Source organism: Magnetovibrio sp. PR-2, assembly GCF_036689815.1.
GTDB lineage: Bacteria > Pseudomonadota > Alphaproteobacteria > Rhodospirillales > Magnetovibrionaceae > Magnetovibrio.
Map to the genome: position 1 here is coordinate 275494 of NZ_JBAHUR010000005.1, position 54096 is coordinate 329589.

At 54.8% G+C, this 54096-nt stretch carries 64 protein-coding genes and 1 other RNA gene (1 of these 65 only partly in view); 37 read left to right on the forward strand and 28 right to left on the reverse strand.

Annotated features, from left to right (window positions below; all coding sequences use genetic code 11):
* Window positions 1–47 precede the first annotated feature (47 nt).
* The 6 genes from V5T82_RS08115 (at window position 48) to V5T82_RS08140 (ending at window position 4843) form a co-directional block, all read left to right on the forward strand.
* A complete protein-coding gene (locus tag V5T82_RS08115; RefSeq protein WP_332895112.1) occupies window positions 48–1190 on the forward strand; it encodes a Re/Si-specific NAD(P)(+) transhydrogenase subunit alpha in 1143 nt (380 codons plus the stop codon).
* Between the two features lie 3 nt (window positions 1191–1193).
* Window positions 1194–1619, forward strand: coding sequence for an NAD(P) transhydrogenase subunit alpha part 2 (locus tag V5T82_RS08120; protein WP_332895113.1), 426 nt, complete (start codon window positions 1194–1196; stop codon window positions 1617–1619).
* A gap of 12 nt (window positions 1620–1631) precedes the next feature.
* Complete coding sequence (locus V5T82_RS08125; RefSeq protein WP_332895115.1) at window positions 1632–3029, forward strand: NAD(P)(+) transhydrogenase (Re/Si-specific) subunit beta; 1398 nt, start codon at window positions 1632–1634, stop codon at window positions 3027–3029.
* Between the two features lie 121 nt (window positions 3030–3150).
* Window positions 3151–3336 carry a hypothetical protein gene (locus V5T82_RS08130; RefSeq protein WP_332895116.1) on the forward strand — a complete coding sequence of 62 codons (186 nt, stop codon included), beginning with the start codon at window positions 3151–3153 and terminating at the stop codon, window positions 3334–3336.
* 149 nt (window positions 3337–3485) lie between these two features.
* Window positions 3486–4565 (forward strand): PAS domain-containing sensor histidine kinase, encoded by a 1080-nt coding sequence (locus V5T82_RS08135; protein WP_332895117.1) that lies wholly within the window; start codon window positions 3486–3488, stop codon window positions 4563–4565.
* Between the two features lie 17 nt (window positions 4566–4582).
* On the forward strand, window positions 4583–4843 hold the full coding sequence (locus V5T82_RS08140) for a (2Fe-2S) ferredoxin domain-containing protein (RefSeq protein WP_332895118.1): 261 nt from the start codon (window positions 4583–4585) through the stop codon (window positions 4841–4843).
* Between the two features lie 153 nt (window positions 4844–4996).
* On the opposite strand, the gene V5T82_RS08145 is transcribed toward V5T82_RS08140, so the two are convergent.
* On the reverse strand, window positions 4997–5179 hold the full coding sequence (locus tag V5T82_RS08145) for a hypothetical protein (protein ID WP_332895119.1): 183 nt from the start codon (window positions 5177–5179) through the stop codon (window positions 4997–4999).
* Between the two features lie 189 nt (window positions 5180–5368).
* Between V5T82_RS08145 and V5T82_RS08150 the strand changes: the two genes are divergently transcribed.
* Window positions 5369–5713, forward strand: coding sequence for an ATP-binding protein (locus V5T82_RS08150; protein WP_332895120.1), 345 nt, complete (start codon window positions 5369–5371; stop codon window positions 5711–5713).
* Window positions 5714–5798: 85 nt separating this feature from the next.
* Here the strand turns inward: V5T82_RS08150 and rpsU are convergent, their stop codons facing one another.
* Entirely contained in the window at window positions 5799–6002 is a 204-nt protein-coding gene (gene rpsU, locus V5T82_RS08155) for a 30S ribosomal protein S21 (RefSeq protein ID WP_332895121.1), read from the reverse strand.
* Between the two features lie 160 nt (window positions 6003–6162).
* Between rpsU and def the strand changes: the two genes are divergently transcribed.
* The 3 genes from def to V5T82_RS08170 are packed head-to-tail and all read left to right on the forward strand — an operon-like array spanning window position 6163 to window position 8327.
* Window positions 6163–6726, forward strand: a complete 564-nt coding sequence (gene def, locus V5T82_RS08160; RefSeq protein WP_332895122.1) for a peptide deformylase — start codon at window positions 6163–6165, stop codon at window positions 6724–6726.
* 2 nt (window positions 6727–6728) lie between these two features.
* The gene (locus V5T82_RS08165) at window positions 6729–7397 is read left to right on the forward strand and encodes a COQ9 family protein (RefSeq protein WP_332895123.1); all 669 of its coding nucleotides are present in this window, start codon (window positions 6729–6731) and stop codon (window positions 7395–7397) included.
* Window positions 7398–7454: 57 nt separating this feature from the next.
* On the forward strand, window positions 7455–8327 hold the full coding sequence (locus V5T82_RS08170) for a hypothetical protein (protein WP_332895124.1): 873 nt from the start codon (window positions 7455–7457) through the stop codon (window positions 8325–8327).
* Window positions 8328–8343: 16 nt separating this feature from the next.
* Here V5T82_RS08170 and V5T82_RS08175 read toward each other — a convergent pair whose 3' ends face one another.
* The 3 genes from V5T82_RS08175 to purE form a co-directional block, all read right to left on the reverse strand.
* Window positions 8344–8685, reverse strand: a complete 342-nt coding sequence (locus V5T82_RS08175) for a hypothetical protein (RefSeq protein WP_332895125.1) — start codon at window positions 8683–8685, stop codon at window positions 8344–8346.
* A 352-nt stretch (window positions 8686–9037) separates the two neighbouring features.
* Window positions 9038–10138 carry a 5-(carboxyamino)imidazole ribonucleotide synthase gene (locus tag V5T82_RS08180; RefSeq protein ID WP_332895126.1) on the reverse strand — a complete coding sequence of 367 codons (1101 nt, stop codon included), beginning with the start codon at window positions 10136–10138 and terminating at the stop codon, window positions 9038–9040.
* A 23-nt stretch (window positions 10139–10161) separates the two neighbouring features.
* On the reverse strand, window positions 10162–10656 hold the full coding sequence (purE, locus tag V5T82_RS08185; protein ID WP_332895127.1) for a 5-(carboxyamino)imidazole ribonucleotide mutase: 495 nt from the start codon (window positions 10654–10656) through the stop codon (window positions 10162–10164).
* Between the two features lie 173 nt (window positions 10657–10829).
* On the opposite strand from purE, the gene V5T82_RS08190 reads away from it, so the two are divergent.
* Window positions 10830–11624, forward strand: a complete 795-nt coding sequence (locus V5T82_RS08190) for a GGDEF domain-containing protein (protein WP_332895128.1) — start codon at window positions 10830–10832, stop codon at window positions 11622–11624.
* Here the strand turns inward: V5T82_RS08190 and V5T82_RS08195 are convergent.
* The gene (locus tag V5T82_RS08195; RefSeq protein WP_332895129.1) at window positions 11621–12220 is read right to left on the reverse strand and encodes a 2-hydroxychromene-2-carboxylate isomerase; all 600 of its coding nucleotides are present in this window, start codon (window positions 12218–12220) and stop codon (window positions 11621–11623) included. The genes V5T82_RS08190 and V5T82_RS08195 overlap by 4 nt on opposite strands.
* 28 nt (window positions 12221–12248) lie before the next feature.
* Window positions 12249–12452, reverse strand: a complete 204-nt coding sequence (locus V5T82_RS08200; protein ID WP_442917436.1) for a YdcH family protein — start codon at window positions 12450–12452, stop codon at window positions 12249–12251.
* A gap of 191 nt (window positions 12453–12643) precedes the next feature.
* On the opposite strand from V5T82_RS08200, the gene V5T82_RS08205 reads away from it, so the two are divergent.
* Window positions 12644–12811, forward strand: coding sequence for a YdcH family protein (locus V5T82_RS08205; protein ID WP_332895131.1), 168 nt, complete (start codon window positions 12644–12646; stop codon window positions 12809–12811).
* Between the two features lie 142 nt (window positions 12812–12953).
* Window positions 12954–13145, forward strand: a complete 192-nt coding sequence (locus V5T82_RS08210) for a hypothetical protein (RefSeq protein ID WP_332895132.1) — start codon at window positions 12954–12956, stop codon at window positions 13143–13145.
* Window positions 13146–13171: 26 nt separating this feature from the next.
* On the opposite strand, the gene V5T82_RS08215 is transcribed toward V5T82_RS08210, so the two are convergent.
* Entirely contained in the window at window positions 13172–15745 is a 2574-nt protein-coding gene (locus V5T82_RS08215; RefSeq protein WP_332895133.1) for a hypothetical protein, read from the reverse strand.
* Between the two features lie 193 nt (window positions 15746–15938).
* Here V5T82_RS08215 and V5T82_RS08220 point away from each other — a divergent pair, with 193 nt between their 5' ends.
* Window positions 15939–16460, forward strand: coding sequence for a hypothetical protein (locus tag V5T82_RS08220; protein WP_332895134.1), 522 nt, complete (start codon window positions 15939–15941; stop codon window positions 16458–16460).
* 205 nt (window positions 16461–16665) lie between these two features.
* Here V5T82_RS08220 and V5T82_RS08225 read toward each other — a convergent pair whose 3' ends face one another.
* The 3 genes from V5T82_RS08225 to V5T82_RS08235 all read right to left on the reverse strand — a co-directional run bounded on the left by V5T82_RS08225 (window position 16666) and on the right by V5T82_RS08235 (window position 20410).
* Window positions 16666–17388: a transposase gene (locus V5T82_RS08225; RefSeq protein WP_332895135.1), complete on the reverse strand. Its 723-nt coding sequence runs from the start codon at window positions 17386–17388 to the stop codon at window positions 16666–16668.
* A 206-nt stretch (window positions 17389–17594) separates the two neighbouring features.
* Complete coding sequence (locus tag V5T82_RS08230; RefSeq protein ID WP_332895137.1) at window positions 17595–18473, reverse strand: hypothetical protein; 879 nt, start codon at window positions 18471–18473, stop codon at window positions 17595–17597.
* A gap of 305 nt (window positions 18474–18778) precedes the next feature.
* Window positions 18779–20410 (reverse strand): acyl-CoA synthetase, encoded by a 1632-nt coding sequence (locus tag V5T82_RS08235; protein ID WP_332895138.1) that lies wholly within the window; start codon window positions 20408–20410, stop codon window positions 18779–18781.
* Between the two features lie 207 nt (window positions 20411–20617).
* Here V5T82_RS08235 and V5T82_RS08240 point away from each other — a divergent pair, with 207 nt between their 5' ends.
* The 3 genes from V5T82_RS08240 (at window position 20618) to V5T82_RS08250 (ending at window position 23987) form a co-directional block, all read left to right on the forward strand.
* Window positions 20618–22525 carry a propionyl-CoA synthetase gene (locus V5T82_RS08240; RefSeq protein ID WP_332895139.1) on the forward strand — a complete coding sequence of 636 codons (1908 nt, stop codon included), beginning with the start codon at window positions 20618–20620 and terminating at the stop codon, window positions 22523–22525.
* Window positions 22526–22697: 172 nt separating this feature from the next.
* On the forward strand, window positions 22698–23417 hold the full coding sequence (locus V5T82_RS08245; protein ID WP_332895140.1) for a sensor histidine kinase: 720 nt from the start codon (window positions 22698–22700) through the stop codon (window positions 23415–23417).
* A 48-nt stretch (window positions 23418–23465) separates the two neighbouring features.
* On the forward strand, window positions 23466–23987 hold the full coding sequence (locus tag V5T82_RS08250) for a sensor histidine kinase (RefSeq protein ID WP_332895141.1): 522 nt from the start codon (window positions 23466–23468) through the stop codon (window positions 23985–23987).
* On the opposite strand, the gene V5T82_RS08255 is transcribed toward V5T82_RS08250, so the two are convergent.
* From V5T82_RS08255 to V5T82_RS08265, 3 genes are all read right to left on the reverse strand, one after another.
* A complete protein-coding gene (locus V5T82_RS08255; protein WP_332895192.1) occupies window positions 23918–24733 on the reverse strand; it encodes a DUF2189 domain-containing protein in 816 nt (271 codons plus the stop codon). The genes V5T82_RS08250 and V5T82_RS08255 overlap by 70 nt on opposite strands.
* Window positions 24734–25041: 308 nt before the next feature.
* Entirely contained in the window at window positions 25042–25731 is a 690-nt protein-coding gene (locus V5T82_RS08260) for a DUF1013 domain-containing protein (RefSeq protein WP_332895142.1), read from the reverse strand.
* 125 nt (window positions 25732–25856) lie between these two features.
* Window positions 25857–26861, reverse strand: coding sequence for an NAD(P)H-quinone oxidoreductase (locus V5T82_RS08265; RefSeq protein WP_332895143.1), 1005 nt, complete (start codon window positions 26859–26861; stop codon window positions 25857–25859).
* 89 nt (window positions 26862–26950) lie between these two features.
* Between V5T82_RS08265 and V5T82_RS08270 the strand changes: the two genes are divergently transcribed.
* Complete coding sequence (locus V5T82_RS08270; RefSeq protein ID WP_332895144.1) at window positions 26951–27133, forward strand: DUF1192 domain-containing protein; 183 nt, start codon at window positions 26951–26953, stop codon at window positions 27131–27133.
* A 217-nt stretch (window positions 27134–27350) separates the two neighbouring features.
* On the opposite strand, the gene V5T82_RS08275 is transcribed toward V5T82_RS08270, so the two are convergent.
* The 4 genes from V5T82_RS08275 to rpmE form a co-directional block, all read right to left on the reverse strand.
* Window positions 27351–28463 carry a porin gene (locus tag V5T82_RS08275; RefSeq protein WP_332895145.1) on the reverse strand — a complete coding sequence of 371 codons (1113 nt, stop codon included), beginning with the start codon at window positions 28461–28463 and terminating at the stop codon, window positions 27351–27353.
* 623 nt (window positions 28464–29086) lie between these two features.
* Window positions 29087–29548 (reverse strand): Hsp20 family protein, encoded by a 462-nt coding sequence (locus V5T82_RS08280; protein ID WP_332895146.1) that lies wholly within the window; start codon window positions 29546–29548, stop codon window positions 29087–29089.
* Window positions 29549–29721: 173 nt separating this feature from the next.
* Window positions 29722–31710, reverse strand: coding sequence for an adenylate/guanylate cyclase domain-containing protein (locus V5T82_RS08285; protein ID WP_332895147.1), 1989 nt, complete (start codon window positions 31708–31710; stop codon window positions 29722–29724).
* Between the two features lie 229 nt (window positions 31711–31939).
* Window positions 31940–32164 (reverse strand): 50S ribosomal protein L31, encoded by a 225-nt coding sequence (gene rpmE, locus V5T82_RS08290; protein WP_332895193.1) that lies wholly within the window; start codon window positions 32162–32164, stop codon window positions 31940–31942.
* A 175-nt stretch (window positions 32165–32339) separates the two neighbouring features.
* Between rpmE and cyaY the strand changes: the two genes are divergently transcribed.
* The gene (gene cyaY / locus V5T82_RS08295; protein WP_332895148.1) at window positions 32340–32663 is read left to right on the forward strand and encodes an iron donor protein CyaY; all 324 of its coding nucleotides are present in this window, start codon (window positions 32340–32342) and stop codon (window positions 32661–32663) included.
* Here the strand turns inward: cyaY and V5T82_RS08300 are convergent.
* The 8 genes from V5T82_RS08300 to thiE all read right to left on the reverse strand — a co-directional run bounded on the left by V5T82_RS08300 (window position 32660) and on the right by thiE (window position 40940).
* A complete protein-coding gene (locus V5T82_RS08300; RefSeq protein ID WP_332895149.1) occupies window positions 32660–33889 on the reverse strand; it encodes an MFS transporter in 1230 nt (409 codons plus the stop codon). The genes cyaY and V5T82_RS08300 overlap by 4 nt on opposite strands.
* A gap of 73 nt (window positions 33890–33962) precedes the next feature.
* Window positions 33963–35051, reverse strand: a complete 1089-nt coding sequence (locus tag V5T82_RS08305; protein ID WP_332895150.1) for a peptidoglycan -binding protein — start codon at window positions 35049–35051, stop codon at window positions 33963–33965.
* Between the two features lie 20 nt (window positions 35052–35071).
* On the reverse strand, window positions 35072–36247 hold the full coding sequence (locus tag V5T82_RS08310; protein WP_332895151.1) for a flagellar motor protein MotA: 1176 nt from the start codon (window positions 36245–36247) through the stop codon (window positions 35072–35074).
* A 77-nt stretch (window positions 36248–36324) separates the two neighbouring features.
* On the reverse strand, window positions 36325–37713 hold the full coding sequence (locus V5T82_RS08315) for an OmpA family protein (protein ID WP_332895152.1): 1389 nt from the start codon (window positions 37711–37713) through the stop codon (window positions 36325–36327).
* Window positions 37714–37874: 161 nt separating this feature from the next.
* Complete coding sequence (locus V5T82_RS08320) at window positions 37875–38666, reverse strand: inositol monophosphatase family protein (protein WP_332895153.1); 792 nt, start codon at window positions 38664–38666, stop codon at window positions 37875–37877.
* Between the two features lie 51 nt (window positions 38667–38717).
* Window positions 38718–39287: an elongation factor P gene (efp, locus tag V5T82_RS08325; RefSeq protein WP_332895154.1), complete on the reverse strand. Its 570-nt coding sequence runs from the start codon at window positions 39285–39287 to the stop codon at window positions 38718–38720.
* 104 nt (window positions 39288–39391) lie between these two features.
* Window positions 39392–40198, reverse strand: a complete 807-nt coding sequence (locus tag V5T82_RS08330) for a GGDEF domain-containing protein (RefSeq protein WP_332895155.1) — start codon at window positions 40196–40198, stop codon at window positions 39392–39394.
* A gap of 115 nt (window positions 40199–40313) precedes the next feature.
* A complete protein-coding gene (thiE, locus tag V5T82_RS08335; protein ID WP_332895156.1) occupies window positions 40314–40940 on the reverse strand; it encodes a thiamine phosphate synthase in 627 nt (208 codons plus the stop codon).
* Between the two features lie 95 nt (window positions 40941–41035).
* On the opposite strand from thiE, the gene V5T82_RS08340 reads away from it, so the two are divergent.
* Both V5T82_RS08340 and V5T82_RS08345 read left to right on the forward strand, forming a co-directional pair.
* Window positions 41036–41290: a hypothetical protein gene (locus tag V5T82_RS08340; protein ID WP_332895157.1), complete on the forward strand. Its 255-nt coding sequence runs from the start codon at window positions 41036–41038 to the stop codon at window positions 41288–41290.
* Window positions 41287–41550, forward strand: coding sequence for a hypothetical protein (locus V5T82_RS08345; RefSeq protein WP_332895158.1), 264 nt, complete (start codon window positions 41287–41289; stop codon window positions 41548–41550). The genes V5T82_RS08340 and V5T82_RS08345 overlap by 4 nt, the downstream gene beginning before the upstream one ends.
* Before the next feature lie 70 nt (window positions 41551–41620).
* On the opposite strand, the gene gap is transcribed toward V5T82_RS08345, so the two are convergent.
* Window positions 41621–42628 carry a type I glyceraldehyde-3-phosphate dehydrogenase gene (gap, locus tag V5T82_RS08350; RefSeq protein ID WP_332895159.1) on the reverse strand — a complete coding sequence of 336 codons (1008 nt, stop codon included), beginning with the start codon at window positions 42626–42628 and terminating at the stop codon, window positions 41621–41623.
* A gap of 407 nt (window positions 42629–43035) precedes the next feature.
* Between gap and V5T82_RS08355 the strand changes: the two genes are divergently transcribed.
* The 5 genes from V5T82_RS08355 (at window position 43036) to V5T82_RS08375 (ending at window position 45210) form a co-directional block, all read left to right on the forward strand.
* Complete coding sequence (locus V5T82_RS08355; RefSeq protein ID WP_332895160.1) at window positions 43036–43266, forward strand: DUF4164 family protein; 231 nt, start codon at window positions 43036–43038, stop codon at window positions 43264–43266.
* 12 nt (window positions 43267–43278) lie between these two features.
* A complete protein-coding gene (locus V5T82_RS08360) occupies window positions 43279–43602 on the forward strand; it encodes a cell division protein ZapA (RefSeq protein ID WP_332895161.1) in 324 nt (107 codons plus the stop codon).
* 13 nt (window positions 43603–43615) lie between these two features.
* Window positions 43616–43771, forward strand: a non-coding RNA gene (ssrS, locus tag V5T82_RS08365) — 6S RNA.
* A 42-nt stretch (window positions 43772–43813) separates the two neighbouring features.
* Window positions 43814–44404: a 5-formyltetrahydrofolate cyclo-ligase gene (locus V5T82_RS08370; protein WP_332895162.1), complete on the forward strand. Its 591-nt coding sequence runs from the start codon at window positions 43814–43816 to the stop codon at window positions 44402–44404.
* Window positions 44401–45210: a TIGR00282 family metallophosphoesterase gene (locus tag V5T82_RS08375; protein ID WP_332895163.1), complete on the forward strand. Its 810-nt coding sequence runs from the start codon at window positions 44401–44403 to the stop codon at window positions 45208–45210. Before V5T82_RS08370 ends, V5T82_RS08375 begins: the two co-directional genes overlap by 4 nt.
* A 2-nt stretch (window positions 45211–45212) precedes the next feature.
* On the opposite strand, the gene V5T82_RS08380 is transcribed toward V5T82_RS08375, so the two are convergent.
* Window positions 45213–45764, reverse strand: a complete 552-nt coding sequence (locus V5T82_RS08380; RefSeq protein ID WP_332895164.1) for an acyloxyacyl hydrolase — start codon at window positions 45762–45764, stop codon at window positions 45213–45215.
* Window positions 45765–46030: 266 nt separating this feature from the next.
* Here V5T82_RS08380 and V5T82_RS08385 point away from each other — a divergent pair, with 266 nt between their 5' ends.
* The 11 genes from V5T82_RS08385 to ybgF form a co-directional block, all read left to right on the forward strand.
* Window positions 46031–46777 (forward strand): YebC/PmpR family DNA-binding transcriptional regulator, encoded by a 747-nt coding sequence (locus V5T82_RS08385; RefSeq protein WP_332895165.1) that lies wholly within the window; start codon window positions 46031–46033, stop codon window positions 46775–46777.
* Between the two features lie 24 nt (window positions 46778–46801).
* The gene (gene ruvC, locus V5T82_RS08390) at window positions 46802–47299 is read left to right on the forward strand and encodes a crossover junction endodeoxyribonuclease RuvC (RefSeq protein WP_332895166.1); all 498 of its coding nucleotides are present in this window, start codon (window positions 46802–46804) and stop codon (window positions 47297–47299) included.
* The gene (gene ruvA / locus V5T82_RS08395) at window positions 47300–47938 is read left to right on the forward strand and encodes a Holliday junction branch migration protein RuvA (protein ID WP_332895167.1); all 639 of its coding nucleotides are present in this window, start codon (window positions 47300–47302) and stop codon (window positions 47936–47938) included.
* Window positions 47935–48984, forward strand: coding sequence for a Holliday junction branch migration DNA helicase RuvB (ruvB, locus tag V5T82_RS08400; protein WP_332895168.1), 1050 nt, complete (start codon window positions 47935–47937; stop codon window positions 48982–48984). Before ruvA ends, ruvB begins: the two co-directional genes overlap by 4 nt.
* Window positions 48971–49423, forward strand: a complete 453-nt coding sequence (gene ybgC, locus V5T82_RS08405) for a tol-pal system-associated acyl-CoA thioesterase (RefSeq protein WP_332895169.1) — start codon at window positions 48971–48973, stop codon at window positions 49421–49423. Before ruvB ends, ybgC begins: the two co-directional genes overlap by 14 nt.
* A gap of 15 nt (window positions 49424–49438) precedes the next feature.
* The gene (gene tolQ / locus V5T82_RS08410; RefSeq protein WP_332895170.1) at window positions 49439–50170 is read left to right on the forward strand and encodes a protein TolQ; all 732 of its coding nucleotides are present in this window, start codon (window positions 49439–49441) and stop codon (window positions 50168–50170) included.
* Window positions 50171–50172: 2 nt separating this feature from the next.
* Window positions 50173–50640 carry a protein TolR gene (gene tolR, locus V5T82_RS08415; protein WP_442917422.1) on the forward strand — a complete coding sequence of 156 codons (468 nt, stop codon included), beginning with the start codon at window positions 50173–50175 and terminating at the stop codon, window positions 50638–50640.
* A gap of 12 nt (window positions 50641–50652) precedes the next feature.
* Window positions 50653–51561 (forward strand): cell envelope integrity protein TolA, encoded by a 909-nt coding sequence (gene tolA, locus V5T82_RS08420; protein WP_332895171.1) that lies wholly within the window; start codon window positions 50653–50655, stop codon window positions 51559–51561.
* Window positions 51558–52889 (forward strand): Tol-Pal system beta propeller repeat protein TolB, encoded by a 1332-nt coding sequence (gene tolB, locus V5T82_RS08425; protein WP_442917424.1) that lies wholly within the window; start codon window positions 51558–51560, stop codon window positions 52887–52889. Before tolA ends, tolB begins: the two co-directional genes overlap by 4 nt.
* Window positions 52890–53056: 167 nt before the next feature.
* The gene (pal, locus tag V5T82_RS08430; RefSeq protein ID WP_332895172.1) at window positions 53057–53539 is read left to right on the forward strand and encodes a peptidoglycan-associated lipoprotein Pal; all 483 of its coding nucleotides are present in this window, start codon (window positions 53057–53059) and stop codon (window positions 53537–53539) included.
* Window positions 53540–53768: 229 nt separating this feature from the next.
* Window positions 53769–54096: the start of a tol-pal system protein YbgF gene (gene ybgF, locus V5T82_RS08435; protein WP_332895173.1), read on the forward strand. The gene runs 833 nt beyond the window's last position; the window shows 328 of its 1161 coding nt (coding positions 1–328); the start codon lies at window positions 53769–53771; the stop codon falls past the right edge of the window.

Sequence of the window (54096 nt, forward strand, 5' to 3'; positions counted from 1 at the left end):
AAAATTGAAGAGTTTAATAGGGATCTCCCAGGTTAAGACGGTTCATCATGAAAATCGCAATTCCAAAGGAGCTCCATCACGGTGAGACGCGGGTTGCCGCATCGGCTGAGGTGGTGAAGAAGCTTGTCGGCTTCGGCTTCGACGTAATGGTGGAAAAAGGCGCGGGTAGCGCTGCTTCCATCACCGACAAAGATTTTGAAGGGGCAGGCGCAAGCATTGGTGCTAGCGCGTCAGCTGCCCTGAAAGACGCAGATGTGGTGCTGAAAATTCAGCGTCCCTCCGCCGATGAGATCAAGCTGATGAAAAAGGGCGCGGTCGTTTGCGCCCACATGCAGGCTTTGACCGAAAAGGCTGACATGGAAGCCATGGCGAAAGCGGGTCTCACCGTGTTTGCCATGGAACTGATGCCACGCATCTCGCGGGCTCAATCCATGGACATCTTGTCGTCTCAGTCCAACTTGGCGGGTTACAAATCTGTCTTGGACGCGTGTAACGAATACGGCTCGGCTATGCCGATGATGATGACGGCGGCGGGCACCATTGCTCCGGCCAAGGTCTTTATCATGGGTGTTGGCGTTGCGGGCCTGCAGGCCATTGCAACGGCCAAGCGTTTGGGCGCGGTGGTCACCGCCACCGACGTGCGCCCGGCGACGCGCGAACAGGTGGAAAGCCTGGGCGGTAAGTTTCTGACCGTCGATGAAGAGATGGAAAAGGACGCCGAGACCGATGGCGGCTACGCCAAAGAAATGCCGCCTGAGTATTTCGACAAGCAAAAGCTGGTCGTTGCCGAGCACATCAAAAAGCAAGACATTGTCATCACCACCGCTCTGATCCCGGGCCGCAAGGCGCCGATCTTGGTGACCAAGGACATGGTCGCCTCCATGAGCACCGGTTCCGTGCTGGTGGACTTGGCGGTGGAAGCTGGCGGCAACGTCGAAGGGGCGAAGCTGGGCAAAGTTGTGAAGACCCGAAACGGTGTTCACATCGTTGGCCACGACAACGTGCCGGGCCGCTTGCCCAAAGACGCAAGCCAGCTGTTTGCCAAGAACCTGCTGAACTTCCTGACGCCACATGTGGACCAGGAAGCCAAAACCATCAATTTCGACTTTGAAGATGAAACCGTGACCGGCACTTGCGTGTGCAAAGACGGCGCATTGGTTCATCCCAGGTTGACGGGTGAGGGAGCTTAAGTCATGGACGCCGCTTCTATTGCAAATCAATCGGGCAAATTGGCTGAAGGTGCAGCCACTTTGGCCGAACAAGCCAACCAGTTGGCGAATAACGCTGCCTTGGCAGCCGCCGAAGCCGCCGCATCTGCGGGTGGCAGCGCCGAAGGATTTTCCTTCGTCGCGCTGTTTACGGTCTTCGTGTTGGCGTGCTTTGTCGGTTACTTCGTGGTGTGGAGCGTTACGCCTGCACTGCACTCCCCATTGATGGGTGTAACCAACGCCATTTCTTCCGTGATCATTGTCGGCGCTTTGATTGCCGCTGGTCCGGAAGATATGAACTTCTCGAAAATCATGGGCTTTGTGGCCGTGATGCTGGCCTCCGTAAACATCTTCGGCGGCTTCATCGTGACCCAGCGCATGCTTCAGATGTTCAAAAAGAAAAAGAAATAAGGGAGCGTTGATATGACTGAGAATATGAGCGCTTTTGCTTACCTGATCGCCTCTGTCTGCTTTATTTTGGCATTGCGCGGTCTTTCACACCCGGAAAGCTCACGCCGCGGCAACATGCTCGGCATCATCGGTATGGTGATCGCTATCGCCACGACCTTGATCGATCCGGACGTTGTCAGCTACCCGATGATCATCGGTGGCCTGTTGATCGGCGGTGCCATCGGCACCGTGGTTGCGCTGAAGATCGAAATGACGGCCTTGCCGCAATTGGTCGCAGCTTTCCACTCTTTGGTTGGTTTGGCCGCTGTGTTCGTGGCAACGTCGGCTCTCTACAATCCCATGGCTTACGGCTTGGGCGCACCGGGTGAAATTGCCCCGGCCAGCCTGATCGAAATGGGTTTGGGTACGGCCATTGGTGCAATTACGTTCTCCGGCTCCTTGATCGCGTTTGCGAAACTGCAAGGTGTCATGAGCGGCTCGCCCATCACCTTCCCCATGCAACACCAATTGAACGCAGCATTGGGCATCGTTATCGCGTTTTTGTTCTACTTCTTCGCGACCACGGAACAGTACACCGCGTTTTGGGCGTTGGCCGCGCTGTCTTTCTTGATCGGTTTCTTGATCATCATCCCCATCGGCGGCGCAGACATGCCCGTTGTTGTGTCGATGCTGAACTCATACTCCGGTTGGGCGGCGGCTGGTATCGGCTTTACGCTGGGCAATCCGCTGTTGATCGTTACAGGTGCTTTGGTCGGTGCGTCGGGTGCTATTTTGTCCTACATCATGTGTAAAGGCATGAACCGATCCATTTGGAACGTGTTGTTGGGCGGATTTGGGTCCGAAAGCGGCGGCGCTGCAGCTGCTGCTGGCGGCGGGGCGCAAGGTTCCGTGAAATCCGGCTCTGCCGACGATGCGGCCTTCATCATGGGCAACGCCTCCAAAGTCATCATCGTGCCGGGTTACGGCATGGCGGTTGCTCAAGCTCAGCACGCGCTGCGTGAAATGGGAGATCTGCTGAAAGAGGAAGGCGTGGAAGTCAAATACGCCATTCACCCTGTCGCAGGTCGTATGCCCGGTCACATGAACGTGTTGTTGGCTGAAGCCAACGTGCCTTATGACGAAGTGTTCGAGCTGGAAGAAATCAACTCCGAATTCTCCACTGCGGACGTGGCCTTCGTCATTGGCGCAAACGACGTTACCAACCCGTCGGCCAAGACCGATACCTCTAGCCCCATCTATGGCATGCCGATTTTGGATGTCGAAAAAGCGGGCACGGTGTTGTTCTTGAAACGCGGTATGAGCGCAGGCTATGCCGGCGTGCAAAACCCGTTGTTCTTTGCCGACAACACCATGATGTTGTTTGGCGATGCAAAGAAAATGACGGAAGAAATCGTTCAGTCCTTGGGTTAGGTCCGTTCTGAGCGGTCTCAAAAAACGAAAAACGGCGGCTTTTTTTGAGCCGCCGTTTTTGCATGATCCCCTTGAACTTGCTATGCTTCAGCAAGCTCGGGGGCATAGAGCGAGAATTGATATGAGCACAAGTGATACCAAACCAGAAGAAAAGCAACGCAGCAATTCAGACCGCCGCGACGCGAAAGGCCGCAGGGCTTCGGATCAGTCTGAAGTCAGCGATGATAGCGTTGATGAAGTCAACGTACCCGATCAGCGCCGTCGCAAAGCCGTACGACGCAGTGGGAGCGATCGTCGTGACAAATAAATAAGTGAGGCCTGCTCACTTTTTAATCGGGCTGTATCGGCACCGATCAAAATGATGTGATTTTGCGCACCTATCATCATATTAAATTGACAATTCAAGAGATTCCCCGCATCTTTTGGCCCAGGGCGCAGTGATAACGGAGCAACCGCATGAACTTTGCGGCCGAACAGCTGCATACTGCTTTCGATTTGATGCCTGCACAGGTCGCTGTCCTGGATGCAGAAGGCGTCATTCGTTACACCAACGATGCCTGGAATGAATTTGCGAACGAGAACGGCTATGACGGCTCTCCGTTCGAAGGCATGAACTATCTTGAACTTTGCGATTGCACAGAAGGTATCGAGGCCCAGCAGGCACAAACCTTTTCCGTGGGGCTGAGAAGCGTTATGGGCGGTGTCCGGCGCATGTATGAGCTGGTCTATCCGTGTCATTCGAAAACCACCAAGCGCTGGTTCAAAGGTATTGCCTACCGCTACAAGGGCCATGTGGCGGTGGTGCACATCAACATCACTGCCGAATACCAACGTCTCGACCGGCTGTCGGGGCTGTTTGACAGCGCGGAATTGATTCACGATTTGCGCAGTCCCTTGAACGCCATCATCGGTTTTTCAGATTTGGCTTTGACATACAACAACGACAACATCGAAAAGCTGCATGAAAATCTGGATATCATCAAACGCTCTGGCATGCGCATGTTGGATTTGGTGAACGATGTTTTGGAAACCGCTCGGTTCGAGGGCTCCGGTCCCGAACTGGTGGACATCACCATCGATCTGACCAAGCTTTTGGCGGACATCATTGCAGAAAATCAAAGTTTGGCGGAGCAATCCAACGTCACCGTGAACCTGTCGGCGCAAGAAGGCTTGTGCCTGAGCGCGGATGATCGCAGTTTGTGGAAGATCTTCGCCAACCTGATCACCAATGCCATCAAATACAATCGAGACGGCGGCTCAGTGTCCGTTCGTCTGGACATGAACAGGGCCAACGGCATCGTTGTGGAAGTGGAGGATACGGGCATCGGTATATCCGAAGCCGACTTAGAAAAGGTCACAGACCCGTTTTATCGTGCCAGCCACGAAGACCACACTGTGGAAGGCACAGGCCTTGGCCTTGCCATTGTCCGCGATATGGTGAACAAGCATGATGCACAATTGGTTGTCGACAGCGTCCTCGGCAAAGGCTCAACCTTTAGCGTCGAATTCCCAAGTTGGCGCACCATGATGGGGTAGGCTAATCTGCCTGCACCATGACAAAGCCCAAACGTCTCTACGTCTGTATCAATAAACGCGGCGGTGCGGCCTGCATCGGGCCGAAATCGCGTGAAATCTTTCGCGAATTGCACAAACGCGCGCGCGAACGCGGTGGCGACATTAAAGTCGTGCGCGTCGAGTGCATGGGCGATTGTTCGTACGGGCCCAATGTGAAAATTCATGGTGGGCGGGTGTATCACCACGTTGAACTGGACGATCTCGACGAGATATTAGACCAGGTGTCCAAAGTTGTTTAATGGTGCGATTGAATAATTGGTGATGACATCACCAGCCCCCGTGCTGGATTGAGATGTGTCGGTATAGCCGATTGTGTCGGACCCAGCTCCACCCACCAAGACATCGGAACCTGAACTTCCGTTCCGGGCATCGTCTCCGTCCCAACCCATGATTTAGTCAGAACCGCTGGTGCCGCTCAAGGTGTCGGCACCGGAAGTGCCGATGTTGGCTGAGTAACCTGATTTAATGACACTCAGTTCGATCTTTTGGGTCGAGCTGTCGGTACCGTCCGATACGGAGCTGGTTTCGTTCACGGTCAGTGCGGTCCCCTGGCCCGCCGTCATTGTTTTGGTCATTCGTATCCGTGTTGCCTTACTGTTCGGTGACCGTGGCTAACGCAGCTTCTTGAGCGACCGCTGCGGTATTCGCCACTGCGCTGAACTGTTGAATTTGGGGCGTGTCAATGTAACTACATGATATCATTAATATTTTCTCTGTAATGGTCGTATTAATTCTTTGGCTGGAGATGATGGGGGCGTCTTCATATGGCCGAAACCAAAAACAAAGAAATGGAATTGCTGCGTCAGTTTGCGCATGAAGTCGGCAATGTCGAAGTGAAAGGCACGGTCAACCGCAAGAACGAAGCTCTTTTGTTGGTTGTGCAGGATTCCGGTAAAGGCATGCGGACGACAATCACCAACGCCATTAAAAAGGGCGAGGGTGTGACCACGTCGTACGAGCACTCCAACCGCAAGGGTTGGGGCATCGGCATGCAGACGGTCATGGAAAAAGCCAACCAGCTGGGCGGCGAGTTGATTATCGAACGCGCCATGAACGGCGGCACAGTGGTGTGCGTCAAATTCCCCATGGACGAATCCATAGCGGCTTGAGCAGAACTCATAATTTTGCCAACAAAAAACCCGCCATTTGGCGGGCCTTTCGTTTTTGGAACTTCGGGTTCCCACCCTTGCGGGACTAGAAACCTTCGCGTTCCAGGCGTTTGCGCTCCATTTTACGGGCACGGGAGACAGCTTCGGCTTTCTCGCGCGCACGCTTTTCAGAGGGCTTTTCGAAGTGCTTACGAAGCTTCAGCTCGCGGAAGATACCTTCACGCTGCATTTTCTTCTTCAACACTTTCAACGCCTGATCAACGTTGTTATCACGAACGACAACTTGCACGTTAATCACATCCTTTCAAGTTAGATTAGAGCTAAAAAACAAAGCCAGAGCCTTGATTTTCAACACCTTCCAGCCCACAGTGGGCGGAAGAGGCGGAGTTGTAACACACAGATGCCTATATGTGAAGAGATTACACGGTTTCCATGAGGTTCTAGCCCCTATGGCCATTCTGAAAATCGCCCGCATGGGCCACCCTATTTTGCGCCAAAAGGCCTTGCCTGTGGACGACCCCACAGGCCCGCACACCCGCCAATTCGTCGAAGACATGATCGAAACCATGGCCGACGCCAACGGAACCGGCCTCGCAGCGCCGCAAGTCCATGTTTCTAAAAGGATTGTGGTTTTCACCGTCTATCCTGAGCGCGCGCGGGCCGAAGACGATGGCGAAGGGGGCGTGCCGCTGACCGTGCTGATCAATCCCGAAATCACATCATTGTCAGACGAAAAAGCCACGGGGTGGGAGGGCTGTTTGTCCATTCCAGAGATGATGGGCGCGGTCCCACGCTTTACGCACATTCGCTATTCGGCGTATGATTTAGACGGCAACCGCTTCGAGCGTGAGGCCCACGGATTTCATGCCCGTGTGGTGCAGCATGAATGTGACCATTTGGACGGAATCTTGTATCCTTACCGGATCAAGGATATGAGCCAGTTTGGCTTCACCGACGAATTCACCCGCCAAGGCCCGCCCGAGGGCCCCAATGGCGGAAACACTGAGGACTGAGAATGACCGCTGCAGATCGCAAAGCCGCCCGGGAAGCCAAGAAAGACGCCATTGTGCTGGCCGCGAGCCCGCACGTCGCGTTCGACGGTTGGGGCGACGAGGCGCTGGCGGCTGGGGCCGAGGACATCGGCCTGGACGCCAAGACGGCCAAACGCCTGTTTCCAAATGGTGCTACCGACGCCATTGCTCAGTTTGCGCAAATTTCGGACCGCGAAATGATGAAGGCCATGGAACAGGCCAACGTTGGTGATATGCGTGTGCGCGACCGGGTGATCTTTGGCGTGCGCGCGCGTTTGGAATTTCTGATGCCCCACCGCGAAGCCGTGCGTGCGGGCTTGAGCGTGCTTTCCAACCCGTTGCACGTCGGTTTGATGACGGCCATCACCCACACCACGGTGGACAACATCTGGTACATGGCGGGCGATCGCTCGGCGGACTTCAACTATTACACCAAGCGGGGCCTGCTGGCTCCGGTTTACGGCGCGACGGTGCTTTACTGGCTGAACGACGAATCGGACGGGTGTGAAGACACCTGGGATTTTCTCGCCCGGCGCATCGACGATGTCTTGAAAATTCCGGTGGTGAAATCCAAAATCACCAAAGCGTTGGATGGTCTGCTTTCTGGCAGCCCGTTCGCGAAATTCAAAAACGACTTGCAGATGCGTCCATAAAAAAACAAAACGCAATGCTCTTTTGGCTTGAGGATGAAGGAAAGGACAAAGACTTCCATGACTGAAAACGTTCAGGGTTCTCAAGCCAATGCTGCACAAGGTTTGCGGCTCGCCGATCACTTTGTGACGTGCTCCAAACTGGGCCGTTATTTGACGTTCCAAGGCAACTCGCGCTTTATCATCACCGACGACTTTGCCTCGAAAAAATTCGCCATTCCCAAAGATGCCCAAGCCATGGCGTCGATTTGCTCAAAAGACGAGTTGGTGGCGCGCGCCGCCATTATGCCTTTGGCGCGCCGGGCTGCGAACTTGCACGACGTGCGCCGCGAAGCGTTCGAAGAACTGTTTGAGCTGATCGAGCGCCAGACGCTTTCCCCTCATGTCAAAGAGGGGGCCACGGAAATCCTGCGCTCCGGCTTTCGCGAAGATCGCATCCGCGAACTGGAAGCGGTGCTGAGCGACGATCTCAACCCGGCCCGTGCGAGGTACCGCAAGTTTTTGGAAACCGTGCGCCATATGATCGAAGGCAAGGTGGCTGCGGGTACGTTCATTGACGATTTCATCGATTTCACCAAGTCCGTCGCGGGACATCTGGATTTCGGCATCTACAGCTATTGTTTGGACCGCATCTTCGCCACCCACCTGATCCCGCATGCGGTGAAAAAGATGGTGGCGGTGGAAATCGTCAACTTCCCGCCGTTGGTGCGGCGTGAATTGCTGTCCAACGCCTTGGCCCATGCCGCCGTGGACCGCCCCACCAAAGATTTCATCCGCCACACGGTGTCTTTGCATTTGAGCAAACCCCAAGCGGTGGAAATCGAATTGCTGGAAGCGGTCAAAGAACAACGCATTTCCGAACAGCAAATCGAACAAAGCCTCAACCGCGCCAACACGGCGGCGAGTTATTCGGGTGTGAGCGGTCGGGCTTAAACTAAGTTGAGAGGTTTCAGGCCGACTGGCGTTTCACTTCGCCGACATTTATGCGGCGGCGGTCGGTGCCGGGGAATCCATGGCCGGAGCCGCGGCGGTCTTTGACGGCGGCGCGACCGGCGTCGGTGATTTTCACAATATCAACGCCCGCACCGAAGTGACCCATGGTGATCCAGCCGTGGTCAATGCACTCTTGCAGCGTGCGAAACAACAAAGTTCCGTCGTCCACATCGGGAACACCGATGTCGCCCGATTTGATCAGAAGTTCCAAAAGCAAGCGCTGTTGATGCAAGATTTCTGGCATGTGCGTGCCCCATTTTTGTTTTTTGTCTTGGTCAAAGGTCGTTTTTTTATGCACATGTGGCGCCCCCACATGGTGGTCTGCATTATAGGCATTTAGCCTGACAAGAAACTGACAAAATCAGCCCGTTAACATATTATCTTCGATCGTTTCTAGCATGGTTTTCAAGCTCAAAACGGCTCGGCCATGGTGCGGAACTGTTCGGCGAGGTTCTGCAAAACCGGGTCGTTTTGGCTGGCGACGCGCAAATCCACGAAGGCCCAAGCTGCATTTGCGCCCACAACAAAAACCGTGGACAAAGAAGAAACTGAGCAATCCTTACGACAGACAAACGAATGCTTGATATAACGCCAAGACAAACCGTGTTGTTGATGGTACTGAGTGCCACCAACATCAGCACCAAGCCGGTTTAGCCTTTGGGCTGCGAATCTTTGTCATACAAGCGGTTGATGTGGCCCATCTTGCGTCCCGCTTTGACTTCGGCTTTGCCGTAGAGGTGAAGCTTGTTCGCGGGGTCGGACAAGTGGTGTTCCCAGTGGTTCGCATCATCGCCCAATAGGTTTTTCATCACCGTGTCGGAATGACGTGCGGCACTGCCCAGAGGCAGGTTGGTCACGGCGCGCACAAACTGTTCGAACTGGCTGGTGGCGCAACCGTTTTGGCTCCAGTGGCCGGAGTTGTGTGGGCGCGGCGCCATTTCGTTGACCAGCACATGGCCGTCTTTGGTTATAAACAGCTCGACCGCCAAGAGCCCCACCAGGTCTAAAGCCTCGACCAATGTTCGCCCCACTTGGCGGGCTTGGTCGGCGAGGATGGCAGGTATGTCGGCAGGGGCGATGGTCACGTCCAAGATGCCGTCCTTGTGGCGGTTTTCCACCACATCATAGGATTTCATCTGCCCGCTGGCGTTGCGTGCGGTAATGACGGAGACTTCCAATTCAAAATCGACAAAGCCTTCCAAAATTCCAGGTGCACCGCCCAGTTCTTCCCAGGCTTGGGCGGGGACGGTGTCGGCTTTGATGCGGACTTGTCCCTTGCCGTCATAGCCCAGACGCGTGGTTTTGAGTATAGACGGTACGCCGATCTCGCGCATGGCGTCGGCGAGCTCTTTGACGGAGTTCACCGCTTTCCACGGTGCCGTTTCGATGCCAAGCTTATTGCAAAAATTTTTTTCTTGGACGCGGTCTTGCGCCACAGCCAAGCATTCCCAGCTGGGACGTACTGGGACCAGAGCTTCCAAATGACGCACAGTCTCCGCCGGGACGTTTTCAAATTCAAACGTTACCACATCGACGGCTTGGCCGAAGGCTTCTATGGCGTCTTGGTCGTCATAAGCTGCAATGGTGGCTCGGTCGCAAACCTGTTCGGTGGGGCCGTTTTTGTCCGGGGTGAAGACATGAACGCGATAGCCCAATTCCGCCGCGGCCGTTGCCGTCATGCGGCCCAACTGTCCGCCACCGATGATGCCGATGGTCGAACCTGGGGCGATGGGGGCTTTGGGATTGCTCACGCGTGATCTTCCTCGTTTAGGCCTTATTGATCGACGGGTTCTTCTGCGACCGTTGCGGTTTGGTTGGCGCGCCATGCGTCAAGCGCCTGGGCCACTGTAGCATCTTCCAATGCGACAATGGAGGCCGCAAACAGGCCGGCGTTGATCGCACCCGGTTTGCCGATGGCCAAGGTGCCCACAGGCACGCCGCCCGGCATTTGCACGATGGACAACAAAGAATCCATGCCTTTCAAGGACTTGCTTTCAACTGGAACGCCCAAAACAGGCACAGGGGTCATGGCTGCGGCCATGCCTGGCAAGTGGGCAGCACCGCCAGCACCGGCGATAATGGCTTTTAAGCCCTTATCCTTCGCGGATTTGGCGTATTCATAGAGCCGGTCCGGTGTGCGATGGGCGGAAACGATTTTCGTCTCAAACGCCACGCCCAGTTTTTCCAGGGTATCGGCTGCATTTTTCATGGTTTCCCAGTCGGACTGGCTGCCCATGATGATCCCCACAACAGGGTTGGTCGAAGTCATTTTCCGGCTCCTTCGGCGGGCATAAGTGCCCTTTGAGAAAGCGGGCAATTATAGGGATATAGGCCTTTCAGGCAAGTCCTCCCTGAAAAAGTGATTATGTGTTAAATTATTCGTCAGGATTTGTGCGACTATAATAGCAAGACTGAGGCACTTTTCGCTCGGGGAGAGCAACCATGGCCAACGAAAATGTCGGTCCGTCCGCCCCCATCGTTTCTGTCCGACCAGGCCGTAATCGCCTGACGGAAGAAGACCGCTTGCTTCAAGCCGCCAAGCGAGAACGCAAACAAAAGCACCAATACGGCGAGCCTGGGGAGCCGGATCAAGACAGCCTGTCTCAGGACGGCGCTGCAGGGCATGGCGCGTTCGATGACGATGTGTCGATTCTGGGCATCCCGAAAGAAGAAATGACCCCGAATGTGCGCCAAGCCATTCAGACATTGTTGGATGAAATCAATACGTTGCGTGGGGAACTGTCCCGCGCCAAAGGCCACGAAGCCTATTTGGAAGAACAGGCGGAAAAAGATCGCGTGCTGCATGTGATGCGCCGACGCGCCTTTGTCGCGCGCATGGCCCTCGCGGTGCGCCGGGTTGACGAAGAAGACGTGCCGTTTTCGTTCCTCTACATCCAAATCGCCAACGCGCCAGATATCCGCGCGGCATTTGGCGTCGGCGCGGAGGAAAGCCTCATGCAACAAGCCGCCGATGCGCTACGGGAAGGGGCAGAGACGGGGGATGTGTTGGGCAGTCTGGAAAGTCACGACTTTGGCGTGATCTTGCCCGGTGACACCTTAGATGCGGCGGAGAATAAAGCCCAAAGCCTGATGGCGAGTATGAGCGGGCGGAGTTTTTCGTGGCAAGGTGAAATGCTTCACGTGCATGCGCGGTTTGGCGATACCTTAATCGGGAAGGCCGACAGCGCCGAAGAAATTATTCAGCGTGCCAAAGACAACATGATGGCGCGCGGCTAACCTTTGAGTTTGCGCTCCAAAAAGTCCAATCGATCTTGACCCCAAAACATCACACCGTCCGTGACATAGGTGGGATAGCCGAACACGCCCGCGTCAATGGCGTCTTGGGTGGATTTGGTAAACGCTTCGTCATACTTGGCGTCTTGGGATGCGGCCAATAAGACCTCACCGTTCAGTCCGGCGGTGTTGGTTATGGTGGTCAAAGTCTCAGGGTCGGAGACGTCTTTGTCTTCGACCCAAACGGCTTTGAGCAGGGCGCTCACCAAAGGACCGGGGTCATGGCCTGCGTCTTTTGCGGCCAACACCAGTTTGGAGCCCGGAGCTTCGGGCACGGGAAAGTGTGCGGGCGTGGGGTTGAGATCCAAATTTAAGTGAGTTTTCCAGCGTTTGAGCTCGACCATGCGATAGTTTTGGCGGTTCGGGCCCCGGTCTTTCAGCATCTTTCCGCCCGTGTTCGGGAACAACTCGGGGCTGGAACAGGGGTGATAGCCAAGTGTTGCGCCAGTGGCTTGAGCGATGTCGTGAAGCCGTGCATCGCCGAAGTAAGTCCAGGGCGAAACGACGGAAAAGTAATAGTCGATGTGAGGTGTGTTCATGAAGGCCTCCCGCTAAGTTTACCTATACTTAGGCAATGATGTCGGGAATGGAACCACTTTCCAGTTTGGTGATTTGGTCTTTGATCATGAGTTTGCGTTTTTTGAGGCGTTGAATTTGCAACATATCCGGCGCGGCGTCTTCGGACAGGCGGCGAATAACGTCGTCCAAATCGCGGTGTTCGGTTTTCAACTCTTCCAGACGTGCAGGTAAAGTGTCGAGGATGTCGTTCATGGATGTTCCGTCGGTCATAGGCAAATCTTAGCACAGATTCCGCTTGGATAAACAGTTTGGAAACAGCACAATTTGTAAGGTTTTTTCGCAAGCCCCTGAAATAGCTGATTGATCAACTAGGGCTTTTCAAGTGCGTCATCAAAGTGTAAGATTCTTGCGTTAACGGAACCAAAATAGTGGGAGATATTACCATGTCGCTTGAGAGCCGTATCGATTCGCTCAAAACTCGTCACCACGAACTGGAAAAGACCATCCATCAACACGAAACCCAGCCATTCATTGACGAGATCGAAATTCACGCCCTCAAGAAAGAAAAACTAAAAATAAAAGACGAATTGGAGGAGCTCACCCACCATTGACGAGGATCAACCGGTGGGGCTGAGGCCCAAGATATCCAAACGGCCTTCCAGCGATGGGAGGCCGTTTTCCTTTGCTTGAATTGCGCGGTGGGGGACTTACATAAATGAGGAGGGACGAATTTCTGGGTTGAGAGGAAATCCCATGGCGACCTACGAATGCGAAGTCTGCGGCATGTCCGTCAACGCCACCTGCGGCAAGTGCGACGCACCTTTACAAGACGGCATGCTCAAGCTTGACGACGGCTCCGAAGTCGAAATCTCCGAATGCCCCAACGGCCACGGCAAAATCAAATCTCCGTTGTGTTGTGGGCAGGACATGGTGTGCAAGGCTTAAGCCAAAAATAACGAAGACCTCCCCCATCAAAAAGCCCGGAGGTTTGCTCCGGGCTTTTTCCGTTTTGAGAGTGTCATTCCGATCCGTCTGCAGAGCGGCACACCCAGCGTGATCAAGAATTTTCCTCGCAGTGTGCCTTTGGCTGTTTTCACTTCACGCGCGAACATTTCTTGAGCCCAGGCCATGGCGAAACTGTGGTGGACGAACCGCGTAAGAAGGACAGATTTTTTCATTGCACAGGCCAACGGCTTGGCCCAAGCATGATAGCCGATCATCACATATGGATCGCACTGGGCCAAATGCAGACCAAAGCGTTGGTCCGCAGCATAGATCTCGTACGGTAATAAGCCTTGGCGGAACAGTTCCGTGCAGATGACTTTGCCTGAATTTGGTCCTGCACTACCATCATTCGTATTGGCTTTTCCTCTCGATCGCTGCTTTAGGTTTCCTGCTGCAGTGATGACACTGCCTTTGGCTGTTTTGTCTGTGCCGGTATAGCCTTTGGAGTTGTCTGTTGACCAACTGCCGGAATAATCATGCGTCGTGCCAATGCCATCATTTTGCCAATCATCAGGACCTCTATTCGATGTCGACGGTTTGGACGGGGCTTTGCGTTGCGCATTTTTGGAAACTTGCTGTTGTGTCACAGCTGCAGCTCCAAGCGTAATCGGTGTATTCGTAATTGGTGCATCATCATTTCTGAAACTTTGTTTTGGGGCGTCAAGAAAAGCGTTCTTCGCCGCTTGGGATTGCCCCAATGGTTCATCAGGCGTACCTAAAACCGATTGTTGAGTAAGGGAGGCTTTTGCTGTTGTCACAGCACCCACACCTTCTTCTTCGCGCATGGCTTGCTCCGTACGCTTTGCCTGTTCTTTGGCTTCCTGTTTTGCCATAGCCGCGCGTTGCTTGTTTGCCGCGCGCTCTTCGCGTTCTATTTCCTGGTCAATGCTTTTTTGAACGCTGGCATAATTCGAAGTGGGAGCAGAAGCTTTTTGGGCCTGCATACCGCGAACGGTGGCATTGCGGCTGGGTTCTTCCAACGCCGTAGTCCGTGTCGGTGCGGCGGGGCTGTTGTCGCGGTAGGTGTTTCCAAAAAACGATTTCACGGCGGCTTGGGTGAAGCCGTATTGGGGATGGTGTTCATTGCGATACGCACCGCTTTTCATCATCTCGCGCGTGGTATCTTTGTCCATCATTAACCCAGCCAAGGATGCGGCATCTGCATCCGTTTTGACGGCGCGGTTGTCGTTTGTCCGAACGGATTGTAGACCGCTCACAGCAGCTTTCGTAGCACGCGCCGCGTTGGGCATGCTTGTACGTTCCGGTGCAGATGCCCACATGGCAGTCTCGGCCTTGGCGCGATCTCCGCCGTAATAGGACGTAAGCCCATCCAAAAGGGCTGCATCGGATGGGGAACTAAAGTTGGTTGATCCTGCCGACAAGAACGCACCATCTGGGATATTGGAAATGGTGACGCTGTCCATACCTTTAAAGTTGGTCGGCGTTTCCAAAGACAGTAAGTTTGGCTTGTCTTCATAAAGAACCTCGCCCGTTAAACCATCGATGACCTGCGTCGCCACACCTTTGCGCGCTTCAACAATGGCCGCTTCAAGTTCGGCTTTGGACATGGGGTTATCGACAGCTGTGTTTTCTTGCGAGGGGCCTGAGTAATTACGGGCATCGGCATAGCCATCAAACGCTTTTTGCCGTGCGCTTTCAGGTGTGCCGTTAGGTCGTGCAAGCTCTTGCATATAACGTGTGGATGCGATCACGGTTAAAGGCGTAAAGCCATTTTTGGCAATCTCGGACCTCAACCCGGCAAGCGCTGTATTGCTTTTCACTTCTTGGGTTGAGCGATAGAACACATCAGCTGCAAAAAGAGCTTTTTGATAATCAAAAGATGTAATCATGCCCGCCTTGCTCAAATCACGCAATTCACCTTGACGGCGCTCACGCATCAGTTTGGCATCTTGTGGTGAGCGTGTGACCTGTTGGTAGTTGCTTTCGTAGGACATTAATGTTGCGAGATTAAGAGGTTCTTCCGCCTTTAGTTCGTGTGTCTTCTTTCCAATTTCGACTTTTTCCCCGCCTAAATATTTCCCAAGTTTTCCTGCAGGGCCAAACTGGTTGACATTAGAGGCGACCATGACTTGGAATGCTTTTGAATCGATTAAGCTTCGAAAACCAGGGTCGTGTTTATAACGCGGATTTGACTGTGCCTGTTGAACGACGTTTGCGACACCGTCGACTAATATGCCGACTTGGCGATTGTCCAGGTTATCCACAAACGCTATGCCGTTTTGGCTTTTCAAATTCTCGTTCACTTTTGCGGCCAACTCACTTTCGACAAATGACGAATTGCCTTTTCGCCCCAGTTCTGTCGCCAATTTAGCGGCATCATTGCCTTTCAGCCCAACGGCCTCCACAAAGGCTTTTTGTGTATCGCGACTTTGTTCGGAAAAATCCGTCTGCATTTGTCCGACCGACAGGCCGCTGTTTTTTGTGCCCGCGTGGCTAAGCTTGTAAACGTCGTCGGGCTTGGCTTCGCTATTGCCGACGAAGGAGTTGATTTCATCTTTCGTGATGGAAAGGTCAGTCATGGTTAGATTTCCTGTCATAAAAAAAAGCCCTGCACGGGTTGTGCAGGGCAGTTAGGGTGAGGTTGTAGGTTATGGCCTACTATGGCTGGGTTTGGGGCTGGCGAGTTGTTACGCACGACTTAAAAGAAAATTCTGTTATTCACGGCTAAGCATTGTTGAGTACAATTCAGCAACGGCATAAGGAGCTAAAATTGTGAAACAAACACATTCTGTTAAAAATATGTTCGGTGCGGTGTTGTTGGCGTTATCCGTATGTATTCTCATCCCAAGTCAAGCAGCTGCAGAGTACTGTTGGGCAGTTGGGTGTGAAAACGACATTGGGTGGATCGCAATCAATAAAGGCCAAATCTATTCTAGTGGTGAGGGGACTCTCAACTGGGAATATCAATACGATCCCACGGGTAACGTTTTTAAGAAACAAGGTCTTCCCGACGTCAACTCAATCGCTATCACGCAACGCCATGGTACACCACTTTTGTTGCCGGAAGAAAAAGTGGAACTCAATTCTGTAACGCCCGAGGGATACAGAACAGAGAGGGATGGTGTTATTGATCGCGAAAAGAAAAAGTGGAAAGACAAGCCTTTTCCCCGCAATGGCTACGATTATGGTTTTCCCATGGCCGATGGAACAAAAGTTAAAATCCTTGGGTACGACTTTACGGACAAAGGACACCTCTTCGCCCTCGTCATCGTGGTGGAAGATGGTGGGCAATGAGGGCTTAATCGGCTCGACGTGATTCACAAAACACAAGTCCTGCATTCAGGCGCACGTGTGGTGGTCGTCAGGATATTACTTACCATAGCAACCCGCCCCAAGTCAAGCATTTATTCCTACATTCAGATTAACAGTCCTAACTCCCTGAAATTAAACAACTCCGTTTAATGAAACCATTGGGGTCGGAGTCAATTGATTTTGATAATTAGATCCGTCTTTTTCTTACCTTAGCTTGATAAGCCTTTGATTTGCGATCTCCGCCCCTCGGTTTTGGCTCTGCGCGTCGCTTGGCCTTTTTTGCGATCTCAGATTTGAATTGATCGTTGCCGAGGACCCAGCCTTTGTTGGTGTTGGTGCGAATATCGTCCAGGGTGGCGGCGGGAATGCGGTCTGTGAACAGGTTTTCATAGGCCTCTCGCCTTTTCGCTTTGCTGCGCCCAAGAGCGAGATAGCAGGGGTGGGCGGACAAAAGTGCGTTGTCGGCACCAAGGGCGTTGTGGGTGTAGCTCGACCACGGATAATTTTTAGGCTTGCGCACAATCTTGGCTCTGACGGGGTTGAGCTCGATGTAGCGGCTGACGGTTAGAAAGTATTCTTCGGTGTCCACCACGGTCGATTTGTAACGGCCTTCCCACAGGGTGCCCGTGCGCTGATAGGCTTGATTGACATAACGCACATAATAGCGCCCCAAGGACTGCATCAACTGGCTAATCCCGGTTTTTGTCGACGGAGTCAGAAGCAAGTGCACATGGTTGGTCATCAAAACATAAGCATGAATGGCGACTTGGTACTTCTCGCCGTACTCCTGCAGTTTTTCGAGATAGACAGCATAATCATCATCATGGAAGAAGATCGCCTGCCGATTGTTACCGCGCTGAATGATGTGCTGCGGAACGCCTGCAATATTGAACCGTGCCAGCCGAGCCATTGTGCTTTTCCCTTTTGTTACGTCTGATGAAAAGCAATCTTACTCTAAAAGTTGAGGTAAATCAATTTACTCTGACCCCATTGGTTCTCATTTACTCTGACCCCATTGGTTCTCTGACCCCATTGGTTCTTTAGGTTCGCCGTTTATTGGTTAAAATCACTGGAATTGGTCGTATCTATTGGCATGAGAATACCCTTTAAGAAAAATTATCGTTTTGAAGAAAAAAGGCAGTTCGGCTGTTTCGCATACAAGCCGTTTGGACCGAGTTGATTGATGCTCAAGAAGTGTCTCAACGGCAAGCCAGATACACGTGCTGCGACAATGACGTACCGATCATCTGCTTTCATGACCGCACTTTCAGCATAAGGCAACTGAGGGTTTGCAGGAGGGTAAGAGAATGCATCCGATGGCAAAAAACGAAACGCCAATACCTTTTTACAGCTGCTGGCATTTACAATGCGAAAACGTCCATCCCCAGATGGTGGGTACATTTCCTTGTCCCCTTTGTTCCCATAACCATCAATGTAATAATGAGGATGACCACCTTGATGATAGAACACCACTTCACCATCATTTAAGATCCCATGTGGTAATTCATATACTTTAAAATGATGCGTTCCGTAAGTAGGGCTGGCAGCACCCGGCGTTACGATTTTACTTTTATGCGGAAAAAAATCGGGGCAGTTTTTATGCCACTCGGAAAATGCAGTATCGCCGTAACTGTTGGCGCGAATATTCGGCTCGATGATCTCTACATCAACCCAATTTTGAATCTTTTTAAACACATCCGAGCAATAGGGGGCTTGATCTGCACCCGGCTTCAGCTCCCAGTCTAAGGTTGTCAGAATGTGCTTGAGGATCGGTTCTTTGCGAGCTTCTGGAACAAATGTCTTTTCCCATTCTGTCAGGCTAGAAATGTCCACAGACGAATAGTCATGCTTATACTCAAGCCCCTGCGGTGCGATAGGATCCGTCAGCAGTTCATCCGCGACAGCCGATGGGATGTGCAATAACAACAAGCTGATCAAAGTTAGAAAAATCAATGCCCTGTCAGCATCTGCATTCTTCAATCCCGAAACATTCATTGAAAATCACCAAACCATTTCATCGTATTTTGAGTTTCACACAACGATGCACAACCTATAATCGCCACCGCCTCGGGTCAACGCCATTTTAATTGTACTATGTTTTGATTGTTCAGGTATCCTCTAGAACCACTGGGGTCAGGAACCACTGGGGTCAGAGTAAATCGATTTTCGAGAATAAAATGATTATTGTGTTGTAGCCAGGACATGGTGTGCAAGGCCTAAAGCCTAAAGACGAAGAGTTCCCCCATCAAAAAGCCCGAAGGTTTGCTCCGGGCTTTTTCATTTCCGTGCGGGGAGGAGGCCTACAAATCCTCCGCCACTTCCCGCAATTTGAACTTCTGAATTTTCCCCGTAGACGTTTTCGGCAGTTCCGTGAAGACTACGTTTCTCGGGCACTTATAGTGTGCCAAGTGGTCGCGGCAGTATTGGATGATTTCCGCTTCGGTGACTTTGCCTTCGAACTCCGGTTTGATTTCCAAGAACGCACACGGCGTTTCGCCCCATTTGTCGTCGGACTTGGCGACCACGGCGGCGGCGAACACGGCTTCGTGGCCGTTGAGGGTGTCTTCCACCTCAATAGAGGAAATGTTTTCACCGCCCGAGATGATGATGTCTTTGGAGCGGTCTTTCAGCTTGATGTAGTCGTCCGGCTGCATCACGCCCAAGTCGCCTGAGTGGAACCAGCCGCCGCGAAACGCATCGTTCGTGGCGTCCGGGTTTTTCAAGTACCCTTTCATGACGATGTTGCCTTTGAACATGGTTTCGCCCATGGTCTCGCCGTCGTTGGGCACGTTCTCCATGGTTTCGGGGTTGATGATCTGCAAGTCTTGCAAAACATGATAAGGGACACCTTGGCGGCCTTTTTTCAGGGTTTGCTGTTCGATGCTGAGCTCATCCCATTCCGGGTGCCACGCACACATGACCGCCGGGCCGTAGGTTTCTGTGAGGCCATAGACGTGGGTCACGTTAAACCCAGCCTTTTGCATGTTTTCCAGCGTGCTGGCAGGCGGCGGAGCGGCGGCGACCATGACTTCGACTTTGTGGTCAAACGGTTTGATCTCAGCCTCGGTCGCGTTGATGACGAAGTTCAGCACAATGGGCGCACCACAGAAGTGCGTGGCTTTTTCGTCGGCGATGGCGGCATAGATGTTGGCGGCATTGATGCGGCGCAAGCATAGGCTGGTGCCCGCATTGGCGGCCAAGGTCCAGGGGAAACACCAGCCGTTGCAGTGAAACATGGGCAGGGTCCAGAGATACCTGGGATGATGGCCCATGTTCCAGCCGATCACATTGGACAGCGCGTTGAGATATGCCCCCCGGTGGTGATAGACCACGCCCTTGGGGTTGCCTGTGGTGCCGGAGGTGTAGTTCAGCGCAATGGCGTCCCACTCATCATCGGGCAGGGCCCAAGGATAGTCTTCGTCGCCTTCGTCCAAAAAGGCTTCGTAATCTTTCTCCCCCAGCTTCGGGCCGCGCGCGTCGCATTGTTCGTCATCCACATCAATCACGGTGATGTCGTCGCGCCCGATTTTGCTCAGGGCCTCGCTCACCATGTCGGAAAACTCCGTATCGGTGATGAGGAACTTCGCTTCGCCGTGGTTGAGGATGAACGCGATGTTGTCGGCATCCAGACGGTAATTCAGCGCATTCAAGATCGCACCCGTGACAGGCACGCCGAAGTGGCATTCATACATCTCCGGCGTGTTGGACAGCATGGCCGCGACCGTGTCGCCCTTTTTGACACCCCGTTTGGTCAGGGCGGAGGCCAATTTTTTGGCGCGGGTAAAGGTCTCTTTCCATGTGTAGCGGCGATTGCCATGAACCACGCTTTCTTTGTCCGGATACGTGCGGGCCGAGCGCTCAATAAAGCTCAGCGGGCTAAGTGATTGAAAGTTCGCAGCGTTTTTATCCAGATGTTGTTCGTAGATGCTCATGGGCTTCCTCTCCCTGGGGTATTAAGTCCTGTTGGCGGTAGTCTGCCACATTGCTGCGTTGCAAAAAATACTCTTTTGTCGCAATATCCGCTCAGGGAGTTCGCCGGGCCTACCGTGGGGGTAAGGGCCGGGCAGCTAAGAAGACCTTCTGCCGCACACAGCCTCGGTTTAGAGGACCTCCTCAGGCAGAACAGAGGGAGACAAAAATTGGCCAATAAATACGAAGAAGCGCATGCGCGCTCTCTGTCCGACCCCAATGGATTTTGGGGCGATCTTGCCCAGGATATCGACTGGGTGAAACCCTGGGACAAAGTCCTGGATGATAGCAATCCTCCATTTTATCGCTGGTTCCAAGGTGCTGAGTGCAATACCTGCTACAACGCCGTGGACCGTCATGTGGAAAATGGCCGTGGCGACCAGCCCGCCATTATCTACGACAGCCCCATGACCGGCGGCACCAAGCGCACCATCACCTACAAAGAACTGCAAGACCAAGTGTCGCGCTTTGCCGGTGTTTTGCGTGCCAACGGTGTGGAAAAGGGTGATCGCGTCATTGTCTATATGCCGATGATCGCCGAAGCGCCCATCGCCATGCTCGCCATTGCGCGTTTGGGTGCTGTGCACTCGGTCGTGTTCGGCGGTTTTGCGTCTGCAGAGCTGGCCACTCGTATCGATGACGCCAAGCCCAAAGCCATCGTCGCCGCTTCGTGCGGTTTGGAGCCGGGGCGCACCATCGAATACAAACCGATGCTGGACAAAGCGGTTGAGCTGTCCACGCACAAGCCGGAAAAAATCGTTATCTGGCAACGGCCCGAAGCCGAAGCCGACTTGTCCGGTGAACGCGACGTGGATTGGGCTGCAGAAATCGAAACGGCTGAGCCCACAGAATGCGTCACCGTTGCTGCGACCGATCCGCTGTACATTTTGTATACGTCGGGCACCACGGGTGTTCCGAAAGGCATCTTGCGCGACAACGGCGGTCACATGGTGGCGTTGAACTACACCATGAAAGCCGTTTATGACGTCGAGCCCGGGGACGTGTACTGGGCCGCATCCGACGTGGGTTGGGTTGTGGGTCACAGCTACATCGTGTACGGCCCGCTGCTGCACGGTTGCACCACGCTGATTTATGAAGGCAAGCCCGTTGGCACGCCGGACGCCGGTGCGTTCTGGCGCGTTATTGCGGACCACAAAGTCAAAGTGCTGTTCACGGCACCCACGGCGCTGCGCGCCATCAAGCGTGACGACCCGGAAGCCAAGCTCATGGCGAACTATGACATGAGCTCGCTAAAGGCGCTGTATCTGGCGGGTGAGCGCACTGACCCCGATACGCTGGAATGGTCGCAAAAAATCCTCGGCACGCCTGTGGTGGATCACTGGTGGCAAACCGAAACGGGCTGGTCCATTGCGGCCAACTGTTTGGGTCTGCATGAATTCCCGACCAAACCGGGCTCGCCCACCAAAGCGGCACCGGGTTGGGACGTTCAGGTTCTGGCCGACGACGGCCACCCGGTCGAAGCCGGCAAAATCGGCTCAATCTGCTGCAAACTGCCGCTGCCACCGGGCACGCTGCCCAGCTTATGGCAAGCCGATGCGCGTTACCAAGAAGCCTATCTGGACGAGTTCCCGGGCTACTACAAAACGGGTGACGCGGGGTATATCGACGAAGACGGTTATGTCTACGTCATGGCGCGCACCGATGACATCATCAACGTCGCTGGACACCGTTTGTCCACGGGTGCCATGGAAGAAGTCTTGGCCGCCCACCCCGACGTCGCCGAATGTGCCGTCATGGGTGTCGCTGATCAGCTGAAAGGCCAAATGCCGCTGGGTATGTTGGTGTTGAAAGCTGGCGTTGACCGTGACGAAGCCGACATCGTTAAAGAGGTGGTGAAAATGGTCCGCGATCAAATCGGTCCGGTTGCCGCGTTTAAAATGGCCACCGTGGTCGATCGTCTGCCGAAAACGCGCTCGGGTAAAATCCTGCGCGGCACCATGCAGAAAATCGCGGACAACGAAGAGTATAAAATGCCCGCGACCATCGACGATCCCGCCATCTTGGACGAGATCGAAGAGGCACTGGAAGGCATCGGCTACGCCAAAGCCCGCAGCTAAGTCTCGAAGACACACAAACTAAAAGGCCGGAAGAGCAATCTTCCGGCCTTTTGGTTTTTCTAATTTAGAATAATGCGAAAAAAATCGTGATATAGTCTGGATATATGTCTTTCAACTCTTTAGAGTGCTTCTAGCAATGGGGCTGTTACGCTGGGCAATCCACGGGCGAAGTATGTCGACCAAACCCAAATCTGATAAAGAGCTTTTGCGGGAATTTGCGCACGAAATCCGCAATCCGCTGAACGCCTTGATGGGATATTCCCACATGATTCAGGGCGAAGATGGCGTTACGCCGTCGAAGGGCGATATCAACGATTATGCCGGGCGCATCAACTCGGCCACCAAACGGTTGCTGGAAGTTTGCGAGCGCGTGTTGGATGAATCAATCCAAGGCCGTTCGATCGTGAATAAACAAGATGTGGACTTCCACGAATTCTGCCCAGAAATCGTTCGCACCTTCGAGGCCGAGGCCGATGAGAAGGGGGTGAAGCTCTCCTACGAAATCGATGAAAACTTCCCTCTCATGCACACGGATCCAGTGGTGCTGTATGAAATCATGTCGAACTTGATCGGCAATGCCATCAAGTTCACACCTAAAGGCGGCCTAGTCCGGGTGAAGGGCGAAGTCAGCCAGAAAAACGAAGCCTTGATTTTGGTGGTGCAAGACACGGGCAAAGGCATTCCGTCCACGATCTTGCGCTCCATTATGAAGGGCGATGGCCCGACCACCACCTTTGCCCATTCCAACCGACGCGGTTGGGGGCAGGGCATGCAGACCATTTTGGAAAAGGCTGAGCTGTTGGGCGGCACTTTGCAGATCGAAAGCGCGCTCAGTGGTGGTACGGTCGCAGCCGTGCGACTGCCCGTGGAAGACAGCGTCAAAACGGCTTAAACGCCGACTTTTTCCAAATTGTCATCTTAATCAAAAGATTATTATGTCGTGAGTGGTGGTTGTTTTGAAATGATCCGGGGCGAAGGCGGCGTGAAACCGTCCTCCGACCAGATCGATGATTATGCCGGACATATTGGGAACGCATCACAAGTGATGCTGCAGATCTGTGAGCGTGTGTTGGACGAATCGATTCAAGGTCATCCGATTTTGAAAAAGCAGGACGTGGACTTTCACATGTTCTGCCCCGAAATCGTGCAGACCTTCGAAGCCGAGGCAAGATGCAGCGGTGTGGATTTGTCCTACGTCATTGAGGACGGATTTCCGGTTCTGTACACCGATCCGGTGGTGCTGTTCGAAATCATGTCGAACCTGATCGGCAATGCGTTGAAATTCACACCGAAGGGCGGGCGGCTCGTTACAGATCGAAAATGGGCACAACAACGGCACCATAGCGACGATCTTGTTGCCGATGAAGGAATGCTTGAGGGCTGCGTGATTGCTCAGTCCAGGGGTGTTTCGGGCCACTTCGACGGATCGACACAGGCGCGATACGCGTGCCAGCTGGCGTAAGCGATCAAGGGCAGAGTGATGGCGAGCCCGATATAGGCCGTGACCAGTCCTGCGCCAATGAACATCACGATCAAGCACGCCCAAGTGATCATAGCGCCCTTGTTTTTCATCACCACCAAGAAGCTCACCAACGATGCGGTGAAGATATCGACCTTGCGGTCCAACATCATGGGCAGCGCAACGGCGCCGAAGATAAAGGCGATGGCGGCTAGAAGTGCGCCTAAGAACGTGCCGACGATTAAGAAGATAATGCCTTCAGGCGTGAACAGCACGGTGTTGATGATGGTTTCCAGATTCATTCCGATGTAGGGAAACGACAGCACAAACGACAGAACGGCGATGCGGCTCCAGGCCATGGCGAAAATCATGAACACCAAGCCTGCCGTCATAATGTGATAGCGGTTGTTTTTCCACGCCATGAAACAGCGAAAGGGTCGGGGGGTGCGCCCGCGTTCAATCCGGCGCGAGACATTGTACATGCCAATCGCCAACACCGGCCCGCCTAAGATAAATCCGGCGGTAAGTGGATAGATCAGATAATCCATCTCCATCATATGCAGATCGATCACCAAAAAGATGCCGACGACGGTGTAAACCAGACCGTAAATGATGGACAGGCGTGGCGCATGGACAAAATCCGCCCAACCTTTGCCCAGCCAGACAAAGGGTTGTTCGATGGACACATCGTTGATGTAATCGGAAACCGGACGCGGTTTCGGCGGTTCTTCAGAAGCCGTGTTGGACACTTCGTTCAAGATTCCCTCCCAGTGATCTATCACGATTTTTTTAAGGCTACTGTCCAAGGCGCAGCTTGGCAATGTTTCAATCGTGTTTTTGAAAAAAGCCGCACCGGACTTCGGTCCGATGCGGCTTTCGGGGAAAGGCCCACCTGGGTCTATGTACAGTGGGGCCTTTACGCCAGCGGCTCCGGGTCCGAACCGCCGATGGTCCACATTACGATTTTGGCGCGCACGGTTCTGTAGCCAAAGGCACACAAAAAAAGAGAGCCTGAAAAAGTTCAGGCTCTCTTGATAACAGTCGGTGAAGCGGGGGCTTACTCCTCGCTTTTGTCTTCGTCCGTGCTGGCGGGGCCAAACACACTTTCGACCGTGTGTTGGGGTTCCGGTTCGGCTGCGGGGCCGGGGGCCATGGTCGGCAGTGCGGGTTCGGCCAAGGGTTCCGGTTCGATCTCAACTGGGGTCGGAGCCACGTGCGTCGTGCCGGCTTTGGCGCGGGCAATGGCCACGGCTTTTTCCAAGTCGGCTTCACTGGTCAAACCCAATCCCACCGGGCTTTGCGGTTTGATGTTGGCGATGTTCCAGTGGCTGCGTTCTTTGACCGATTTGATGGTCGGCTTGGTGGTGCCGATCAAACGACCGATCTGACCGTCGGTGAGCTCCGGGTGGTGTTTGAGCAACCAGGCAATGGCGTCCGGGCGGTCTTGGCGTTTGGACACCGGGGTGTAGCGAGCCCCTTTGCCGCGCGCTTTGGGCGTGGGCAGGGTGGCTTTGGCCATTTTCAACTGGGCCAAGGGATCGGCTTGGCAGCGATCGATCTCTTCTTGGGTCAGTTCGCCCGTGGTGAGCGGGTTGGCACCTTGCATACCCACCGCGACTTCACCATCGGCGATGGCTTGGATTTCCAGCTCGTGCAAACCGACAAATTCAGCGATTTGATCGAACGAGAGTGCAGTGTTTTCAACCAACCAAACGGCGGTGGCTTTCGGCATCAACGGCTTTGCCATCTTGATATTCCTTATACGAAAAACGGAACAACCCCCTTTGCGGGGGTTGTGATGGGCTTTATTTATCCCAAAATGCGCGCCGGGTAAACCATTTACGCAAGATTATTTCACGTTGGTTTGCGGGTTCAATCAACCGTGAGAACGATTTTTCCAATGTGCTGGCTGCTTTCCATCAATTTGTGGGCGTCTGCGGCCTGGGCTAAGGGGAAGGTCTTGTAAACCATGGGCTTAATTGCCCCGGTTTTGAGCAAAGGCCAGACGGTTTGTTTGAGGTTTTCGGCGATGGCGGCCTTGAACGCCGGGTCGCGTGCCCGCAGGGTCGAGCCCGTCAGGGTCAGGCGTTTCAACATCACCGCCATCAAATCGATTTCGACCTTGGAGCCTTGCAAGAACGCAATGTTGACCAAGCGCCCGTCCGGGGCCAAGGATTTAATGTTGCGGCTGACATAATCACCCCCGACCATGTCCAAGATCACGTTCACACCTTTGCCGCCGCCAAATGCGCGCGCGGCACCGACCCAGTCTTCATCACGGTAGTTCACGGCCTTCTCTGCGCCTAAATCCAGACACGCCTGGCATTTTTCAGCGCTGCCAGCGGTGGCGATCACGCGCACGCCCAATTGACTGGCCATTTGGATGGCGGTGGTGCCGATGCCGCTGGTGCCGCCTTGCATCAGCAAGCTTTCGCCTGCTTTGAGGCCAGCCCTGTCGAACAGGTTGCTCCACACCGTGAAATAGGTTTCGGGCAGGGAGGCGGCTTCAATAAGGCTCAAGCCATCCGGGATGGGCAGGCAAGAGCCTTCATAAGCGGTGGCATATTCGGCGTAGCCGCCACCGGACAGTAGCGCGGTGACAAGGTCGCCCAGCTTCAAACTTTCAACACCTCCGCCCACAGCCACGATTTCACCTGCGGCTTCCAGGCCCAAAATATCGCTGGCGCCCGGCGGAGCAGGATAGAGGCCATCGCGTTGCAAAACGTCTGGGCGGTTGATGCCGGCGGCGGCGATTTTGATCAGAACTTGCCCCGCGCCGACTTCGGGCAGGGGGCGTTCAGCGGGGTGGAGCGTGTCGGCTCCACGGCCATCGGTCATCTCGATACAGTGCATGGATGTGGGCAGGGCTTGGCTCATGTGTCTCGTCACCTTTTCGACGTCTTCCAGGGAGGTGTTTTGCCTAGTATGATCATCGCAAACCAGAACACAAGCCGGAGCTTTAAAGAATGGATACAGATGATTTGGAACCCCTGACACCCAAAGGCGGAAAAAAAGATTTGGACGAAATGTCCATCGAAGCCTTGGGGGAATATATTGATGACTTGAAAGCCGAAATCGCGCGGGTTGAGGCTGCGATTGAATCGAAAAAGGCAGCCCGTGCCGGAGCGGATGCGTTTTTTAAGACGTGAGGCGCAACTTTATAGTTAAGGAATTGTTAGGCCGTTCTTGTTAGGGTAGCAAGGTCAGGTTGACTTCTCACTTCCCTGACGCCTCCCTGTTAGACTCGCGCCGCCAGCATATGAGGCGGCGCCTTTTTTGTGTCTTTCGATTTGATAAAGCACAAAAAGAAAGGGCGGCCGGAAGACCGCCCTTTCCAAAGATCTTTCGATCGAAATTTACTTCAACTTAGAAGCCAACTTCGATACCCGTGATCAGGCCGGTGCCGTCGACAGCGGTCGTTGCTGCGGTCGTGCCTTCCGGATCCGTTTCAACGTCGAAGTAGGTCGCCGTCAAAGCAACACCAGCGCCCAGATCGTAGGTCGCTGCCAATACCCAAGAGGTGTCTTCGTTGTCGCCAGCCGTAGCCGTTGTACCTTTGTTTTCAGCGTTCATGTACGTCGCGGACAAGCTGTACGGACCGGTTGCGTAGGCAACGCCCAGTTCCCAAGCTTTGCCATCGTCGGAATCGGTGTTCACACCAGAAACCGGCTTGCCTTCGAAGTCCATGTAGGAACCGCCAATGGTGAAGCCTGCAACGCCGACGCTCACGCCCAGACCGGTTTGGTCAGCAAGTGCGCTGACACGACCGTGGGTCAAAGCAGCGTCAACGGTCACACCGTCGAAGTCACCAGCGTAAGCGAGACCGAAGGAGTAGCCGTCTATCAGGTTGGAGGTGATCAGCTGACCAGATTCACCAGCGCCGGAGCCTTCAGCTGCGGACCAGGAAGCACCAACGGTGACGCCAGCAAAGCTCGGAGAGATGTAAACGGCTTTGATGGTGTCGTCATCCCAACCACCTGCGATGTCACCAGCGGTCATTGCGATTGCCGTGGAGCTTGCACCGGCGGTACGAGATGCACCAACCCAGTTCAAGACGTCGCCGAAGTCGTGGTTGCCAGCGTTCGGTGCGCGAACGGCTAAATCGTCAGCAGCGTGCGGACGTGCGCCTAAGGACAAAGCACCCATAGCGTCGGAGCTGACGGTCAAGTAAGACTGGTCCATGTTACGCGTACCGACAGCGTTCGCTTCCAGTTGCATCGTAGCGGCAACTTTTAAGCCGTTGTCCAGGGTCGTGGAACCGGTGAAGTAAACTTCGCTGTTGCCTTGTTGGCCCAGGCCGGTGTCGCGGTTGACAACGTCGTTCGTGGCAACGGTAGCAGCTTCGTCAGAGTTGCTGAAGCCAACGTACTGGCGCATGAAGCCGCCCAGTTCGAGTTTGATTTTGTCAGCTGCGAAAGCTTCGGTGGACAAGGTGCCCAGGGCGATGACTGCCGTAGTGCCGAGAAGGATCTTTTTCATGTTCGTTCCTTTTAATTTATCCCCAACCAAATGGGATATCAGTGTGGGTGGATGCCCAAATCCACCACATTCTCACCACCCAACACATCGCAACGAGGTATTGGGTGAAACTAATCTATATGAAGAGAATTATGGAGCCAAAGACCTTAACGAAACTTTATTGCGAGCTTTTTGCAAGTGTTACTGCGTTGCAACATTTCGGCTAGTCCTCTGTAACAAAACGCATAATAGTCTATTAAACATACAATTTTCGTTATTTAGCGTCTGTTATTTTGTTGCTCAAATTACGTACCAGATGTGCGAATCAAAACCATGGAGTGCTGTTTGAAGGGTGAAAATTGCGTCCAAAAACGGGAATACTAGGTTTTGTGCGGATTTCAGGACTTGACCGCGCACAACATCGTGATAAAGTCCTGCGCAACAAAATTGAAGGCGAGTTTAACAGGGCTCGATCTACCGTTTGAAGGACTGCCGCAAGGTGGTCCTTTTTGCGTTTTGGGGGACATTCCATCTGATTGCCACAAAAAAAGCGGCGCGTCGTTAGACGCGCCGCAATGGGGAGTAAGCCTGTAAATGGCTGACCCAGCCCCGCCCAGGCACGGGAGGGGCTGGTTGTGCAGCGGTTACGCTGCTTGTTGGTCGATGGCTTTGGTTTGGGAAACTTGACCAGAGATGGCGATTTTGCGCGGTTTGAGCGCTTCGGGAACTTCGCGTTCCAGTTCGACATGCAGCAAGCCGTTGTCCAGGCCTGCGCCGGCGACTTTAATATGGTCGGCCAGTTCGAAATGGCGTTGGAAGGCCCGCGTGGCGATGCCACGGTGGAGATATTCTTTCGGTTCGTCTTCGGACTGGGTGTGACCAGATACGCTGAGACGCCCGTTTTCCACGACAATATCCAAGTCCTCCAGGCTAAACCCGGCCACGGCCATGGTGATGCGATAGGCATCTTCGCCCAGAACTTCGATGTTGTAAGGGGGGTAAGCGGTGGCTTGTTCGTCAAGGCGCGACATGCTTTCAAGCTGGCGCTGCATGCGGTCAAAGCCGACGGCAAAACGGTTGAGGGGTGTCAAATCGACGGTACGCATAACGGTTCTCCTATGAGCAACTGTTGGTTTGAAAAGCTTCCCAATCCTTGGCGAAGCTTTGGTTCATGCTGGCAGCGCTGTATGGACCCGCTCGGCGGCATCCTGGGCTGCTGGCAATGAGTTAGGCAGCCCTTTTTCGCCGCGCAAGGGGGGCGTCTGAAAAAAAGCGGGAATTAGGCTTGAGGCTTCGCTGCCGGTTGAGCTGCTGGAGTGGCTGGCGGTTGTGTAGCCGCTTGAGCGGGGGCTTCTTGCGCAGGGGCGGGGGCTTGGCCGGGAAGCGGCTTGCCGCTGGCTGCGGTGTAGGCCTGTTCCAACTGCGAGCGTTCGGCTTCTGCTGCGGCTTGGACTTGGGCGATATCGATTTTATCGTCCCACACGCATTCTTGCAGATACGCCGGGCCGTCGATGCCTTTCAGATAGAACGGACCACGTTTGACAAAGCGCCAGCTGCCACCCTTGGCCATGCCATAAACCGTGTCAGAGACAAAAATCTGATCGGCTTTGGCTTTGTCGACGATGCGGGCCGCCATTTGCACCGTGACGCCATAAAGGTCTTTTTCTTCCATCACCACGCGTCCAGCGTTGATGCCGATTTTGACCTTCAAGGGGATGTCCGGGTTTTGCTGGTTGTGCATCTCGATCATCATTTGCATTTGCTGGGTTGCCAACAATGAATCGGTCACCTTTTCAAAGGACGCCATGATGCCGTCGCCAGTGTGTTTGATCTCCAAACCGCCGGTTTTCCCCAGAGCGTCGCGAACCACGCGGTTGTGTGCACGCACGACCTCTTGAGCAGCCAAGTTGCCTTTTTCGTGGGTCATCGCGGTCGAACCGACAATGTCGGTAAACATCACCACGACTTCTTTTTCCGGATCTTCCGGCTCTTTGGGCTTGTTCCATTCATGCAGTGAAGTGTTGAGCGCCTCAAGGGCGGTTTTGTCACCATCTAAGTGCTTGATCATGGTTTGGCGGCCAGACTGGAACATCTCCATATAGCGCGCGTCTTGCAGCAAATAATCTTCATAGCGTTTGGCGAAGGCTTGGGCATGTTCTTCTTTCAGCCCCATCACGCCTAAAGAGCTGGCCAGGATTTCGGCAATGCTATCGCCGTCCAAATTGCGCGCACCGCCCAGACTTTCCGCAGCGCCGGCCAAGAACAGGTTCACGCCGAAGCGGTTGTAGTTATCCAACTTCTTGCGCTCTGGAGGAAGTTTGCCGACGGCTTCACCAAAGAAGCCCATGAGGACGGCTTTTTGGGCTTCGGCTACCGGGGAAAGGTTGGAAAAATCAGCATCCTCGTCTTTTTCTTCAGCTTGTTCGTCGTCTTGAGCCTCTTCTTCTTCGTCTTCCTCGGCGTGCTTTTTCAAAAGCTCTTCGGCTTCTTTGCGCGATCGTTCTTCTTCGGCTTTTTGGCGCAGCGCTTCTTCTGCTTTCCTGCGGGCTTCTTCTGTCGCTTTCTTTTTGGCCTGCGCCTCTGCACGAGCGGCCTGTTCACGTTGATGGCGTTTTTCGGCCTTTTGGCGTTCGAATTTCAGTTTTGCTGGGTCGGGGGCGTCCAGCTGATCACCATGTAAAAACATAAAATAAGACGCAAGCATGCTGGCCAAAAACGTGATGATGGCCAGCGCAATCATGATGTGCACACGGGTGTCGCCATAGAGACGGATGCCGTTGAACTTTTTATAAGGCATGACGCCGTTGACCACGATCACCACAATTGCGGAGATGGTAATGGACAGCAAAATGATCAGCATCAGCTTCGTGAAGACGCCTAAGCCACTGCCTTGCTTTTTAGGCTTGCGCCCTGTGAAGGCTTCTTCACTGTCGCCGAAGTCAATATCGCTCATGCGATTGGCGTCGGCGCGGGCCATGTATTTTTGCGCAACGGCGGAACTTTTGGACTCTTGTGGAGCGGCTGAAGCTGGCGCAGCCCCTTGCGGGCCAGACTGTTGAGGGACGTGTTTGTAAACCACGTGCTCTTTGTGCAGGCCAGAGCGTTCGTCATAATTGTCACGAACGACCTTAATGCCGCTCAAACCTGGCATGGATTCGAGGGTTTTTGCCTCTTCGATGGCATCATCACGGGCGGCCGGTGGGAATTGCGCATGGATGCGCCATTTCCCGCCTTGCATCACCTGGACTTCGTAGCTGGTTGAATTCACCCGAAATTATCCTTCAGCTACGGCTCTTAGGGCCGCACCAATACAACATATTGGCCTGGATTCTGGCATTTCAGACCATTAAGTGTGCGATTCTAAACAAAAAATAGTTTCTGGGAAATGAAGACTTGAGTATTCAGCCCAGCTTTTTCAATTTGAGGCGGGCACGACGAAGGGGGCGCTGGTGACTGAACACCAGCGCCCCCTAAATCCGTTCAGGAGATCAAAAGACTTAACCCTTGAGGCCCAAGCCTTTGAAACGGTTGTTGAACTTGGCAAGCTGGCCGCCGCTATCAAGCAGGCGGTGCACGCCGGTCCAAGCCGGGTGGGTCTTCGGATCGATGTCGAGCTTCATGGTGTCGCCTTCTTTGCCCCACGTCGAGCGGGTGGTGAAGGTGGAACCATCAGTCATTTCGACTGTGATCTCGTGATAGTCAGGGTGAATGTCTTTTTGCATCATTCTGCTCCAAAATAAGAGCGCCTATATAACCACCTCTCCCCTGCGAAGCAAGGGGAAATGGCGGGTTGGATCAATTTTATTTCAATTATGTTTCCGCCTCTTAAGCCTTGCCGCGCCTGATTTTCGGGGCTAAGACATTTTGTGCAACATTTCGCAAAAGGACCGTCAGCCCATGGATGCCACAGCCTTCGAAAATTTGGCCGAAGAAACCCTGGAAAACCTGTTCGAAGCCATTGACGAGGCCATCGGTGATGACGCCGATGTGGACTTTGACAACGGCATCTTAAATATCGAATTGGAAGACGGTCGCCAATACGTTATCAACAAGCACGGGCCGAACATGCAAATCTGGATGTCGTCCCCGTTCAGCGGGGCGACGCACTATGCCTATGACGAAGGGGCGTCTGCTTGGGTCTCCACACGGGGCGGAGATCCGCTTTTGGACGTGCTCAATGCGGAAATTGGAAAGATTGCAGGAGAGAGCGTTTCGCTCTAATCAATCGGCGCTGAACGGTCTTCTTCGGCTGCCACAGCCACGGCTTCGTCCTTCGCCGCTTGGTTTTCTTTGAGCGATTTCAGGCCCAAATAGGCCACCAAGAGCATCATCACGGCGCCTGCATAATACGGCCACTCTTTCCCCAATTGCGCGAAGAACACACCGGCCCACGCGGGTCCCAGAACCCGGGCCATGGTCGTGGCGGAGCGCGACACCCCCATCATCATGCCTTGTTCGCCCGCCGGGCTTTTTAAGGATATCAGGCTGTTGAGTGCTGGATTGATGACGGAGAACCCGTACGCAACGATGGTCATGGCCACCAATAATATGGGCAACGTGGTGGAGAACGGAATCAACGCCATGCCAATCGCCAAAGCCAGTGCGCCTTGAACGATTAAGTTGCCTTCGCCAAAGCGCTTGGTCAGACGCCCCACTGCGCCGCCTTGAAGCGCGGCGGCGATGATGCCGATAAACGCAAACAGATAACCGTTTTGTTCCGGCCCCCAACCCAGTTGTCGGCGCGACCACATGGCGAAGGTGGTTTCCATGCCCGCAAACACGAACGTCGCCAAAAACGAAATGATCAGCAACAAGCCGATGCCGGGACGTTGGCTGGCTTCGCTGATTTGTTTCCAGCGGTTGGGGCGCGAGCCGGATTTGGCGGCCTCGCGGACCTCTGCAGGTAGGGATTCTTTAAGCTTCAGGACCGTCAGCACAAACGCCACGAACGACAGCCCTGCAGCGACAAACGCGGGGGTTTGGAAATCGGCGTTGAGCGGATCAGGCCCGGCCAAAATGCCACCGATGGCGGGGCCGACGATGAAGCCTAGGCCAAAGGCCGCCCCCACCAGTCCCATGCCCTTGGCGCGGTTTTCTGGCGTGGTGATATCGGCGATGTAGGCAAACGCGGTGGAAATGTTGCCCGCCATCAAGCCCCCCACCAAGCGCGCAGCGAACAGCATCCACATGGTTTCGGCAAAGCCCAACCAGATATAAGACAACACCGCGCCGAACAGCGACCAGATCAACACCGGACGGCGCCCAATGGTGTCGCTCAGCCGTCCCCAAAAGGGTGCGGCGACAAACTGGCCCAAGGAATAGACCGCCATCATCAGCGACACGGTGAAGGGATCGGCCTGGAAATGCTCACCATAAAAGGGCAGCAACGGAATAACGATACCGAAGCCGACCAAGTCGATAAAAACAATCAAGAAAAGAATGAGCATACGAAAGCTTTAAGTATTCCAGGGGATGAGAATTAGTTTATAGCGGTTCAAAGGCGCAGCGGCTAGCCCTGACTTAGCGTTGCGTCAGTTTCAGCTCGATCCGGCGGTTGCGGGTGAGCGCTGCGGGGCTTTTGCCGGGAGCAAGGGGCTGGTATTGGCCGAAGCCCGCTGCGACAAGGCGATTGGCGGGCACACCTTGGTCGATGAGGAATTTCACCACCGAAATGGCGCGCGCCGAGCTGAGCTCCCAGTTCGACGCAAACTTCAAGTTCTTGATCGGCACCACGTCCGTGTGGCCGTCGACACGCATGACCCAGTCGATGTCGTCGGGGATTTCTTTTTTGAGATCCAATAGTGTGGCGGCGAGACCGCGCAGTTGATCGTAAGCGCCGACGTTGATCTCGGCCGCTCCGCTGGCAAACAGGACTTCGGATTGGAACACGAAGCGGTCGCCGACGATTTCGATGCCTTCCTGCGCGCCTAAGATTTTTGCCAAGCGGCCGAAAAATTCTGAACGATAGCCTTGAAGCTCCATGACCTTTGACGCCAGCGCCGCGTTTAAGCGTTTGCCGAGCGACACGATCTGTGCGTTTTGATCTTTGGCTTTGACTTCGGCGGCGTCGAGCGCTTGGTTGAGACTTGCGATTTGGTCGCGCAGCTCACCCATTTGGCCGTTGAGCATGGCGATCTCGGCGCGGGCACTCTCAGAAAGTTCTTGTTCTGCCAATAAGGATTTATCTTTTTCATCCAAGTCAGACGCCAACTTGCCGATGTCGTTTTCCAGCTGTTTTTTTAGCGCTTCGAGCTTCACCACATCACCGACCAAGCGCGAGATTTCGGCTTTGCCCTCTTCGATGGCGAGTTTCAGTTTATCGCTTTCGGAAATGGTGGATTGGAGTTCCCCGGACAGGCGCGAGACATCACCGCGCAGCTTGGTGTTAGCTTTGCGTTCCAACGCCAACATGTCCACCAGTTCCGCCACTTCACGGTCGAGCTTTTTCAGCGCATTGTCACGGCCCGACAGAGCTTCGCCCAAGAAGAATTGAGCCAGCACAAAAACCAAAAGCAAAAAGATGATGACCATCAACAGCGATGCCAAGGCATCGACGAAGCCGGGCCATATGTCGGCTCTGTTGCGGTTGCGGCGAGATAGCGCGGCCATGGAAGGTGTCTCCTCGCGCTTTAAGCGTCACCGCGTCCGGCCATGGTGCGGGCCAGGAGTTTGATTTCACTGCGCACTTGGCCGACTAGTTCTTCACGGCCCGAGCGGGTTTCTTCAAGCATGCGCGAAACGGCCAAGTCAATGTTGCGGATATGGGTGCGGGTGGCTTCGTCCATGCCGCCGCCGCCACTGCCGACGCCATCGGCCAGACGTTCAAGGCTGGGTTTGAGCTCCATATGCGTTTCGGCCAGCTTCTTCATGATGACCTGCTCGGTCTGCATGAAGTCGGTAATGGTGCTCATTTTTTCCGTCAGCTGCGTCAACGCTTCGGACGTATGAATACGGGTTTCTTCACCGCGCGCCATGGTGCGTTGCAGGTTTTCCAGGCTTTCTGCCGTTTGTTCCAAAAGCGCTTCGACATAGGCCGGAACGGTTTGGTCGCCGTCGGCGCTGAGCGTGCCGCCGGATAGTTTTGCCAAGCTTGCCAGCCAGTCTTCCAATTCCGTGTAAAAGCGGTTTTGCGCTTGGCCCGTGGTGAGGTCCAAAAAGCCCAAGATAAGCGAACCCGCCAAACCGAACAGGGAGCTGGAAAACGCTGTGCCCATGCCTGCCAGAGGGGCTTCGAGACCTTGTTTTAAATCGTCGAACATGGATCCGGTGTCGCCACCCGTAATCTGAATGTTGGCGATCACATCACGAATTGCGCCTAAGGTGTCCAACAATCCCCAAAAGGTACCCAAGAGGCCTAAGAACACCAACAGACCGATGGTGTAGCGCGAAATGTCGCGTTGTTCGTCCAAGCGCGACGCTATGCCGTCAAGCACCGAGCGCAACGCCATGGCGCTGAGTTTAATTTCGGAACGTCCCGCGACCATGGCCGCCAAGGGTGCCAGCAGGCGTGGTGCTGGTGCAGGCGATTTGGGTTTAGGCCCATCGGTGGAGGCAATATGGGGGCGTTGGGCTTCGAGCGAACGGCTTTCGCGAAAGCTTTCAATCCATTTAACTTCAGGGCCCAGTTGAATGACTTGGCGGAAGTTATAGCCCATGCCCAAAACAAACACACCGACGATCAAACCGTTCAAGGGTGCGTTGGCCATGAAGGCCGCCATCAAAGGCTGATACATGGCTCCAGCGGCGCCGAACACGACGATCAAAAACAGCACCAGGCGTAAAAGGAAACGGTGTGGATTGGACATCTGTTCAGTTTCCATGGGCGCGCACGTCTCTATCTTTTGGCTATGGCGAAGGATTTAAGTTGGCGTTAGGACCGATTTCACCGTTCTACAACCGTGATGTCGACGCGTTCCGTTTGCGGGTCGGACGATTTGTTGCCCAATGCCCGAACGTCAATGCGGGTTGAGCGCACGCCGTTTTCAATCAGGAACGAACGCACCGCCAAAGCACGGGACAAGGACAAACGCCGTGCCGCGCTGGCGGACATATCGGGGTTGGCGGCGTATGCCAACAATTGCAGACGCATATCGTCTTGGCTTTGGAGTTTGTTGGCAATCTCAGCCAATTGATCCCGCGCCGCAGGCGGCAGTTTGGAGGAGTCTGCGTCAAACAAGATGCGCAGGCTCTGCCCATCGGTCAACGAACCGGTAGAGGGCGGAACGGCGGCAACGTCTTCGACCGTTTTGGCCTTTGGCGGGATAACCATGGAGGCTTCAACGTCTTTGACCGTAGCAGGCGCAGAGGCGGTGTCGGTTTCGTCGTGTTCAACGGCTGCGGGCGGAGGTGTCAGTGCGGGCTCCGGTTGGGGAGCAGGCGCTGCAGGCGGCGTGGGGGCCGCAGCGACTTCTTTGATTTCGTCGGAAGCGGGCGGCGGTGGTGGCGGGGCTTCCAATTGAACAGGTTGCTTCACCTCTTCTTGAGCCGGTTCAGCCTTGGCGACCTCTTCGACAGCTTCTTTCGCCGCTTCGCTGACTTCTACGACAGGTGCAGGTGTTGGAGCCGGCGGGGTCGCCTCAACGGGTTTTACGGGTTCAGGCGCAGCAGGCACATTTTCCAAAATGGTGGCAACGTCTTGTTTTTCCGCTGGGGCCTGGACTGGAGCAGGGGTGGGAGCTGGGGCCGGAGCAGGCTCAGGCGCAGCTGCAACTTCCGGTGCGGGCTCAGGCATCGGTTTTGGCGCTTCGATTTCAGCCATGGGGGGCGGCGGCGGGGTGATGGGTTTCATCGCCACGGGCGGCACAGGCGCGGGAAGCCGTTCGGGTATGGGTTCCAGCTTGGGCATCGGTGCGATCGGCTGCGATTGCGGTTTCGCGACGGCGGCGCGAACCGGAACCTCAATGGGTTTGGTTTGCGGCGGAAGCTTAAATTGAGAGGTGGGCTGAATATGCAGGCGAGAAACCGGCATTTTTTTGCCCGGGGTCTTATAGCCGCCCGCCGCGTAACCACCCGTGCTGGATTGTGTCATCGGAGCAGTGCCCATGGGCGCTGGCGCTCCCATTTGCGGGGCCAGTCCACCATCGTTGAGAACGCTGAGATCGACATGAACGTTGGGGTCCGCCAAATCCACCACAAAATTGGTTTGCGCACTTGAAGGTGCGGCACTGGCAGTGATCAAACCAATGGCAAGAGCCGAAATGCTCAATCGCCGTGGGTCCAAGCCTTTGGCCAAGATGCGTCGTGCAACCTGGATATTGTGGCGTTTTTTCATAGTGTTATCTCTCCCCCGACCTTCGCGCACCTTGTTTCGAACCAAGAGTTTTGCGCGAATCCGAACGCTCTCAATTGGCAAACACCATAACAACGCGCCCACGCTCAGACAACAGCTTTGGCTAGCGCGGAAAACATCAGGTTTTTAGGCGGATATCAGGGCTATTTCACCAACTTGGTGAGCAAGGGGTGAACCTTCTGATTAGCGGCGATGACAGAGCCGGTTTCCATCACCTTGCGCTTGCCTTCAATATCGCTGACCAGACCGCCAGCTTCGCGCACCAAAGTGATGCCTGCACAGATGTCCCACGGGTTCAATCCGGCTTCCCAATACCCGTCGTAACGCGCAGCTGCAACGTACGCCAGATCGAGCGCCGCCGAACCAAACCGGCGGATGCCGGAAGACACGCTGGTGACCGAATTGATACGGTCCAGGTAACGGTCTTTGTCTTTGACTTTCCCCATGAACGGAATGCCCGTGGCAAATAGGCATTCGGCGAGCTTTTCACGACCCGAGACGCGCAAACGACGGCCGTTCAAAAACGCGCCCTGGCCTTTTTCAGCCCAAAACATTTCGTCGACGATGGGATTGTAAACCACCCCAGCAAACGGCTCGTTGTCGCGCAATAAACCAATGGAAATGGCAAAGTGCGGGATGCCGTGCAAGAAGTTGGTGGTGCCGTCCAAGGGATCGATGACCCAAGTGTTCGACGTGTCTTTGCCTGCGATATCGTCGCCTTCTTCCAAAACGAAACCGTAATCGGGGCGTGCTTTGGAAAGCTCTTTGACCAAGGTCTCTTCGGCTTTTTTGTCCGCAATGGAGACAAAGTCCGCCGGCCCTTTTTTGGACACCTGCAGGTTTTCGACTTCACCGAAGTCGCGCACCAGACGGCGGGCTGCTTTTTGGGCCGCGGCCGTCATGACGTTCAAAAGGGCAGAGCGGGGATGAGCCATGGTCTTGGTCTTTCTTAATCTGGCTGTGTAATCGGCAGGGCGGCGCAGGACTTAGTCCTTCGCGCGTTCCACGTAAGAGCCGTCTTCGGTGTTCACAACGATGCGGGTGCCGGTTTCGATGTGCGGCGGCACCAAGGTGCGTACGCCGTTGTCCAACGTAGCCGGTTTGTAGCTGGAAGACGCCGTTTGGCCCTTGACCACGGCGTCGGCTTCGGTGACTTCGCAGACCACCGTTTGCGGCAGCGCAATGCCGAGCGGGCGCTCTTCATGGCTTTCGACTTCGACGTTCATGCTTTCTTGCAAATACGGGATCTGGTCTTCGCCGATGAAGTCGGCGGGCAGATCGATTTGTTCGAAGGTTTCGTTGTCCATGAAGGTGTACGTTTCACCGTCAGTGTAAAGGAATTGGTACGCACGCTGTTCCAGCACCGCACGCTCAACCGTTTCAGAGGAACGGAAGCGTTCGTTGAGCTTGGTATTGCTTTCCAGGGCCTGTAGTTCAACTTGCAGGTACGCCCCGCCTTTGCCGGGCTGGGTGTGTTGGATTTTCACCGCGCGCCACAGGCGGCCTTGATGTTCGATGACCATGCCGGGACGGATGGCGTTACCGTTAATCTTCATGACTTCACCAATGAAAGAACTGAAACAAAAAACTCAGCCCCAATTGTGGGCCGAAACCGCGCGGAAGCTAGCACTCACGCGGTCTGGACGCAAGCACAAGGGGCTTAGTCGTCTTCTTTTTCGACGACCACGCGGTCGCGCCCTTGGCGCTTGGCTTCGTAAAGGGCTTCGTCGGCACGGAAAATCAGTTTGTGGGCGTTGTCGCCTTGGCGATAGGTGGACACACCGATGGACATGCTGATCTGTCCGACGACTTCGCCGGAGGTGGTGTTCTTCAGTTTTCGCGAACCGATGGATTTGCGCACGGAATCGGCTACGGAATAAGCGTTCTCCAACGTGGTGTTGGGCAAAATCGCAGCAAACTCATCACCGCCCCAACGCGCGACCACATCGCCACCCTTCAGGTTCTGCTTGAAGTCGCTGGCCACCAAGCGCAAGACCTGATCGCCAATGTGGTGGCCCAAAGTGTCGTTGACGTTTTTAAAGTCATCAACGTCGGCCAGCAGGACAGACACTTGATTGTTAAAGTCGGAAAGCGATTCTAAAATCGTCTTCAAAGCCTCTTCAAAGCGCTTGCGATTGCCAATCCCGGTGATGGGGTCGAGCATGGAATCTTTTTTGGTTTTTTCAAGCTGCTGCGTGAGGTCGGTGATCTCAGAGGAATAATCCGAGAGCTTGTCTTCGAAACTGCGCCCGTGATCGACCACTTCGGTGATCTGTTGGCGGATCGTATCCAGCAGTTCTTGAATGGCTTCGCCATTTTTGCCCGGCATTGGGTTTTTGATGTAGGGTGCGTTTTCTTTTGCAATCGAATCAATGGCTTGCACAACGCTTTCCAGGCCGCTGGTAATGCGCCCGGCGCTGGTGTGTAAGTCGCTGATCGACTTAACGAAATCGTTTGCACTGCTCACGTTTGTCGCTCACGTTTGTCTGGCCCCATCAAATTAAGCCAATTTAACTTAATCTACAGCTTATTTAGGCGAAATTGTCAGGTTTTTGGACCATTGTCTACGTCCAATTGTATTTTTAAAGTGCGCTCAACGTTTTGATCGCCGCTCCCGGCCCATCAGCATGATCCCAGACATAGGAAATGACGGCGATAAATTCAGCTCCGGCCTCGATCAAGGGCGGGGCATTTTGCGCTGTAATGCCGCCGATGGCGACGCAGGGCACGGTGGTCATTGTGGTCCAAATCTCGAGGATTTCAGGATCGGCCTGGGTTTTTGCGGTCTTGGTGTCCGTGGGATAAAATGCGCCGAACGCGACATAATCCGCACCGTCTTCTGCAGCCTCCATGGCCAAGTGACGCGAATTGTGACACGTCACACCAACGATGGCGTCTTTGCCGACGATTTGGCGGGCCTGTTTGGCCGTCATGTCGTCTTGGCCCACGTGCACGCCGTCGGCGCCGATTTCAGCTGCCAGCTCTGCGTCGTCGTTGATCAAAAACGCGACGTCGCGGCTTTGCGCTTCGGGCATCAAGATTTGTGCGGCACGGCGCACCTCGTCACGGGGGGCTGGCACGCCGTCTTTGGATTTCATGCGCAACTGCACACAAGCCACGTCGCCTGCGTCCAAAGCTTCAACAAACTTTGAACGGAAGACTTCGGGATCGAATTTGGGCGGGGTGATCAGATAGATTTGTATGCTCATGGCTGCATCATACGCGGGCGCGTCGTTTGCGCCTAGCGCGATGTGCTAAAATTCGATACGGTTTGCGCGCGCCAGGCCAGTAAGAGACGATACATATGCTCCTTCGCATAGCGGTTTTTGCCGTGCTCACACTTGTGTCCTTTAAATCTGAAGCTTGCGGGTCGTGCTTGGTGGAAGAAATAGCCTTCGACAACCCGCTTGGCATTATTGGCACCTTGGACGGTGGTTGGGATGCCGACAAACCGTCCATCACGGTACAGCGCGTGCTCAGAAACGAGGTCGAGGGCTTAACGCTCAAAAACGGCGATCAACTGCCGTTTTCTCTCACGTGGCGCAAAAGCTCATTGTGAAAGCCAAGCTGAAAAAGCGGAACCCTAACCTCGAGACCCGCACCGAAGGCATTTGGCTGTTGGATTACAAAGATGGTGTGGCCAGCGTCAAAAGCTATGGACAGTTGATGCCCTTGAAGGAAAATCCGCAGTATGTGGATGCGGTGCTGGGTAAACTTGATGAGAACTGGCCCGGCCTGAAACAGCTCGAACTGCGCACATTGCCCGCGTCCCAGCTTCCCGCCAAGGGCTTTTCCAAGTCCAATCGCCTCACAAAATAGCCCACAAAAAAAGCGGAGCCTACCCTATAAACTCCAGGGGGCCCCGCTTTCTTTTTAAGTCCGGCTAGACTTAGTTTGCAGCGACGTGCTTCACAAAGCGCATCATGTTGCAGGTGTAGCCGTATTCGTTGTCGTACCAGGACACAACTTTGACGAACGTGCCGTCCAGTTGGATGCCGGCTTCGGCGTCGAAGATGGAGGACTGAGCGCAATCGACGAAGTCGGTGGAAACGACTTTTTCGTCGGTGTAGCCCAAGGTGCCAGCCATATCGCCTTCGGAAGCAGCTTTCATGGCAGCGTTGATTTCGTCCATGGTGGCTTCTTTGTCCAGCTCGCACGTCAGGTCAACCACGGAAACGTCAGACGTCGGGACGCGGAACGCCATGCCCGTCAGTTTGCCGTTCAGTTCCGGCAACACAACGCCAACAGCTTTAGCCGCACCGGTGGAAGACGGGATGATGTTTTCCAAGATGCCACGACCGCCGCGCCAGTCTTTCATGGACGGGCCGTCAACGGTTTTTTGCGTTGCGGTTGCTGCGTGAACGGTGGTCATCAAGCCGCGCTTCAGACCCCAGTTGTCGTTCAGGACCTTAGCGATCGGAGCCAAGCAGTTGGTCGTGCAAGATGCAGCGGACACGATGGCTTGACCGGCGTAGTCGTTGTGGTTCACGCCGTAGACGAACATCGGGGTGCCGTCTTTGGAAGGTGCGGATTGAACAACTTTCTTGGCGCCAGCGTCGATGTGCTTTTGGCAGCTTTCTTCGGTGAGGAAGAAGCCGGTGGAATCGATCACGATGTCAGCATTGACGTCGCCCCACTTGAGGTCAGCCGGGTCGCGCTCTGCGGTCAGGCGGATGGTTTTGCCGTTAACAACCAGATTGTTGCCGTCAACTGCGATGTCGCCGCTGAAACGACCGTGAACACTGTCGTACTTCAGCATGTATGCAAGGTATTCGGCGTCCAACAGATCGTTGATGCCGACGACTTCGATGTCGCTGAATTCTGCTTCGTCAGTGACCGCACGAAACACCATGCGACCGATGCGACCGAAACCGTTAATACCAACACGAATGGCCATAAGATTAGCTCCCTAAAAAACTCAAATTTTGTGTTCAGATGATTAAGTTGAGCTTTTTCTAACATAAGGGCTTCGCGGCACGAACACCCCGGCGGGTTGCGGGCAACCAACTCCTAAGGGTAGGGCTGGTGTGGACAAAAGGCGTCAACCGATTGAAATGCCTGGAAACCTTATGGAAACGTCTCAAAATCATCCCACAGCAACGATGATGGTCCGCACAATGCCCGGCCTGCCCAGTGGGGTCAATCCCCTATGTTTCGCGTGGGTAGGTGTTTTGCATCAAGCGGGTAGGTTTGTGCAAAAGTTCTGCATAAAGACGCGGATATAAGTGGTTGAGGTGGTTGACGATCCCATGGGCACATGCCTATTCTCAGCCTCACTTGTCGGAGTTATCTAGGAAATTTGTCGTGAGCGCGCCAGACCGCTTAAAAGCAGCCGAAGACCGCCTGAGCCAAGCCATTGGCCGACTGGAAGCCGCCATCGCTTCCAAGCCTTCGGATTCTCCTGACGCATCGGCGCTTCAAAATCAAATTGATGCCCTTGGCCGCGAAAATCAGGAATTGCGCTCTGTTTTGGGCAGCACTTCAGCGCGCTTGGACGGGACCATCGCCAAGTTTAAAGCTAAGCTTGAAGCGTAGAAGGGGCGGAACGTGGCAAAAGTTTCCATCACGATTAATAATGAAACCTACGACATTGCCTGCGCGGATGGGGAAGAACAGCATATTCTCAATCTCGCCGGCGCGGTCGACGCCAAGGTTGGTGAGTTGGTCGCCGCCATAGGTCAAGCCGGCGAAGCGCGCTTGCTGGCCATGGCTGGATTGTTGATGGCCGATGAATTGGCCGAACTCAATAGCGAAGGGCCGTCCGCCCCCCCTCAGCCCACATCGAGCGTGGATGAAGAACAGCTCGCCCAAGCACTTGAATCCATGGCCGTGCGCATCGAAAGCATTGCGTCTGAGCTGGAGAACGCCTAAGTTCCGCAAGGACGGTCCGCTGCGCAATGCGTGGGGCCACGACATTCCCTGGGGCTATAAGTCTTCCTCGGGAGCTGTCCCTGCCGGACTCGTGGGTTCGGCATCACGGCGCCCACCTGCATCAGCAGGCCACAGAGGATTGCAACGGCTAACGGTTGCTGCGGCACCGTCCACCTTATTTCTGGAATTGACCCTACTTCTGGAATTGACCATGCGAGAAGTCAGCCCCAAAGATCATCTGCGTGTGCGCGCCAAAGAGCTGCGCGCCGAGGCCGCCGAGGCTTTGGGCGACGACGGTGTGCGGGGCTTTTTCGAAAACCTTTTCAAAACTTGGAACGCGGCGTCTGCGGCTTATGAGGACGAACCGATCTTGGCGGGGTACTGGCCCATGGGCACGGAAATGGACGTCCGCCCGGCCATGGTGGCATTGGACCGCATGGGCGTTTTGATGACCCTTCCAGAAGTGGCTGGTAAAGATCGCCCGTTGCGCTTTCGTGCGTGGCGGCCGGACGAGGCCTTGGTCGAAGGAGATCACGCAACGTACCATCCCGAACACACCGCGCCATTGATGCGCCCCGACGTTTTGTTGGTGCCTCTGTTGGCGTTTGACCGAAAGGGCTTTCGTGTGGGCTGGGGAGGGGGCTATTATGATCGCACCATCGAAGTGTTGCGCAAGACCGGAGCGTGCACGGCGGTCGGTGTCGCTTACGGCGCCCAGGAAGTTGACCAAGTGCCGACAGACCCATATGACCAGCGCCTGGACTGGATCATCACCGAACAAGAAGTGATAGAAATTCAATGAAGGTTTTGTACATCGGGGACGTTGTGGGGAAATCGGGCCGCAAGGCCGTCTTGGATCACATGCCCAGATTGCGCGCAGAGCTGGAGTTGGACTTCGTCGTTGTTAACGGGGAAAACGCGGCCCACGGTTTTGGTATTACAGCTGCGATTTGCGAACAGTTTTTCGAATCCGGTGCAGATGTCATCACCACCGGCAATCACGCCTGGGATCAGCGCGAAATCATCGATTTCATCGACACCGAGCCCCGCTTGCTGCGCCCGGTGAATTACCCCGAAGGCACGCCCGGTAAAGGCCTGGGGGTTTACAAAACCAAGGACGACAAAACCGTGGTGGTGATCCAAGCCATGGGGCGTTTGTTCATGGATCCGCTGGACGACCCGTTTGCCGCCGTCAGCACGGCGATGCTCAACAAACGTCTGGGGGAAACGGTGGATTTTGTCCTGATCGACATCCATGCCGAAGCCACCAGCGAAAAAATGGCCATGGGGCATTCATTCGACGGGCGCGCGTCGCTGATTGCGGGGACCCACAGCCATATCCCCACGGCGGATGCGCAAATCTTGCCGAACGGAACGGCGTACCAAACTGACGTGGGCATGTGTGGGGACTACAATTCCGTCATCGGCATGACCAAGGAACCGGCCATTGGGCGCTTTACGTCCAAAATGCCAACCCAGCGTTTAGAGCCTGCCTCGGGCGAGGGGACGCTGTGCGCCGTTTATGTCGAAACCGATGATACAACGGGCTTGGCGATACGCATCAGTCCTGTGCGCCTAGGCGGTCGGTTGGCGGAAATCACGCCTTAAAATCAGAAAGAAAATCCGAAGCGAATGCCAAGCGTGTCCATGCCCTCGTTCGGGCTGGCCAGCCACGCATTGGAGACGTGATCGTAAAAGAGCGACACGCTTTTGTCCTGCGCATAGCTGTAGCTCAGCTCAAAGGGAAAATAAAACAACACCTCAGAGCCTAACGCTTTGCGGTCATTGCGGGTGAGCTTGGTGTTGCCGTTATGGACAGCACCGCCCACGCCCAAGGCGAATTGCACGTCATCGGTCAAATCTTTTTCCCAACGTGCGGCGATATATGCTTTTGAGGTGTCACCGCCCGAATTCAGGCTGGCCCCGACAGCAGGGCGAACGGTACCGGACAAGAACGCCGTGCTCGGTTCAAGAATGGCTTCCAGGTTCAAGTCCACACCGCTTTCGCGATTCGTGCCGCTCCACAGACCACCCGTATCATGGTGCAAAAGGCCCAGTTTGACTTCGTGTACAAGGTCTGCAGCCTGACTGGGAAGCCCGATCGACGCGACTAGAATTGCGCTAAAGGCGAATAGGGATAAGGATTTGAAAATGTGAAACATCTTGACCGCTCGTTTGTGTGACAATACGGGGAGTGTAGGGCTAACGCGCGTTTCACGCAATGGGCGCGTTCATGTCGGCGCAAGAGGGGCTAAATTGAAGTGAGTTCTTGCCCTGAGCCCCATGTCACCTTAGAAAACCCCTAACGTTTTCAGCTGTCCGGTGTGCTATACATACGGGACAAGATTCGGCTGCGTGCATGCGGTCTTGGTCCAGGCTTGGCCCATGTGCGCGCTCAGACAGTTTTAAAAGACCAAGGCGAAGAGTTATGGCAGGCCATAGTAAGTTTAAGAACATTATGCACCGCAAAGGTGCGCAGGACAAAAAACGCGCAAAAGTCTTTGCGAAACACGCGCGTGAAGTTTACGTCGCGGCGAAATCCGGCATGCCGGACCCGGACAAAAACCCACGGCTGCGCAACGCCATTATCGCGGCGCGTGCCGACAACACGCCCAAAGACAATATCGAGCGCGCGATTAAGAAAGCTTCGGGTGGCGATGGCGAAAACTACGACGAAATTCGTTACGAAGGCTACGGCCCCGGTGGTGTCGCAGTGATTGTCGAAGCGCTCACAGACAACCGCAATCGTACGGCTTCGGAAGTGCGCTCGACCTTCACCAAGCACGGCGGTAACTTGGGCGAGACCGGTTCGGTCGGTTTTATGTTTGAGCGCACAGGCGTCATTGAATATGCCGCCGACGCAGCGGACGCCGACACCATGTTCGAAGAAGCCTTGGAAGCTGGTGCGGCGGATGTGACGTCTGACGACAACGGTCATGTCATCACCTGCGATCCGGATGATTTTTCCGGCGTGCGCGACGCTTTGATCGAAAAGTTCGGCGACCCGACGGGTGCGCGTTTGGAATGGGTGCCCAACACCACGACCGAACTGGACGAACAGCAAGCCAGCACCATGCTGAAGCTGATCGATACCTTGGAAGACAACGACGATGTTCAAAACGTGTCGTCCAACTTCGAAGTATCTGACGAAATCATGGAGAAGCTGAGCGCTTAGGCGGTCCGGCGAGGAGCATAGCGCATGCGCATCATCGGCATCGATCCGGGATTGCAGCGCACCGGTTGGGGCGTCATAGAAGCACGCGACAACCGTTTAAGCTTCGTCGCCGAAGGCACCGTGACCTCGAACGCCAAAATGGCTTTGGCTGACAGGTTGATGGAACTCCACGACGGTCTTGAGGAGGTCATCACCACGTGGGAGCCTGGTGAGGCCGCCGTCGAAGAAACCTTCGTCAACAAGAACCCGACCTCGACCCTGAAGCTTGGCCAAGCGCGCGGCATTGCGCTTTTGGTACCGGCGCGTTTGGGCTTGTCAGTGGGTGAGTACACGCCGAACTTGGTGAAAAAAACCGTCGTGGGTGCAGGTCATGCGGCCAAAGAGCAAGTTCTCATGATGGTGAAAACCTTGCTCCCGGGCTCCGGCAATGCAGGTCCCGACGCCGCCGACGCCTTGGCCGTCGCGATCTGTCATGCCCACCATCGTGAAACGCAAAATCGTATTGTTGCAGGGGGACGCTAGATGATCGCACTACTCAAAGGCATCATCGAAGAGGTGGGCGATGGCTGGGCTGTTGTCGATGTGAGCGGTGTTGGCTATTTGATTTTTTGTTCGACCCGCACACTCAGCCGTTTAGCGGTGGGGGAAGCAGCGTCGGTTCACGTGGAAACTCACGTGCGCGAAGATCACATTCATCTGTATGGGTTCTTAGAAACCAACGAACGCGAATGGTTCAAGGTGTTGACCACCGTTCAAGGGGTTGGCGCAAAAGTCGGTCTCGCGATTTTGTCCGTACTGTCGGGCGATGAGCTCACCCACGCTATTGCTGCAGGCGACAAAGCGCAAGTGGGCCGGGCCAACGGTGTCGGTCCGAAACTGGCCGCGCGCATCTGTACAGAGTTGAAAGACAAAGTCGCCAAGATGGCGCTGGGCCCTGCAGCCGCGCCTAAGGGTGTCAAAGTCGCGGCCAGCTCAGACGTTGCCATCGGTGGCGACAACACCCGCGATGCCGTGTCTGCCCTGGCGAACTTGGGCTACAGCCCGACGGACGCGCTCACAGCTGTGAGCCACGCGGCCTCCAAACTGAGCGAGGACGCCTCCGTTGAAGAGCTCATCAAAGGCGGTTTGGCCGAGTTGGGACCTAAGGAGCACGGCCGATGAGCGACGAAGAGCGCATGATCGACACCGAAGCTGGAAGCCTGGACAACGCTGAGCACGCGTTGCGCCCCACGTCCTTGGACGAATTTGTCGGCCAACAAAAAGTGCGTGAAAACTTAGGCGTCTTTATCGAAGCCGCGCGTGGGCGCACCGAAGCCATGGACCACACGCTGTTCTATGGCCCGCCCGGACTGGGCAAAACCACCTTGGCGCAAATCGTGTCCCGTGAACTGGGCGTGGGCTTTCGCGCAACGTCTGGCCCTGTGGTGGCGAAGGCAGGCGATTTGGCCGCGATCCTCACCAACTTGCAGCCCCGCGATGTGTTGTTCATCGACGAAATTCACCGTCTCAACCCGGTGGTGGAAGAAATTCTCTACCCCGCCATGGAAGATTTTCAGCTGGACCTGATTATTGGTGAAGGCCCAGCGGCGCGCTCGGTGCGTATCGACTTACCACCGTTCACGTTGATTGGTGCGACGACCCGTTCGGGTTTGATTTCGACACCGCTGCGCGATCGCTTTGGCATTCCGTTGCGCTTGCAGTTCTATTCACCCGAAGAGCTGATCGGCATCGTGCAACGGGGCGCGCGCTTGTTGGGCATTGAGATGACCGAAGACGGTGCGTTGGAAATTGCCCGGCGCTCGCGTGGGACACCGCGTGTGGCCGGGCGTTTGCTCCGGCGTGTACGCGACTTCGCCAACGTCGCTGGCCGTGAGGTGGTCGATGCTGTGGCGGCAGACGGTGCATTGACGCGTCTGGATGTGGACAAAGCGGGGCTCGACAATATGGACAGGCGTTACCTGTCTTGCATTGCTGAAAACTACGGCGGTGGACCCGTTGGCGTGGAAACCATTGCCGCGGCCCTGTCCGAACAACGCGACACTTTGGAAGACGTGATCGAACCTTACTTGATCCAACAAGGTTTCTTGATGCGCACGCCGCGCGGGCGCGCGTTGACCGCACAAGCGTTTCGCCACATTGGCTTAAAAGCACCCAAAGAAGCGGCGCAGCTGGAGCTGATTGAAGGGGGCGCGGATGACGAGCACTGATCTTGCCGGCCGCGTCGACGGTCACACCTTCGTCATGCCTGTGCGCGTATATTACGAAGACACGGATGCGGGCGGTGTCGTTTATTACGCCAACTATTTGAAATTCGCCGAGCGCGCACGCTCTGAGATGCTGCGCCACTTAGGTTTGGAAAACTCAGCCATTCAAGACGAACACGGCATCGCACTGGTGGTGCGCAAGGTTTCTGCCGAATACCGCCGTCCGGCACGTCTGGACGATTTGTTGGATGTGGAGCTCAAACTCACCAGCCTGAAAGGTGCCAGAATTGAGGGTGAACAACGTATTTTGCGGGGTGATGAGCTGTTGGTAACGATTTATATCCAATTGGCCTGTATGAAATTAACGGGCGGACCGGGGCGCTTGCCCCAAAATGTCCGCAATCTTTTGCAAACGTTCGTCAAACCGGACGAAAATGAATAGGACTGGAAGTTCAATATGGAAGGCAGTGTAATCGATGCGGTGACCCTGGGTGGGTCTGTCGCTGCACCGGATTTCTCAATGATGTCATTGTTTTGGCGTGCGGATTGGATCGTCAAAAGCGTGATCGTCATGTTGCTTTTGGCCTCGGTCTGGTGCTGGGCAATCATTTTTGAAAAGCTCACCAGCTTGAAAAAGCTGAACCGCCAAGCCGACCAGTTCGAAAAGAACTTCTGGTCCGGACAAAGCCTGGACGCGATTTTCGATTCCATGGGCAACCAGCCCAAAGACCCCATGGGTGCGGTCTTCATTTCCGCCATGCGCGAATGGCGCCGCGCGGCTGAGAAAGGTCATGTGGGATCGAGTATCGCCAGCACGTCTCTGGGTGAGCGGATTGAACGCGTCATGCACATCACCGTATCGCGTGAAATGGCGCGGGTGGAACGGTACATGACGTTTTTGGCGTCCACCGGCTCGACCGCACCGTTCATCGGTCTGTTCGGCACCGTTTGGGGGATTATGAATTCCTTCCAATCCATTGCGGTGTCCAAAAATACGTCGTTGGCCGTTGTGGCTCCTGGTATTGCCGAAGCTTTGTTTGCCACCGCGTTGGGCCTTTTGGCGGCTATTCCGGCGGTGTTGGCCTACAACAAAATCTCGCGCGATTTGGAACGCTATACCGCGCGCTTGGACGGCTTTGCCGTTGAATTTTCTGCGATCTTGTCGCGTCAAATGGAAGATAAGAACTGATCATGGCGGGCATGCTCCACAATTCCGGCGGCGGACGGCACACCTTTGGCCATGCCAAAAAACGCCCCCCCATGGCGGAAATCAACGTCACGCCGTTTGTGGACGTGATGTTGGTGTTGTTGGTGATCTTTATGGTCACCGCCCCGCTGCTGACCGTAGGGGTCGAGGTTGACTTGCCCAAAACCAAAGCGGGGGCCATTAAAGGGTCGGACGAACCTTTGGCCGTCAGCATCGACCGCGAAGGTACGGTTTACGTGCAAGACACGCCGTTCGACCTAGACAAGGTTGTGCCGCGCCTGCAGGCCATTTCCAACAACAATCCGGAAGTGCGCATCTTTGTGCGCGGCGACGCGAACGTTGATTACGGCACGGTGATGCAGGTCATGGGCACGCTCAACGCCGCAGGCTTTAGCCGGGTGGCTTTGATCACCACGCAGAAGTTCGCTACGCCTCAAAAAGCGAAGAAGTAGGGGAGGCCGGGCTTGTATCGCAACGCTGCGTTTTCGGTTCTCTTTCACATCGTCCTGGTGGTCGCGGGGTACGTGGGCTTGCCGTCTTTTACAGACATTGATCACAGCCAAGATGTCCCCATCTCGGTTGAAATCATCACGGTGAGCGATCAAACCAACCTGCCGACCAAACCAAAAGACGCACCGAAAAAAGCGGAAGTTGCGAAAGCAGAACCCAAACCGCCGCCCAAACCGCCAGCCCCGCCACCGGCCCCCAAAGGGTCGGTGGAACAGCCGCCTGAACCCGAGCCCGAACCCGAGCCAGAGGTCGAAAAGGTCGCGGTCGTGGTGCCAGAGCCCAAGCCTAAAAAAGAAGCCAAGCCCAAGCCCGAGCCCAAGCCTGAGCCCAAGAAAACGGCTGCGAAGAAAAAGCGTGCGCCGACGCCCATTCCGCCGCGCCGCCCCGCACCGCCCGACCAGTTTGCGTCGGTGTTGAAAACGCTGGAAGATCTCAAAACCGCGCCGCGCCAAGAGAAAAAAGACGAGAAACAGGCCAAACCTGATTTTGCGGATATGATGAAAGACGCGCTGGCGTCGGACAATCCGCGCACGGATGTCGGTCCAGAACTCACCATCTCTGAGAAGGATTTGGTTAAGCAGCAAATCAAGCGGTGCTGGAACTTACCTGCAGGGGCTAAGAACGCGCATGAAATGCTGATCTCAATCCGTTTGGTCATGAACCCTGACGGCACGGTCCAACAATCGCGCGTTTTGAACGGCGGGCGGATGCAGACAGACCCGTTCTATAAGACCATGGCGGAAAGTGCTTTGCGCGCAACACTGGACCCACGCTGCCAACCGTTTAGACTGCCACCTGAAAAATACCAGCGATGGAAAACCATGAAGCTCAACTTCGACCCGAGGGATATGTTTGGCCTATGACACACTCTGTTCGTTTAATAGCCGTTTTGGCGTTCCTCATGCCGCTGCTGATTTCAGGGGCGGCCAAGGCTGAGCTGGAAATCAACATCACCCAAGGCGTGGCGGAACCCATGCCTGTGGCCATCGCCGATTTTTATGGCGAAGGCAAAGGGGAACAGAGACTCGGCGCGTCCGTTGCCGGTGTCATTGCGGCGGACTTAGAGCGATCGGGCCTGTTCCTGCCCATCGATAAAAAGGCCTTTATTCAAGATGTCGAAAGCCTGAACATCCTGCCGCGCTTTGGCGATTGGCGGATCATCAATGCCAAAGTCCTTGTGCAAGGCCGGATCGAAATGACCGTGGACGGGCGCATGAAAGTTGAATTTCGGTTGTGGGACGTGTTGGCCGAAACGCAAATGGAGGGCATGGCGTACTTCACCCTTCCGGGCAACTGGCGGCGTGTGGCACACATTGTCGCGGATGCCATTTACAAACGTATCACCGGTGAAGATGGCTACTTCGATACCCGCATTGTCTACATCGCAGAATCGGGTCCGAAAACCAATCGGATCAAAAAGCTCGCCATCATGGACCAAGACGGCGAGAATTATAACGAATTGACCAAAGGCCAAGATATGGTGCTGACGCCGCGCTTCTCGCCGGATCGTCAGGAAATCACCTACCTGTCCTACTATAACGGCGTGCCCCGCGTGTATATCTTCGATATCGACAGTGGCCGCCAAGAGGTTTTGGGCGATTTTCCGGGCATGACCTTTGCGCCACGGTTCTCACCGGACGGAAAATCCGTCATTTTTTCCATGACCAAGCAGGGTAATTCCGAAATTTATCTGATGGATTTGGCCACCCGACAAGAACGTCAAATCACCCATCACAGCGCCATTGATACCTCTCCGAGCATGTCGCCGGACGGCAAACGGGTGGTGTTTAACTCGGATCGTTCCGGCAAACAGCAGCTCTACGTCATGAACGTGAACGGCACGGGCGTGCACCGGATCAGCTTTTCCAAAGGCCGCTACGCCACGCCTGTCTGGTCGCCGCGCGGAGATTTGATTGCATTTACAAGAATTTATAAGGGTGAGTTCTACATCGGCGTGATGCGGCCGGACGGCTCTGGCGAGCGCTTGCTGACCAAAGGGTTCTTGGTCGAAGCCCCCACCTGGGCGCCCAATGGCCGGGTGTTGATGTTCTTTCGTCAGGAAAAATCTGACAAATATGGTCGCGGTGGGAAAACACGTATTTTCTCCATAGACTTGACCGGACATAACGAGCGGGAAGTCAAAACACCCGGTGATGCGTCAGATCCGGCGTGGTCCCCCTTGATTCCTTAGAACGCACGTCATATAGTCCCGAAAGGAAAAACCTAATAATTCCAGGGGTCAGTCTGTCTTGGATAAGTTAAGTGAAGCTGTTTGTTGACATAAAACCATCAGTTTCGAGTGTTAAAACATCGATATCCGCCCAATTTGTGGGCGCTCCAATGAATGGGAGATACCTAATGCGTTTCAAAATTGTGAGTCTGATTGCCGTTGCGGGCGTGTTGGCTGCTTGCGGCACCGCTCCGACTTCTGAAACCGCTTCGACGTCCGGTTCCGGTGCAGGTACCGGCGCAGCGAGCATCGTTCCGGGTTCCGCAGAAGACCTAAAAGTTAACGTCGGCGATCGCGTGTTCTTCGCTTTCGATCGTTACAACCTGACAGCCGAAGCCCGCTACACCCTGCAGCAACAAGCTGCTTGGATGGCTGCAAACCCGGCCGTCAATGTTGCCATCGAAGGTCACTGCGACGAACGCGGTACCCGTGAATACAACTTGGCATTGGGCGAACGCCGCGCCACCGCAGTGGTTGACTATTTGTCCACCTTGGGTGTTGCCGCAAACCGCGTTTCCTCCATCTCCTACGGTAAAGAGCGTCCTGAAGATCCGGCCTCCAACGAAACCGCTTGGGCCAAAAACCGTCGTGCTGTGACGACGCTCAAGTAAGCTGTTTCGACCGAAGTCCCGTTCGGGGCTGACCTAATCAGAGCGCCTGTCCGACCCAAAGGGGATCGGGCGGGCGTTTTGTTTTTGTGTTATCCCTGTGAAAAATCGCACCTCGCCCTAATTTCGCCGGAAATTCACCGCAAGGTCCTTATTGATCCTTTAAGGGCTCAGGCTTTAAAAAGGCGGGGTAGGCGTATTTGTTTATTGTTTTGAACCACGGACGCATTTCATGACTGTTCTTCGTATTCGTTTCGCTCTTGTCGGTGCTGCTGTTGCGGCGCTGGTGTTGTCGATTGCCGAACCTGTTTTCGCGCAAAGTTCGGATTTGCAAATTTTGCTGAACCGGATTGAGCGGTTGGAGCGCGATATCCGCACGCTGAACCGCCAGGTTGCACGCGGCGTCACGGCGGACCAAGCCGTCGCAGCCGATGCGGCCATGCCAACGGCGGTGACGCCCATGGACACCAAAGAGCTCAAAGCCGCCGGGGGCGAGGGCGCGTTGACGCGGGTCACCGTGCGCATGAACGATATGGAATATGAACTGCGCCAAACCACCG

What these genes read in the sequence shown, in the direction of transcription:
- V5T82_RS08115 (WP_332895112.1), top strand. Translation starts at nt 48, where the DNA reads ATGAAAATCGCAATTCCAAAGGAGCTCCATCACGGTGAGACGCGGGTT.
- V5T82_RS08120 (WP_332895113.1), top strand. Translation starts at nt 1,194, where the DNA reads ATGGACGCCGCTTCTATTGCAAATCAATCGGGCAAATTGGCTGAAGGT.
- V5T82_RS08125 (WP_332895115.1), top strand. Translation starts at nt 1,632, where the DNA reads ATGACTGAGAATATGAGCGCTTTTGCTTACCTGATCGCCTCTGTCTGC.
- V5T82_RS08130 (WP_332895116.1), top strand. Translation starts at nt 3,151, where the DNA reads ATGAGCACAAGTGATACCAAACCAGAAGAAAAGCAACGCAGCAATTCA.
- V5T82_RS08135 (WP_332895117.1), top strand. Translation starts at nt 3,486, where the DNA reads ATGAACTTTGCGGCCGAACAGCTGCATACTGCTTTCGATTTGATGCCT.
- V5T82_RS08140 (WP_332895118.1), top strand. Translation starts at nt 4,583, where the DNA reads ATGACAAAGCCCAAACGTCTCTACGTCTGTATCAATAAACGCGGCGGT.
- V5T82_RS08145 (WP_332895119.1), bottom strand. Translation starts at nt 5,179, where the DNA reads ATGACCAAAACAATGACGGCGGGCCAGGGGACCGCACTGACCGTGAAC.
- V5T82_RS08150 (WP_332895120.1), top strand. Translation starts at nt 5,369, where the DNA reads ATGGCCGAAACCAAAAACAAAGAAATGGAATTGCTGCGTCAGTTTGCG.
- def (WP_332895122.1), top strand. Translation starts at nt 6,163, where the DNA reads ATGGCCATTCTGAAAATCGCCCGCATGGGCCACCCTATTTTGCGCCAA.
- V5T82_RS08165 (WP_332895123.1), top strand. Translation starts at nt 6,729, where the DNA reads ATGACCGCTGCAGATCGCAAAGCCGCCCGGGAAGCCAAGAAAGACGCC.
- V5T82_RS08170 (WP_332895124.1), top strand. Translation starts at nt 7,455, where the DNA reads ATGACTGAAAACGTTCAGGGTTCTCAAGCCAATGCTGCACAAGGTTTG.
- purE (WP_332895127.1), bottom strand. Translation starts at nt 10,656, where the DNA reads ATGACTTCGACCAACCCTGTTGTGGGGATCATCATGGGCAGCCAGTCC.
- V5T82_RS08190 (WP_332895128.1), top strand. Translation starts at nt 10,830, where the DNA reads ATGGCCAACGAAAATGTCGGTCCGTCCGCCCCCATCGTTTCTGTCCGA.
- V5T82_RS08195 (WP_332895129.1), bottom strand. Translation starts at nt 12,220, where the DNA reads ATGAACACACCTCACATCGACTATTACTTTTCCGTCGTTTCGCCCTGG.
- V5T82_RS08200 (WP_442917436.1), bottom strand. Translation starts at nt 12,452, where the DNA reads ATGAACGACATCCTCGACACTTTACCTGCACGTCTGGAAGAGTTGAAA.
- V5T82_RS08205 (WP_332895131.1), top strand. Translation starts at nt 12,644, where the DNA reads ATGTCGCTTGAGAGCCGTATCGATTCGCTCAAAACTCGTCACCACGAA.
- V5T82_RS08210 (WP_332895132.1), top strand. Translation starts at nt 12,954, where the DNA reads ATGGCGACCTACGAATGCGAAGTCTGCGGCATGTCCGTCAACGCCACC.
- V5T82_RS08215 (WP_332895133.1), bottom strand. Translation starts at nt 15,745, where the DNA reads ATGACTGACCTTTCCATCACGAAAGATGAAATCAACTCCTTCGTCGGC.
- V5T82_RS08225 (WP_332895135.1), bottom strand. Translation starts at nt 17,388, where the DNA reads ATGGCTCGGCTGGCACGGTTCAATATTGCAGGCGTTCCGCAGCACATC.
- V5T82_RS08230 (WP_332895137.1), bottom strand. Translation starts at nt 18,473, where the DNA reads ATGAATGTTTCGGGATTGAAGAATGCAGATGCTGACAGGGCATTGATT.
- V5T82_RS08235 (WP_332895138.1), bottom strand. Translation starts at nt 20,410, where the DNA reads ATGAGCATCTACGAACAACATCTGGATAAAAACGCTGCGAACTTTCAA.
- V5T82_RS08245 (WP_332895140.1), top strand. Translation starts at nt 22,698, where the DNA reads ATGTCGACCAAACCCAAATCTGATAAAGAGCTTTTGCGGGAATTTGCG.
- V5T82_RS08260 (WP_332895142.1), bottom strand. Translation starts at nt 25,731, where the DNA reads ATGGCAAAGCCGTTGATGCCGAAAGCCACCGCCGTTTGGTTGGTTGAA.
- V5T82_RS08265 (WP_332895143.1), bottom strand. Translation starts at nt 26,861, where the DNA reads ATGAGCCAAGCCCTGCCCACATCCATGCACTGTATCGAGATGACCGAT.
- V5T82_RS08270 (WP_332895144.1), top strand. Translation starts at nt 26,951, where the DNA reads ATGGATACAGATGATTTGGAACCCCTGACACCCAAAGGCGGAAAAAAA.
- V5T82_RS08275 (WP_332895145.1), bottom strand. Translation starts at nt 28,463, where the DNA reads ATGAAAAAGATCCTTCTCGGCACTACGGCAGTCATCGCCCTGGGCACC.
- V5T82_RS08280 (WP_332895146.1), bottom strand. Translation starts at nt 29,548, where the DNA reads ATGCGTACCGTCGATTTGACACCCCTCAACCGTTTTGCCGTCGGCTTT.
- rpmE (WP_332895193.1), bottom strand. Translation starts at nt 32,164, where the DNA reads ATGCAAAAAGACATTCACCCTGACTATCACGAGATCACAGTCGAAATG.
- cyaY (WP_332895148.1), top strand. Translation starts at nt 32,340, where the DNA reads ATGGATGCCACAGCCTTCGAAAATTTGGCCGAAGAAACCCTGGAAAAC.
- V5T82_RS08300 (WP_332895149.1), bottom strand. Translation starts at nt 33,889, where the DNA reads ATGCTCATTCTTTTCTTGATTGTTTTTATCGACTTGGTCGGCTTCGGT.
- V5T82_RS08305 (WP_332895150.1), bottom strand. Translation starts at nt 35,051, where the DNA reads ATGGCCGCGCTATCTCGCCGCAACCGCAACAGAGCCGACATATGGCCC.
- V5T82_RS08310 (WP_332895151.1), bottom strand. Translation starts at nt 36,247, where the DNA reads ATGTCCAATCCACACCGTTTCCTTTTACGCCTGGTGCTGTTTTTGATC.
- V5T82_RS08315 (WP_332895152.1), bottom strand. Translation starts at nt 37,713, where the DNA reads ATGAAAAAACGCCACAATATCCAGGTTGCACGACGCATCTTGGCCAAA.
- V5T82_RS08320 (WP_332895153.1), bottom strand. Translation starts at nt 38,666, where the DNA reads ATGGCTCATCCCCGCTCTGCCCTTTTGAACGTCATGACGGCCGCGGCC.
- efp (WP_332895154.1), bottom strand. Translation starts at nt 39,287, where the DNA reads ATGAAGATTAACGGTAACGCCATCCGTCCCGGCATGGTCATCGAACAT.
- thiE (WP_332895156.1), bottom strand. Translation starts at nt 40,940, where the DNA reads ATGAGCATACAAATCTATCTGATCACCCCGCCCAAATTCGATCCCGAA.
- V5T82_RS08340 (WP_332895157.1), top strand. Translation starts at nt 41,036, where the DNA reads ATGCTCCTTCGCATAGCGGTTTTTGCCGTGCTCACACTTGTGTCCTTT.
- gap (WP_332895159.1), bottom strand. Translation starts at nt 42,628, where the DNA reads ATGGCCATTCGTGTTGGTATTAACGGTTTCGGTCGCATCGGTCGCATG.
- V5T82_RS08370 (WP_332895162.1), top strand. Translation starts at nt 43,814, where the DNA reads ATGCGAGAAGTCAGCCCCAAAGATCATCTGCGTGTGCGCGCCAAAGAG.
- V5T82_RS08375 (WP_332895163.1), top strand. Translation starts at nt 44,401, where the DNA reads ATGAAGGTTTTGTACATCGGGGACGTTGTGGGGAAATCGGGCCGCAAG.
- V5T82_RS08380 (WP_332895164.1), bottom strand. Translation starts at nt 45,764, where the DNA reads ATGTTTCACATTTTCAAATCCTTATCCCTATTCGCCTTTAGCGCAATT.
- V5T82_RS08385 (WP_332895165.1), top strand. Translation starts at nt 46,031, where the DNA reads ATGGCAGGCCATAGTAAGTTTAAGAACATTATGCACCGCAAAGGTGCG.
- ruvC (WP_332895166.1), top strand. Translation starts at nt 46,802, where the DNA reads ATGCGCATCATCGGCATCGATCCGGGATTGCAGCGCACCGGTTGGGGC.
- ruvA (WP_332895167.1), top strand. Translation starts at nt 47,300, where the DNA reads ATGATCGCACTACTCAAAGGCATCATCGAAGAGGTGGGCGATGGCTGG.
- ruvB (WP_332895168.1), top strand. Translation starts at nt 47,935, where the DNA reads ATGAGCGACGAAGAGCGCATGATCGACACCGAAGCTGGAAGCCTGGAC.
- ybgC (WP_332895169.1), top strand. Translation starts at nt 48,971, where the DNA reads ATGACGAGCACTGATCTTGCCGGCCGCGTCGACGGTCACACCTTCGTC.
- tolQ (WP_332895170.1), top strand. Translation starts at nt 49,439, where the DNA reads ATGGAAGGCAGTGTAATCGATGCGGTGACCCTGGGTGGGTCTGTCGCT.
- tolR (WP_442917422.1), top strand. Translation starts at nt 50,173, where the DNA reads ATGGCGGGCATGCTCCACAATTCCGGCGGCGGACGGCACACCTTTGGC.
- tolB (WP_442917424.1), top strand. Translation starts at nt 51,558, where the DNA reads ATGACACACTCTGTTCGTTTAATAGCCGTTTTGGCGTTCCTCATGCCG.
- pal (WP_332895172.1), top strand. Translation starts at nt 53,057, where the DNA reads ATGCGTTTCAAAATTGTGAGTCTGATTGCCGTTGCGGGCGTGTTGGCT.